A 56,833-nucleotide genomic window follows, 5' to 3' on the forward strand; every position below is an offset into this window, starting at 1 on the left:
CTCCGGTGGCGGGGCGCCGTCGTGCCGCGGGGCCCGCGGTCCGGGCCGTCAGCCGTCCTTCCGGGCGACGACGAAGATCCGGCGGAACGGGAAGACGGTGCCGCGCGGGCCGGTCGGGTACGCCTCGCGCAGCAGGTCGCGGTATTCGGTCAGCAGCGCGTCCGCCGCCTCCCGGTCGTCCCCGAGCGCGGTCAGCACGGGCCGCAGGGCGGTGCCCTTGACCCAGTCCAGCACCGGGTCGGGGCCCTGAAGCAGCTGGTGGTAGGTGGTCTCCCAGACGTCGACGGCGCAGCCGAGCTCGGTGAAACGGGCCAGGTATTCGGCGGGCTCGCACAGGTGGACGTAATGGGCGCCGAGGCCGGCGAGGCGGGCGCTCCAGCGCGGGGAGTCGCAGAGCCGGGCGAGCAGCGCGTGGCTGGGGGCGGAAGAGTTGCCCGGGACCTGGAAGGCCAGGGTGCCGCCGGGGCGCAGGCCGTTCGTCCAGGCGGCGAAGGAAGCGGGGTGGTTGGGCACCCACTGCAGGGCGGCGTTGGAGACGATCAGGTCGTACGGCTCCTCGGGGAGCCAGTCGGCGAGGTCGGCGCGACGGAACTCCAGGGCGCCGCCGCCGGCGGTGGGGCCGGAGTACTCGTCGGTGGCGCGCCGGAGCATCTCCGGGGAGAGGTCGAAGCCCGTGATGCGGGCCTCGGGCCAGCGGTCGGCGAGCAGGGCGGTGACGTTGCCGGGGCCGCAGCCGAGGTCGGCGATGCGTGCGCGGGCGGCCTCCCCGGAGGGGGTCCGGGGGAGGGGCGGCAGCTCGGGTATGCGGGTCAGGAGGTCCGCGAAGGGGCGGGCGCGGTGTCCGGCGTGCCGGAGGTACTGCCGGGGGTCCCACGTGGGCGCGGCGGGCCCGGTGGTAGCGGTGGCGGTGCCGGCGATCGGGTCCGGCGCAGTATCGGAATACACGTTCGATGCTCCTTGCTGGCGGGGCGGTCGGAAGCGGAATCCGTTCCGGTCCGGTCCCTGCCCCATGCTCCGCCGCTTTATATCTCGGTGTCAAGATACTTGATGTCGAGATACATGACGTGAAGAGACTTCACATCGACAGACCCCTTACACTGATCGGCATGGAGGACGAGGTCGACCGATTGGTCGCGGCATGGCGGCGGGAGCGCCCTGACCTCGACGTGGAACCGCTCGAGGTACTGAGCCGCGTCAGCAGGCTCGCGCGCCACCTCGACCGCGCCCGTCGACTGGCCTTCGCCGAGCACGGGCTGGAGCCCTGGGAGTTCGACGTCCTGACCTCGCTGCGGCGCGCGGGCGCGCCCTACCAGCTCTCCCCCGGCCAGCTGCTGACGCAGACCCTGGTCACCTCCGGCACCATGACCAACCGCATCGACCGGCTCGCCAAGAAGGGCCTCGTCGAGCGGCTCCCGGACCCCAGCGACCGCCGCGGCGTCCTGGTACGGCTCACCCCCGAGGGCCGGGACCGCGCCGACCAGGCCCTCGCCGGGCTGCTGGCCCAGGAGCGGGCGATCCTGGCCCAGCTCTCGCAGCACCAGCGCGGCGACCTCGCCGGGCTGCTACGCCAGTTGACCGCTCCGTTCGACAACATCCCCGGCTAGCTCCGCCGGCCGTACGCCCGCCCGCCGGGCCAGTGCCACGGCGGCGAGGGTGGAGTGCACGCCGAGCTTGCCCAGCACGTTCTGCATGTGGGTGCGGACGGTGTGCGGGGACAGGAACAACCGGGCCGCCACGTCCTTGCGCCCCAGGCCCGCCACCATGCAGCGCAGCACCTCGTGTTCGCGCGGGGTGAGCGACTCGACGAGCCGTTCGCTGTCCGTACGGTGCTTGCGCGCCGCGGTCAGTTCCCGCAGGACTCCGGTCAACAGGGCGGGCGGGAGGTGGGTCTCCTCGCGCAGCACCCCGCGGATGACGGCCAGCAGCCGCGAGAGCGAGCAGTCCTTCGCCACCCAGCCCGAGGCCCCCGCCTGGAGTGCGAGGGCCGCCCGACGGGGCTCGTCGCGCTCGGCGAGGACGACGGTGCGGACCCCGGGGTGGGTCACCCGCACCCCGGCGACCAGCGCGATGCCGTCCGCGGCGCCGGGCGGCGGGCCGGAGCCCGAATCACGCTGGGCGGGCACGGCCCCGGCGACGGCGGCGAGGTCGGCGTCGACCAGCAGGACGTCGAAGCGGCGGCCCTCGGCCACCGCGCGTTCGAGGCAGCGCAGGGCGGCGGGACCGCTGCCGGCAGCGGACACGTCCACGTCCGGCTCGGCCGCGAGCGCGGCCGCCAGCGATTCGGCGAAGATGCGGTGGTCGTCGACCACGAGAACCCGGATACGAACCACAAAACCCCCAAGGGTCGGGGAACGGACGGCGGCGGGTACGGCGCCCGGACCGGGTGATCCGCAGCTGCCGCGGCCGCCGCCGAGACATCTCTGCACTACCCCGGACCGGACCCCGTACCCGACGTGTCTCGACCCCTGAATCAACACCGGCCCCCACCGGTGTCACGCATCAGCGTAGGCCCGGGTGCGGCTCGCGGTTGGCCGAATAGCAGAAGTTTTTCCAGGGATTTTCCCGCGCAGGCGTTCCGAACGGGCTGCGCGATGGCTTGTTTTAGACCGCCCTGACGGTCCGGGCGGCCGGTTCCGGGCCGGGGTGTGCCGCGGGCAGTTGCACGGGGGGCATGTCATCCGGTGTGTGCGCGCCGGGCGCCCGCGCACCGCTCCCCCGCACGGCGCACGGCACACGCACGCACGCCCTCCGCACCTGGCGGTGCGGAGGGCGTGCGGGAGGGCGCCGGCCGGGCCGGCGCCGGCGGCGCCGTACGGCCCAGAAGGGCCGGGAGGGTCAGGAGGCGTGCGTCCGGGCGAAGTTCCACGCGTCCGTGATGATGCCGGTGAGGTCCGAGCGGTTCGGGGTCCAGCCCAGGCGCTCGTGGGCCGTGCGGGCGGAGGCGACCAGGACCGCCGGGTCCCCCGCCCTGCGCGCCGCCACGACCTCGGGGATCTCGTGGCCGGTGACCTTGCGGACCGTCTCGACGACCTCGCGCACCGAGAAGCCGCTGCCGTTGCCGAGGTTGCAGATCAGGTGCTCGCCGGCGGTGGCGTTCTCCAGCGCGGCCAGGTGGGCCTCCGCCAGGTCGGCGACGTGGATGTAGTCGCGCACGCAGGTGCCGTCCGGGGTCGGGTAGTCCTCCCCGTACACCGAGATCGACTCCCGCTCGCCGAGGGCGACCTGGAGGACCAGCGGGATCAGGTGGGTCTCGGGAGAGTGCCGCTCGCCGAACGCCCCGTAGGCGCCGGCGACGTTGAAGTAGCGCAGGGACACGGCGGCCAGGCCGTGCGCGGCGCACTCCCCCGCGATCATGTGGTCCACGGCCAGCTTCGTGGCCCCGTACGGGTTGGTCGGCGCGGTGACGGACGCTTCGGTCAGCAGGCCCTCCGTCGGCTCCCCGTAGGTGGCGGCGGTGGAGGAGAACACCAGCTTGCGCAGGCCCACCGCGCGCATGGCGTTCAGCAGCGCGAGGGTGCCGCCGACGTTGTTCTCCCAGTACTTGGCCGGGTTCGCCACGGACTCGCCGACCTGCGAGGAGGCCGCGAAGTGCAGCACCGCCTCGTAGGAGTCGTCGAGGTGCTCGGCGGCGTCCTGGATGCGGCCCTCGATGAAGGAGGCGCCCTCCGGGACTCCCGCGCGGAAGCCGGTGCTGAGGTCGTCGAGGACGGTGACCTCGTGGCCGGCCTCCAGGAGGTGGGCGGCGACCACGCTGCCGACGTATCCGGCGCCACCGGTTACCAGGTACTTACTCACTCGCCTACTGCCTCTCGCGGGGGAACGCACACCGGGTGCACAAGCGTGCTGATGACTGGCTTACCCGATCCGGCGCCCGCAGGGAAATCGGCGGGGCGATCCGCGGTGATCCGCAGTGATCCGCGTGATCCGCAGTGATCCGCTCAGTCGTTGGCCGCGGCCGCCGCGCGCGCCGGCGCCGCCCGGTCCAGCAGCCCGGTGCGGGCGGCCAGTGCCGCCGCCTCCAGCCGGGAGCCCACACCCAGCTTCATCAGGACCCGCTGCACGTGCGTACGGGCGGTGCTCGGGGCGATCGCCATGCCGGCGGCGATGAGCCGGGTGTCCTCCCCCTCGGCGACCCGGACCAGCACCTCCACCTCGCGCGGGGTCAGCAGCCGCAGTAGCCGGCTGCCCTCGTCGTCGGGCTGGGCGGCCGGGTTGAGGAGTTCGGCGAAGGCGCCCTGCAACAGCTGCGGGGAGATCGCCACCTCCCCGGCCCGCGCCTTGGCCAGGGCCCGCTCCACTCCCTCGATCCGCTCGTCGTGGCGTACGTACCCGCAGGCGCCGGCGGCGAAGGCGGCCGCGATCCCGCGCGGGCTGGGCACCGGGCCGAGGACGACCACGGCGATCTGCGGGCGCTCCCGCCTGATGCGGACCACGGGTTCGAAGACGCCCGGCTCGGCCGGGGCGGCGGTGCCGAGGAGGCAGACCTCCGGGGCCCTGCTGATGACGAGCTCGGCGGCGCCCGCGGCCGGCGCGGCCGCGGCGAGCACCCGGTGCCCGCGCAGTTTCAGGGCCGAGGCGAGCGCCTCGGCCAGCAGCCGGTGCTCGTCGACCACCACGACCCGTACGCCCATGCAGGCACCCACCCCCGACCCTTCTGACCCGGCAAGCTACACGCTTGTTCGACCGTGCGCCGGGGTTACCGCGCGAAAGCCCCCGGAAGGCGGACCTTCCGGGGGCTCCGGGCTGAAGCGGCGCGACGCCGTGCGGTGCGGGCCGGCTCAGCTCGCGGCGAAGGAGACGAACAGGTACTCCGGGTCGCTCTTGTCGGAGTAGGGCTTGCGGGCCGTGGTGCGCGAGATGAACAGCTTGCCCTTGCCGTAGCGGTACTCGGAGTAGTCCGGCGAGAAGGCGGTCTCGATGCGCTGGCTCGACTTGTCCGACGGGTTCTCCATGAGGAGGGTCTCCTTCATGGTCGTCCCGTCGATGCTGACGATCTGGCCGCCCATGTCGTAGGGCGGGGACTTGTAGGCGATGATGTTCGGCCCGTCCATGCGCAGCGGGAAGATCTCGTACCGCTCGCCCGCGTCGGCGCGGTCAGTGGTCTGCTTGCCCGTCTCCAGGTCGAAGGAGAGCAGCTCGTTGGTGCGTCCGCTGGAGGACTGCCCCTGGTGCTCGTAGGACGGCAGGTAGAGCTTGCCGTTGCCGACCACCATGTTGGAGCACTTCTCGACCTCGATGCCCGAGCACTTGCCGGCGAAGGCGCCGGAGGCGAGCGAGATGCGCGCCTTCAGCTCGCCCGAGGGGGCGATGACGAAGAGGTCGCTGACGCCGGTGGCGTTCTTGGCGGTCTTGCCGACGTCGGCGCCGACGATGAGGGGCTTCGTCGAGACGATGCCGGCGTACTCGATGCCCGGTGCGAGCTTGTACGAGGACGTGGGCGCGCCGGTCGCCGGGTCCAGGGTCTGGGCGTACAGGGTCTGGCTGGACATCTGGCCGCACTTGCGGATGACGGCGAGGGCCTCGCCGCCCGCGTAGCCGGTGTCGCGGCAGCCTTCGCCGTCGACCTTGGGCAGCCACAGGGACTTGCCGTCGGCGAGGTTCCAGGCGGCGCCGCCGGCGATGCCGGCCGCGGCGACGGTCTGGCCGCTGAGGGTCACCTCGTAGTACGAGACGGGCTTGTCGCCGCTGGTGGCGCCCTTGGCGTTGCCGGACCACAGGAGCTTGCCCGCGGCCAGGTCGATGACGCCGACCTCGGTGCACTGCGGGTACTTGTTGTCGGGCGTGGCCTGGGAGGCCCTGAAGAGGACGGCCGTCTTGTTGTCGCTCACGTGCCTGGTCGCGCCGCAGAGCTCGCCGGGGAAGGGCACTTCCCACTTCTTGCCGCCGTCGACGAGGTTGTAGCCGACCACCTTGCCCACGTCGGACTTGACGTACGCGGAGTCGGTGAGCCAGGAGCCGGCGACGCTGGCGACCTCGGCCGGCTGCGGGTTCGGCTGGTTGAACAGCGGCTTCGACTTGGTGTTGGCCGGCACCTTCTCGGAACCGCCGGTGCCGGCCTGGGGCTTGTCGCCGCCGGAGCCGGTGCCCCCGCTGCCGCCCGCGGTGGTCTGGCCGCCGGGCGCGGCGCCCCCGTCCCCGGAGACGTACCAGAGGCCGCCGCCGACGATCATGACGATGGCCAGGAGGGCGGCGCCGACGATCATCAGCTGGGTGCGCTTGTCGTTGCCGCCGGCCCGGGGCGCGGCGGCCCGCGCCGGGGCGCCGGGCGGCGGGCCGAAGGGCGGCGGGGTGCCGGGGGCGGGCTGCTGCGGGTAGCCGTAACCGGCCGGGGGCTGCTGCGGGTAGCCGTACGAGGGCTGCCCGGCCGGGGCGCCGTACGCGGGCTGCGCGGCCGGGGGCTGCTGCGGGGGCGCCGGCGGCGCGGGGGGCGCGGGGGGCGCGGACGGCGGCACGGGCGCGCCGAAGCCGCCCGGCGGGGGGTCCTGCGGCGCTCCGAAGCCGCCGGAGGGCGGCTGGCTGGGGGGCGGCGGGGTGCTCATCGGTGTTACTGCCTCTCGGTGGGCGGCTCGTTGGACGCGTTCACTTGCCGAAGACCATCAGGAGCTTCTCGTCCGTTCCCTTGGCCTGGAGGCGCGAGACGGAGAGGAACAGCCGCCCGTCGACGTAGTCGACCTTCGGGGTGTGGAAGGAGCTCTCGATCGGAGCGGCCGGGCCCGACGGGTTGCGCAGGAGCGCGGTGGGGGCGCCGCCACCGGCCGGGACGGAGAGGACCTCGCCCCCGTTGCCGGAGTCGGCCCTGCGGTAGGCGACGAGCTGGCCGCCGGCCGCCGTGAGCGGGGTGAGGGTGCGCTTGGCCCCGGCCGGGGTGCGCCACTTCTCCTTGCCGGTGGCGAGGTCGAAGGCCACGACGTGGTTGCCCGCCGTGAGGTCCGGGGCGGTGGCGAGGTAGAGGGTGCCCGCGTCGACGACGGCCGAGGAGCAGACCGACAGGGACCGGAAGATGCCGGTGTCGCCGCAGCCGAGGGGGAACTTGCCCTCGGCGGACAGGTTGGGGCCCTGTCGGCCGTCGGGGCCGATGACCGTGATGACGCGCTGCTTGGTCGTCTCGTTGCCGAGGTCGAGGACGAGGGGGTCCACCGAGTAGACGCTGGTGACCTTGAAGCCCTGGGGGACCCGGTAGGTCCAGCCGCGCTTGCCGGTGACCGGGTCGGTGGCCTGGACCTCGGCGGTCTTGTCCTCGTCGAGGCAGGTGGCGAGGCCGATCATCTTGCCGTTGCCGGTGGTGTAGGAGTCGGGCCTGCACCCCTCGGCCTGCGGGCTGGCGAAGAGCTTGTCGCCGTTGCTGATCCTGAACGCGCTGGCGGTGCCGGAGCGGCTGACGGCCACGGTGTCACCGGTGAGGGAGAGCGTGGGGCGGGTGAAGATGTCGAAGAGCTGCTCCTTGGGCACCTCCTTCGACCAGACCTCCTTGCCCGTGGTGAGGTCCACCACCCGCATCTGGGTGCAGGAGGCGCTCTCCCCCTCGCCGTCGCGGTACATGACGACCGTCTTGCCGTCGGCGGTGGTCTGCGGGGTGACGGAGCAGATGACGGCGGGGAAGGGGAGCGTCCACTTCTCCTTGCCGTCGGTGACGGCGTAGCCGGTGAGGGACTTCCAGACGCTCTTGACGACGGTGTCGCCGACGACCCACTGGCCCTCGGTGTCCACGCCCATCCCGGGACCGTCGATCTTGGCCGTCTTGAGCCAGAGGACCTTGTCCTCGCCCTGCCGGCGGCCGGAGTTGAGGTCGGTCTGCTCGGCGCCGCCGGCGCCGCTGCCGTCGCCCTTGTCGACCGTGGCGGAGGGCGAGGGCTTGTCGTCCGCGGGCGTGGAGCCCTGCGCGACGGGCTGCTTGGGGTCCTTGTCGCCGTCGTGGAGGAAGGCGAAGTACCCGCCGGTGCCCAGGACCAGGAGCGCCCCGGCGACGGCGGCGGCCAGCAGGGCCGTCCGCTTCCTCGGCGGGGTGCCGGGAGCGCCCGGGGACTGGCCGAAGGGGACGGTCGGCGGCTGGGGCGGGTATCCGTAGCCGGGGTGCGGCGGTTGCGGCGGCTGGCCGTACGGCGGCTGCGCCGGCGGGCCGTACGGCGGCTGCGGCTGCGGCTGCGGCTGCGGCTGCTGCGCGTACGGGTTGGCGCCCTGCGGCGGCTGGCCGTAGCCAGGCTGCGGCGGGCCGGGCAGGTGTCCGTAACCGGAAGGCGGCGGCGGCTGGTTCGGCGGCTGGGGCGGCTCGGTCATCAGCGCACGCTTTCGGCTTCGGGGCGGTGGGGAGGATGACCTTTCTATCACTCACACCATCCTTACGCCGGACCGGTCCGCCCCCTGTTCCCAAGGGAGGACCGGCCCGTGACGCCGCCGTTATCCGGCCGGCCGGCCGCGCGGGGCCGGCCGGGGGCTACGCCTCCTCGGCCAGTTCCAGCCAGCGCATCTCCAAGTCGTCGCGGTCGGAGAGCAGTTCCCTCAGCTCCGCGTCGAGCTTGGCCACCTTGTCGTAGTCGGTGGAGTTCTCGGCGATCTGCGCGTGCAGGCTGCTCTCGCGGTCGGAGAGCTTGTTGAGCTGCCGCTCGATCTTCTGGAGCTCCTTCTTCGCGGCGCGCGCGTCACCGGAGGCGGAGGTCTTGGGGCCGGCGGAGGCCGGGGAGGGCGCCGGGACGTCCGCCTCGATCATCTTCCGGCGGCGCTCCAGGTACTCGTCGAGGCCGCGCGGCAGCATCCGCAGGCTGGCGTCGCCGAGCAGGGCCATCACCGTGTCGGTGGTGCGCTCGATGAAGAAGCGGTCGTGGGAGATCACGATCATCGAACCGGGCCAGCCGTCGAGGAGGTCCTCCAGCTGCGTCAGGGTCTCGATGTCGAGGTCGTTGGTGGGCTCGTCGAGGAAGAGGACATTGGGCTCGTCCATCAGCAGGCGCAGGATCTGCAGCCGGCGGCGCTCGCCGCCGGAGAGGTCGCCGACCGGCGTCCACTGCTTCTCCTTGGTGAAGCCGAACTGCTCGCAGAGCTGGCCCGCCGTCATCTCACGGCCCTTGCCGAGGTCGACGCGGTCGCGCACCCGCTGGACGGCCTCCAGCACCCGCAGGGACGGGTCGAGTTCGCCGACCTCCTGGGAGAGGTAGGCGAGTCTGACGGTCTTGCCCACGATGACCTTGCCCTTGGCGGGCTGGACCTCCCCCTGGGTACGGGCGGCCTCGGCGAGGGCGCGCAGCAGGGAGGTCTTGCCGGCGCCGTTGACCCCGACCAGGCCGACGCGGTCGCCGGGGCCGAGGTGCCAGGTCAGGTGCTCCAGCAGGGTCTTGGGGCCGGCCTGGACGGTGACGTCCTCCAGGTCGAAGACGGTCTTGCCCAGACGGGCGTTGGCGAACTTCATCAGCTCGGAGGTGTCGCGCGGCGGCGGCACGTCGGCGATGAGCTCGTTGGCGGCCTCGATGCGGTAGCGGGGCTTGGAGGTCCGGGCGGGGGCGCCGCGGCGCAGCCAGGCCAGCTCCTTGCGCATCAGGTTCTGCCGCTTGGACTCCTCGGTGGCGGCGATGCGGTCGCGCTCGGCGCGGGCGAAGACGTAGTCGCTGTAGCCGCCCTCGTACTCGTGGACGTCACCGCGCTGCACGTCCCACATGCGGGTGCAGACCTGGTCGAGGAACCAGCGGTCGTGGGTGACGCAGACGAGCGCCGAGCGGCGCTCCTGGAGGTGCTTGGCGAGCCAGGAGATGCCCTCGACGTCGAGGTGGTTGGTGGGCTCGTCGAGGATCAGCAGGTCCTGGTCGGCGATGAGCAGCTTGGCCAGCGCGATGCGGCGGCGCTCGCCGCCGGAGAGCGGGCCGATGACGGTGTCCAGGCCCTGGCCGAAGCCGGGGAGGTCCAGGCCGCCGAAGAGGCCGGTGAGCACGTCGCGGATCTTGGCGTTGCCCGCCCACTCGTGGTCGGCCATGTCCCCGATGATCTCGTGGCGGACGGTGGCCGCGGGGTCGAGGGAGTCGTGCTGGGTGAGCACCCCCATCTGGAGGCCGCTGTTCTGGGTGACCCGGCCCGCGTCGGGCTCCTCCAGCTTGGCGATCATGCGGATGAGGGTGGTCTTGCCGTCGCCGTTGCGGCCGACGACCCCGATCCGGTCCCCCTCGGACACGCCGAGGGAGATGCCGTCGAGCAGGGTACGTGTGCCGTACACCTTGCTGACTGCCTCGACATTGACCAGATTGACGGCCATCAGACGCGCTCCAGGGAAGGGGTGGGATCAGCCCCTCAGCCTAACCCTCCGGGCGGGGGCGGACCGTTACGCCGGTGGCCGTCCGCCGGGCACGGCGGTGCGGTGCCGCAGGCCGGGCGGCCTTCCCGCCGGGCCGGGGCCGCAGGCCTCCGCCCGGCGGCCCCGGGCGGGCGGCGGCGGTCAGGCCGACAGGACCGTGGCGCCGGGGGCCGGGCCGGACGCCGTGCGGGTGGTCCGGCAGGTGCCGGATGCCTCCAGCCCGGCGGCGACCTTGTCGGCGGCCTCCGCGTCCCGGACCAGGAAGGCGGTCGTGGGGCCCGACCCGGAGACCAGCGCGGCCAGCGCTCCCGCGCCGGTGCCCGCGGCCAGGGTGGCGGCGAGCTGCGGCCGCAGCGACAGGGCGGCCGGCTGGAGGTCGTTGGCCAGGGTGGCGGCCAGCGCGTCGGGGTCGCCCGAGGCCAGGGCCGCGAGCAGCGCCGGGGCGGCGACCGGCTCGGGGACCGCCGTACCGGCGGCCGCGGCGAGGCGGTCGAACTCGCGGAAGACCGCGGGGGTCGACAGTCCGCCGTCGGCGACCGCGAACACCCAGTGGAAGGTGCCCGCGTCCAGCGGGGTCAGCTGTTCGCCGCGGCCGGTCCCGAGCGCGGCGCCGCCCACCAGGCTGAACGGGACGTCGCTGCCCAGCGCCGCGCAGATGTCGAGCAGTTCGGCGCGCGGGGTGTCCAGGCCCCACAGGGCGTCGCAGGCCAGCAGGGCCGCCGCGCCGTCCGCGCTGCCGCCCGCCATGCCGCCCGCCACCGGGATGCGCTTGGCGATGTGGAGGTGGACCGCGGGGGCGAGCCCGGCCCGTTCCGCGAGGAGCTCGGCGGCGCGCGCCGCGAGGTTGCCGCGGTCCAAGGGCACCTTGTGCGCGTCGGGGCCCTCGCAGGTGACCGTGAGCCGGTCTGCCGCGCTCGCCGTCACCTCGTCGAAGAGGGAGACCGCCAGGAAGACGTTGGCCAGGTCGTGGAAGCCGTCGGGCCGGGCGGCGCCCACCGCGAGGCCGACGTTGACCTTGGCGGGGACCCGCACGGTCACGGCGCCGCTCACGACGCGCCCCGCTCCGCGGCGGGCGCCTGCCCGGCGGGCTTGTGCTCGGCGATCGCCGCGAACTCCTCCACCGTCAGCGACTCCCCGCGCGCCTGCGGCGAGACGCCGGCGGCGACCAGGGCCTCTTCGGCGCCCGCCGCCGAGCCGGCCCAGCCGGCCAGGGCGGCGCGCAGCGTCTTGCGCCGCTGGGCGAAGGCCGCGTCCACGACCGCGAAGACCTCGGTCTTGGACGCGGTGGTCTTGACGGGCTCGGTCCGCCGGACCAGCGAGACGAGGCCGGAGTCGACGTTCGGCGCGGGCCAGAACACCTTGCGGCCGATGGAGCCGGCCCGCTTGACGTGCGCGTACCAGTTGGCCTTGACGGAGGGGACGCCGTAGACCTTGCTGCCGGGCTCGGCGGCGAGCCGGTCGGCGACCTCGGCCTGCACCATGACCAGGGTCCGCTCGATGGTCGGGAAGCGGTCGAGCATGGTGAGCAGCACGGGCACGGCCACGTTGTACGGCAGGTTCGCGACGAGCGCGGTGGGCGCCGGGCCGGGCAGCTCCCTGACGAGCATCGCGTCGGAGTGGACCAGCGCGAAGCGGTCCTTGCGGGCGGGCATGCGGGCCTCGATGGTGGCGGGCAGCGCCGCCGCGAGGATGTCGTCGATCTCCACCGCGACGACCCGGTCCGCGGACTCCAGCAGCGCGAGCGTCAGCGAGCCCAGCCCCGGTCCGACCTCGACGACCACGTCGTCGGGGCGTACCCCGGCGGTGCGTACGATCCGGCGGACCGTGTTGGCGTCGATGACGAAGTTCTGGCCCTTCTGCTTCGTCGGGCGTACGCCGAGGGCCGCGGCCAGCTCCCGGATGTCGGCGGGGCCGAGGAGGGAGTCGGACGCGGGGTTCTCGGGGTTTTCGGGGTTCTCGGGCTGCTGCTCTGCGGTGCTCACCGGTAAAGCCTACGGCCGCAGTGGGGCCAGGGACTCGCCCCCCGCTGCACGTAGAGCTTCTTCGCCCGGTACGTCTGCTCCGCGCCCGGGGCGTCCTGCGGGCGGCCGCTCCCGCCGAGGCCCTGCCAGGTGCGCACGTCGAACTGGTACAGCCCGCCGTAGGTGCCCGAGGCGTCGGTGGCGTCGGGCCGCCCGCCCGACTCGCACTGGGCGAGGGCGACCCAGTCGAGGCCGTCCGCGCCGGCGACGGAGCTCGGCAGCGGCTTCGTGCCCACCTTGACGATCTGGGTGACGGGCTCGCGCACGGTCTCCGCGGTGATCCGCCGGGGCTTCTGGCGGACCCCGTTGACGGTGCGCAGGCCGTACGTGACCCTGCGCACCCCGGGCCGCCCGGCCCGTTCGACGACCTCCGTGCCGGTGAACAGGGCGGCGTCCCTGACCCGCTCGACCGCGTAGGGGATGCGCTCCTCGCGGACCTCGCGGGTGCCGGTGATCCGGAGCACCGTGACGGTCTGGCCGTCGCGCGGGAAGTCCGCGGCGGGCACGGAGGTGGTGTCCTGGCCGCGCAGGGTGATGCCGGCCTGGTCCAGGGCGTCCCGGACGGTGGCCGCGTTGGTGCGGATGGTGCGCTCGCGGCCGTCCGCCATGAAGGTGACGCTGCGTTCGGTCCGGACGCTGAGGGCCATGCCGGCGCGGGGGACGGGGGCGCTGAGGGGGGCGGAGAGGTAGGCGCCCTCGCCGCGAATGCCGAACTGCCGCAGGGCGCCCTCGACGGTGCGGGCGGTGGTCCACACCCGGCGCGGGCTGCCGTCGAGGGTGAGGGCCAGGGGGCGGCCGTAGCGGACCACGACCTCCTCGCCGTCGTCGAGGCGGTCCCCGGGTGCGGGGGCGACGAGGTCGTGGGGGCCGATGCCGAGGCCTTCGGAGGCGAGCAGTTCCCCGACGTCGTCGGAGAAGGTGTGGAGGCTGCGGGGGACGCCGTCGACGGTGAGGCGGACGGCCTTGTCGGCGGCGACGAAGGCGGTGGTGCCGCCGGCGAGGAAGGCGACGACCAGCGCCTGCGGGACGATCCGGCGCCAGGTGCGGCCGAAGCCGGTGCCGGAGCGTGCGGGCGCGGGTGCGGGCGCTGCGGCGGACCCGCCGCGGCGGCGCCGGGCGCCGGGCACGTCCGCGGGTGCGGGTGCGGGTGCGGCTGCCGCTGCGGCCGGCGGTTCGGACGCTCCCCTGCGCCTGCCGGAGCCGGAGCCCGGAAGGGGGGCGTCGGGCCGGCCGGCCCGGCGGCGGCCCGGTCCCGCGGGGGCGGGCAGGGCGCCCGGCGCGGCGGCCTCGGCGGGGGCTCCGCGGCGGCGGCCGGTGCCGGTCGCCGCGTGCGCGACATCCGCTTGGGGGGTGTCACGGCCGGTCCGGCCGCGGGCGCGGCGTCCGGTGCGGGGGGCGGGGACCGCGGGGTCGGCGGGGACCGCGGGGTCCGGTTCGCCGGGTCCGCCCGCCCCGGTCGGCCGGGCGGGGGCCTCGTCCTCGTACGCCTCCGGGACGGAGCCGCCACGGCGGTGACTGCCCTGCGTATCGCTCACGACGCTTGCTCCACTGGTCCGGCCCCGGCTGGTTCGGGCACGGCACCTTAGCGGAGGAGTCGTCACGCACCAAAGCCGGCCGACTACGCAGCGTGTCGCCCGAACGGCTGCCCGACGCACCGGCTCCGGGGCCGTTCCGGGGGAGGCCGCGGCCCACCGAAGTCCGCGCACGGCGGCGCCTCCCGCACGCCCCGGCGCGGCGCGTCCCGACGGCTGCCGGCGCACCGGCGCCGGGCGGGCTCCCGGGGCGGACGGCGGACGGCGTACGTCGGCCCCCGCCGCGCGTCCCTCCCGCGGCGGGGGCCGAACGGCGCCCGACCCGCCGGCCGGGCGGGGGGACGGCGTACGTCGGCCCCCGCCGCGCGTCCCTCCCGCGGCGGGGGCCGAACGGCGCCCGACCCGCCGGCCGGGCGGGCTCCGGGGACGGAGCGGACGGCGGACGGCGGACGGCGGACGGCGGCGGGTGCTCCGTGGCTGCCGCCGCGGCGTCAGTAGTCGAAGGCCCGTGCCGTGTTGGCGGCCAGGGCGGTGGCCATGGCGTCCTCGTCGAGGCCTCGGACGGCGGCCATCGCCCGTACGGTCAGCGGGATCAGGTACGGGGCGTTGGGCCGCCCCCGGTACGGCGCCGGGGTCAGGTAGGGCGCGTCCGTCTCGACGAGCACCAGCTCCAGCGGGGCCACGGCCAGCGCCTCGCGCAGCGGGGCCGCGTTCTTGAAGGTGACGGTCCCGGCGAAGGACATGTAGTACCCGGCGGCCGCGCACGCGCGGGCCATCTCAGCGTCCCCGGAGTAGCAGTGGAAGACGGTCCGCTCCGGCGCCCCCTCCTCGCGCAGCACGCGCAGCACGTCGGCGTGGGCCTCGCGGTCGTGGATGACCAGCGCCTTGCCCTGCCGCTTGGCGATCTCGATGTGGGCGCGGAAGGAGCGCTCCTGCGCGGCCATGCCCTCCGGGCCGGTGCGGAAGTAGTCCAGCCCGGTCTCGCCCACCGCCTTGACGTGGTCCAGGGCGGCGAGCGCCTCGATCTCGGCGAGCGCGTCGTCGAGCGCGGACTCGCCGCCGCCGCTCCGCGCGCCCTGGCGGGACCAGCCGTCGGGGTCGCCGTGGACGATCCGCGGGGCTTCGTTCGGGTGCAGGGCCACCGCGGCGTGGACGTTCGCGTACTCCGCGGCGGTCTCGGCGGCCCAGCGGGAGCCCTTCACGTCGCAGCCCACCTGGACGACCGTGGTCACGCCCACCGAGGCGGCCTTGGCGAGCCCCTCCTCGACCGTGCCGGACTGCATGTCGAGGTGGGTGTGCGAGTCGGCGACCGCCACGCGCAGCGGTTCGGGCAGCGGCGGCGGGGCGTCCTTCGAAGCGGTACTCATACGGCCGATCCTATGACCGGCGCAGGCGTCCCAGGAGGCGGGCGAGCGGGCCCCGGCGCTGCTCGGCGGCGTCGACGAAGACGGGCCCGGGGGCGTCGTGGAGCCGGGACGCCCCGCGCCGCTCCGGGGCGCGGGGGGCGCTGTGGCCCGCGGGGACCGGTCCGGCGATGCCGGGGGCGACGCGGTGGTGGTAGAGCTGGTCGAGCATTCCGAGGACGGAGGAGACCTGGCCCGCCCGCATGATCCGCACGACGTGCCCGCCGCAGTTCATGCAGGTCGGGTTCGACAGCGGGGAGGGCACCCGCTCCCCGTCGGCCTTGTACAGGATGAACGGCTGCCCCGTGCCGTCGACGTGGTGCTCTATCGCGTAGGCCTGCTCCCAGCCGTAGCCGCACCTCATGCAGGCGAAGGAGTACGCCTCGTGCACGGTCTGCGCGGCGGCGGCGGGGGCGGGAAGGGCGCCGGGTCCGGCGGCGGTGACGGGGACCGGGGTGTCTGCGATCTCACTCATGCCAGCTCCTCTTGTTCCACTGGTGCCACGGCCAGTGGACGCCTCTTCGGGCGGGAGCGCATCAGGCCCTGTCGACTGTTGGACGGCCCTTGGGCGACTCATGCCCAAAACGCCCGGTGCGCGGTCCGGGCTTTGCCTTTCAGGCTAGTCCTTTACCGACCTGCGGCACCTTTTGTGCCGCGTTCTTTGCCGCGACGACGGCATCGAAGACCTCGCGCTTGGGTAGCCCGGCCTCCGCCGCGACCGCCGCGATGGCCTCCTTCCGGCGCTCGCCCGCCTCCTCGCGGACCCGCACCCTGCGCACCAGCTCCTCGGCGTCCACGTCGCCGGGGACGGCGGCCGGGGCGCCCTCGACCACGACGGTGATCTCCCCGCGCACGCCCTCGGCGGCCCAGGCGGCGAGCTCGCCGAGCCCGCCGCGCCTGACCTCCTCGTACGTCTTGGTCAGCTCGCGGCAGACGGCCGCCCGCCGGTCGGCGCCGAAGACCTCGGCCATCGCGGCCAGGGTGTCGTCGAGCCGGTGCGGGGCCTCGAAGTAGACGAGCGTGCGCCGCTCGCCCTCGACCTCGCGCAGCCGGCCGAGGCGCTCGCCCGCCTTGCGCGGCAGGAAGCCCTCGAAGCAGAAGCGGTCCACGGGCAGCCCGGACAGGGCGAGCGCGGTGAGCACCGCGGACGGGCCGGGCACGGCGGTGACCTTGAGGTCCTTGTCCACCGCGGCGGCGACGAGCCGGTAGCCGGGGTCCGAGACGGACGGCATGCCCGCGTCGGTCACCAGCAGCACCCGCTTGCCCGCCTCCAGCGCCTCGACCAGCTCCGGCGTGCGGGCCGATTCGTTGCCCTCGAAGTACGAGAGGACGCGCCCGGTGGTGTGCACCCCGAGCCCCTGGGTCAGCCGGCGCAGCCGCCGGGTGTCCTCGGCGGCGATCACGTCGGCGCGCTCCAGCTCGGCGGCGAGCCGCGGCGGGGCGTCCGAGAGGTCGCCGATCGGGGTCCCCGCGAGGACGAGGACACCCGCCCGGTCGGCGGGCGCGTGGACTGGTTCGGTACCGCGGGGCTGGTCAGCTGTCACCGGCCCATCTTCTCAGCCCTTTCGCGGGCCCGGCTCGCCCGTGTGCGCACGCGGCGACTGGGGCTCCACAGATCGGTTCCCTACCATGACCCGGTGACCAGTACCGCGACGCCGCCGCCCAGCCCCGCGGGGGCCCCGCCCGCCCCGCCCGCGGGACGGGCCGAAGAGCCCCCCACGTGGCTGCGCCGCCTGCGCGGCTTCGGCTACGCGCCGCCCGCGGGGGCGTCGCCGCGGCCGGACGTCCGCACCCGCCTGGTGCCCCCGTACGCCCGGCCCTCGGCGCAGCTGTGGGCGGTCTTCGGGCTGCCGCCGGCCGTGTGGGGCGGCTGGCAGCGCGTCTTCGCGTGGGCCGGTCCGCTGCTGGTGGCGCTGGTCGCCGGGGTGCTGCGGTTCGTGCACCTGGGCAGCCCGAAGGCGGTGATATTCGACGAGACGTACTACGCCAAGGACGCCTGGGCCACGATCAGGCAGGGTTACGAGGCGAGCTGGCCCAAGGACATCGACAAGTCGATCCTCGCCAACCCGGACGGGGTGCCGCTCCCCGCCGACCCGGGCTACGTCGTCCATCCGCCGGTCGGCAAGTGGGTCATCGGCCTCGGCGAGTGGATGTTCGGCCTCACCCCCTTCGGGTGGCGGTTCATGACCGCCGTGCTCGGCACCCTCTCGGTGCTGATGCTGTGCCGGATCGGCCGCCGCCTCCTGCGCTCAACCTTCCTCGGCTGCCTGGCGGGCACGCTGCTCGCGGTGGACGGGCTGCACCTGGTGATGAGCCGCACCGCGCTGCTCGACCTGGTGCTGATGTTCTTCGTGCTGGCCGCCTTCGGGGCGCTGCTCATCGACCGGGACAGGTCCCGGGCCCGGCTCGCCGACGCGCTCCCGGTGGACGCGCAGGGCCGGACCCGGCCCGACGCTGGGATCGCCGAGACGCTGCGGCTGGGCTGGCGCCCGTACCGGATTCTGGCGGGGGTCTGCCTGGGGCTGGCCGCGGGCACGAAGTGGAACGGCTTCATCGCGCTGGCGTTCTTCGGCGTGCTGACGGTGCTGTGGGATGCGGCCGCGCGGCGCACCGCGGGCGCGGGCTCGCCGTACGCGGCGATGCTGCGCCGGGACGCGCTGCCGGCCTTCGTCTCGACGGTGCCGGTGGCGTTGGCGACGTACGTGGCCTCCTGGTCGGGCTGGATCTTCAGCCCGGACGACGGCAGGGGCGGCTACCTGCGCGACTGGGCCGCCCGGTACGACCGGGGCAGTTCGCTCTCCTTCCTGCCGGAGTGGCTGCGCAGCCTGTGGCACTACGAGACCGAGGTGTACAAGTTCCACGTCGGCCTGACCTCGGGGCACACCTACGAGTCCAACCCGTGGAGCTGGCTGGTGCTGGGCCGGCCGGTCTCGTACTTCTACGAGTCCCCCGAGCCCGGCGCCGACGGCTGTCCGGCGACGGCGGCGGGCAAGTGCGCCCGCGAGGTGCTGGCGCTGGGCACCCCGCTGCTGTGGTGGGCGGGCTGCTTCGCGCTGCTGTACGTGCTGTGGCGCTGGTTCTTCCGCCGCGACTGGCGGGCGGGCGCCATCGCCTGCGCGCTGGGCGCGGGGCTGCTGCCCTGGTTCCACTACCAGGAGCGGACGATCTTCTTCTTCTACGCGGTGGTCTTCGTCCCCTACCTCTGCCTGGCGGTGGCGATGATGCTCGGCGCCCTGCTGGGACCGGCGGGCTCCTCGGAGCGCCGGCGGGCGCTGGGGGCGATCGGGGCGGGCGTGCTGGTCCTGCTGATCGTGTGGAACTTCATCTACTTCTGGCCCATCTACACCGGCCAGACCCTCCCGATGGACTCCTGGCGGGGCCGGATGTGGCTGGACACCTGGGTCTGACGATGTTCCGGTCCGGTAACAAGAACGTATGAACACATGAACAACGCGTAAGGTCTGCACCTGGAGTTCTTTGAACATGTTCAGAGAACTGTGTTTCCTGGGGAGGGACCAGCAGTGAACGGGGCAGCGAAGGGCGCGATCGTCGGCGGGGTGTTCCTGGCGATGGCGGGCGGGACCGCGTACGGGGTGTACGCGCTCGTGGGGGACGCGGGCGACAGCGGGGGGACGGCGGGCGGGACCTCCGTCCAGGCGGCGAAGGGCAGCGGCCCCGTCGGCGAGAAGGACGCGGCCGCGACCGCCAAGGCGTTCCTGGCCGCCTGGGCGGCCGGGGACGGACGGGCGGCCGCGGAGCTGACGAACAACGTGGCGGCCGCGGAGAGCGCGGTGGGGGGCTTCCGGAACACGGCGTACGTGTCGAAGGCCGTGATCACCCCCGGCACTCCGGCCGGCACCACCATGCCCTTCAAGGTCGCCGCGGAGGTCACCTACGAGGGCGTCACCAAGCCCCTGGTGTACGACTCCAAGCTGACCGTGGTGCGCGGGCTGACCAGCGGCAGGCCGCTGGTCGACTGGCAGCCCTCGATCATCCACCCCCAGCTGGGGCAGAACGAGACCCTGCGCGCCGGCGAGCCCGCGAACCCGCCGGTCAAGGCCGTGGACCGCAACGGCGAGGAGCTGACCGCGGAGAAGTACCCCTCGCTGCGGCCGGTCCTGGACCAGTTGCGCGCGACGTACGGGAGCAAGACGGGCGGCGCGCCCGGCGCGGAGCTGTGGATCGAGCCGGCGGCCGGCGGGAGCTCCGCCAGGCGGACGCTGCTGACCCTGGTGGAGGGACGGCCGAGCACCCTCAAGACGTACCTGGACGCGACGGTGCAGGCGGCGGCGGAACAGGCGGTCGCACGGTACCCGCAGGCGTCGGTGGTGGCGGTCAAGCCGAGCAACGGGCACATCCTGGCCATCGCCAACCACCGCGCGGACGGCTACGACGCGGCGATGACGGGCAACCGGGCGCCGGGCTCGACGATGAAGATCGTGACGGCGGCGATGCTGCTGAACCGCGGCCTGGTCGCGGCGGACAAGCCGGCGGAGTGCACGAAGGAAGCGGTCTGGGGCGGCCGCACCTTCCACAACCTGAAGAACTTCGAGCTGCCGGGCGCGACCTTCGCGACGAGCTTCGCCAAGTCCTGCAACACCGCCTTCATCAAGCCGATCGACGGCGTGCGCGACGACGCGGCGCTCTCGAAGGAGGCGAAGGAGGTCTTCGGCATCGGGCTGGACTGGAAGACGGGCATCAAGTCCACCGACGGCAGGGTCCCGACGGCGACGGGCGCGGAGGAGGCCGCCGCGTACATCGGGCAGGGCCAGATCACGATGAACCCGCTCAACGTCGCGTCCATCACCGCCACCGCGCGCACCGGGGTCTTCCGCCAGCCCCTGCTCGTCTCCCCGGACCTCGACGGCCGGACGATCGCGACGGCGGAGCGCCGGATGAAGCCGGGGGTGCAGCAGCAGCTGGTGTCGATGATGCGGCTGACGGCGGCCGGCGGTACGGCCGCCGAGGCGATGGCGTCGGTCGGCGGCGACAAGGGCGGGAAGACCGGCTCCGCGGAGGTCGACGGCGCGGGCAGCCCGGACAGCTGGTTCACCGGCTTCGGCGGCGACGTGGCCGCGGCGGCGATGGTGGAGGGCGGCGGCCACGGCGGCGACGCGGCGGGCCCGATCGTGGCCGCGGTCCTCTCGGCACGCTGACCCCGGGCCTGGCGGCCGGCCCCCAGGCCTAGCCGGAGGCTGACCCCCGGGCCTGGAGGCTGGCCCCGAGCGCCCGGACCAGGGCCTGCGCCCTCGGGTCGGCGGTGACCGACGGGGCCAGGGCGTTGGTGACGTAGCCGAAGCCGATGCCGGCCTCCGGGTCGGCGAAGGCCAGCGAGCCGCCGCGCCCGGGATGCCCGAAGGAGGCCGGGGAGAGCAGCGGCGAGGCCGGGCCGTGGAGCATGTACCCGGGACCGAAGCGGGTGTTGACCACCAGCACCCGGTCCGGGCCCGCGGAGAGCTCCGTGCCGGCGAGGGCGGTGGTCTGCGGGGTGAACAGCCGGCCGCCGTCCTCGGTGTCGTCGAGCAGCGCGGCGTAGAGGCCTGCCAGGGCCCGCGCCGTGCCGATCCCCGCCGAGGCGGGGAGTTGCGCGGCCCGGTAACCGGGGGCGTTCTCGTCCGGCAGCGGGTCGATGGCGGCGAAGGCCCGGCGGGTGAGGGAGGCCGGGTCCGCGTAGGCCTCGGAGACGTTCCTGCGCGGCCGGGTGCGCAGCGTGCCCGCCCGCTGCGGCGGGGCCACCGCGGCGACCCGGCCGACCCGCCCGGCCGCCGCCTCCGCTTCCGGCAGGCCTATCCAGAAGTCCAGCCCCAGCGGGCCCGTGACCTCCGCCGCCAGCCACTGCCCGATCGGGGTCCCGGTCACCCGCAGCACCAGCTCCGACAGCAGCCAGCTGTACGTCTGCGCGTGGTAGCCGTGGTCCGTGCCGGGCTCCCAGAAGGGCCGCTGGGCGGCGACCGCGCGCGGCCCCGAGGTCCCGTCGACGGCCTCGGCGGGGGTCAGGCCGCGGTCGAGGGCGGGTACGGCGGCCCGGTGCGCGAGCAGGTCCCGTACGAGGACCCGCTCCTTGCCGGCCGCCTTGAACTCGGGCCAGTAGGAGCCCACCGGCGCGCCCAGGTCCAACAGCCCGCGCTGGTGCAGCAGCAGCGGCACGACGGCGGCGACGCCCTTGGTCGCCGACCGGACCACCTGCGCGGTGCCGGCGCTCCACGGTTCGGCGGGGCCCTGGGCGTCCGCGTCCCTCGGGCCGGCCCACAGGTCCACGACCCGGCGCCCGTCCCGGTACACGGCGACGGCCGCGCCCCGGTCCCCGAGCACCTCGAAGTTGCGTACGAATGCCTCTCGGACGGCCTCGAAGCCCTCCGCCACGTCGCCCCGGACGTCCACCAGCCGATTGTTCACGAGCGGTCCAACACCCGGCGCCGTCGCCTTATGCCGCTCGGGCCCCGGTCGTACCGCCCGGGCCGCGGTCCTCCCGCTCAGGCCACGGTCACGGAGCGCGGGTCGAAGCCGAAGGGCAGCTCCAGGCGGTGCGCCCGCATCAGCTCCTCGTCGCACAGGAGGTCCTGGGTGCGTCCGTCCGCCGCGATGACGCCGTCGCTGAGGATCACGGCCCGCGCGCACAGTTCCAGCGCGTACGGGAGGTCGTGGGTCACCATCAGCACGGTCACGTCCAGCGACCGCAGGATGTCCGCGAGCTCCCGCCGCGAGGCCGGGTCGAGGTTGGAGGAGGGCTCGTCCAGGACCAGGATCTCGGGCCGCATGGCCAGTACGGTCGCGACCGCGACCCGGCGGCGCTGTCCGAAGGAGAGGTGGTGCGGCGGGCGGTCCGCGAAGCCGGCCATGCCGACCTGCTCCAGGGCGTGCGCCACCCGCTCCTCCAGCTCCGGGCCCCGCAGGCCGGCGGCGGCCGGGCCGAAGGCCACGTCCTCGCGCACGGTGGGCATGAAGAGCTGGTCGTCGGGGTCCTGGAAGACGATCCCGACCCGGCGCCGGACCTCGGCGAGGTTCCGCTTCTCCACGGGCAGCCCGGCCACGGTCACGGAGCCGACGCCGCCGGCCAGGATGCCGTTGAGGTGCAGGACGAGGGTGGTCTTGCCGGCGCCGTTGGGCCCGAGCAGGGCGACGCGCTCGCCGCGCCCGACGGTGAGGTCCACGCCGAAGAGGGCCTGGTGGCCGTCGGGGTAGGCGTAGGCGAGGCCGGAGACTTCGAGAGAGGGTGCGGTCACAGCGTCCATCCCATCAGACAGACGGCGAGCGCCGTCACCGGGAGCACGGCCGCGTACGCCCACTGGGCACGGGTGGCCGTGACGTCGTCGATCACCGGCATCGAACCGGCGTAGCCGCGGCTGACCATGGCGAGGTAGACCCGTTCGCCGCGCTCGTAGGAGCGGATGAACAGCGCCCCGGCGGTCTTGGCGAGCACCCCCCAGTGGCGGACGCCGCGGGCCTCGAACCCCCGGGAGCGACGGGCGATGGACATCCGGCGCAGCTCGTCGGTGACCACGTCGCCGTAGCGGATCATGAAGGAGGCGATCTGGACGAGCAGCGGGGGCAGCCTCAGCCGCTGGAGGCCGAGCAGCAGCGCCCGCAGTTCGGTGGTGGAGGCGAGCAGGACGGAGGCGGCGACCCCGAGGGTGCCCTTGGCCAGGACGTTCCAGGCGCCCCAGAGCCCGGAGACGCTGAGCGACGTGCCGAGGACGTCCACCCGCTCGCCCTCGGCCACGAAGGGCATGAGGACGGCGAAGGCGACGAACGGCACCTCGATCACCAGCCGGCGCAGCAGGAAGCCGGCCGGGATGCGGGCCGCGGCCGCGGCCCCCGCGATGAGGACGGCGTACAGGCCGAAGGCCCACACCGCCTCGCGCGGTGTGGACACGACCACGAGTACGAAGGCGAAGGTCGCGGCGAGCTTGCAGTGCGGCGGCAGGTCGTGGACCGGCGAGTGCCCGTGCCGGTAGAGCGTGTGGGCGTGGCCGGCTCCCACGTCAGCCCGCCGCGGGGGAGGCCGTGGAGGTGGCGGTGAGCTCGCCGGCGCGGCGGCGGCGCACGGTCCAGAAGATCCCGGTGCCCACGGCGACGGTCGCCCCGACGCCGATGACCCCGGCGAGGCCGCCGGACAGGCGCGGGTCGTCGACGTCCTTGACGCCGTAGTCGGCGAGCGGGGAGCCGGCGGCCGCGTGGTCCTCGACCTTGGTGTCGATGCCCTTGTCGGCGGCGACCTTCTCCAGGCCGTCGGGGTCGGCGGAGGCGTAGTACGAGACGAACCCGGCGAGGACCAGGGCGGTGACCAGGCCGGCGGCCCAGAACTTCTTGGTGGAGCGGGCCGCGGCCGGCGCCGGGGCGGCGGCGGCCGGGGCGTCGACGAGCTGCCCGTCGACCCGCAGCTTCAGCGGCGCGGCCAGGCCGCGGACCCCGTGCACCAGGTCGGGCCGCACGGCGATCACGGCGCCCACGGTGGCGGCGGTGATGAGGCCCTCGCCGATGCCGATGAGGACGTGGACGCCCACCATCGCGGTGAGCACCTTGGCGAGGGGGACGTCGGTGGTGCCGCCGACGGCGTAGAGGACGGTGAAGGCCGCGGCGGCGGCGGGCACCGAGACCAGGGCGCCGACGAAGGCGGCCGCGGTCGCCGGCCGGCGGCCGGCCGGCAGCACCTTGAGCAGCCCGCGGAAGATCGCGTACGCGACGACCACGGTGACGACGCCCATGACGGTGATGTTCACGCCCAGCGCGGTCAGCCCGCCGTCGGCGAAGAGGATGCCCTGCATGAGCAGCACCACGGAGATGCACAGCACGCCGGTGTAGGGGCCGACGAGTATCGCGGCGAGGGCTCCTCCGAGGAGGTGGCCGCTGGTGCCGGCGGCCACCGGGAAGTTGAGCATCTGGACGGCGAAGACGAAGGCGGCGACGAGGCCGGCGAGCGGTGCGGTGCGCTCTCCCCCGGAGCCTTCGGCCTGGGAGGGGCCCGCCAGCTCGCGGCGGGCGCCGCGGAGGCTGACGCCCACCGCGGCGACGGCCACCACTCCGGCGGCCACCGAGACGGGTGCGTTGATGAATCCGTCGGGCACGTGCATGGAGTGGCTCCGATTCTCACAAAGTCTTTAGCCGTTCAAGAATAGTGCCCACTTGCAAATGGTTGGCAAGAGCGCAGCGGTCACAAATAGAGCCGCGCGGTTTCGTGGGAATGTGCGAGGCTGGGGGGACAAACGGACTCATATGTTCCGATTTCGAGGAGTCTTGTCGATGTCTGCCACCGCCGAGAATCCGCCCGCCGCCGGAGCGGCCACCGCCACCGTGGCCCCCGCGGCCCCCGTGGAGCTGCGCGCCAGGGCCCGCGTGATCACCGACGACCCGCTCTACCGGACCGTCCCCGCCCTGCTGCGCTTCAGTCCGGACGAGCCGCTGGCCGTGCGCGTCGTCTTCCCCGCGGACCTCTCCCCCGAGGGCACCGACAACGAGTGGGTCTTCCCCCGCGCCCTGCTGGAGGCGGGCCTGCTGACGCCGACGGGGACCGGGGACGTACGCGTCTGGCCCTGCGGCCGCGTCCAGGCGATCGTCGAGTTCCACTCCCCCGAGGGCGTCGCCGTGGTGCAGTTCGACATCGCCGTGCTGCGCCGCTTCCTGCGCCGCACGTACGCCTGCGCCACCCGGTAGGCGCAACCGGCCCGGCCCCGTACCACCTGGTGATCAGGCGGTACGGGGCCGGGCCGTCGTGCGGGACCGCTCGGTCAGACCTCGACCAGGCGGCGGTCCTTGTCCGGGCCCTCCGGGGAGGCCGCTCCGTCGAGGTGGCGGCGCAGGCTCTCGCCCTCGACGTCCACGTCGGGCAGCAGCCGGTCCAGCCACGCGGGCAGCCACCAGGCCTTGTGCCCGAGCAGGGCGAGCACCGCCGGGACGATGGCCATGCGGACCACGAACGCGTCGAAGAGGACGGCGACGGCGAGACCGAAGCCGATCATCTTGACCATCTGGTCGCTGGCCCCCAGGAAGCCGGAGAACACGGCGATCATGATGACCGCGGCGGCCACGACCACCCTGGCGCTGTACTGGAATCCGGTCACCACGGCCTGGCCCGGGCGCTCGCCGTGGACGTACGCCTCCCGCATGCGGGTGACCAGGAAGACCTCGTAGTCCATGGCCAGGCCGAAGACCACGCCCACCATGAAGATCGGCATCATCGACATGATCGGACCGGTCTGCTCGACGCCGAAGAGCGAGCCCAGCCAGCCCCACTGGAAGACGGCGACGACCGCGCCGAGGGCCGCGACCACCGACAGCAGGAAGCCGAGGGCCGCCTTGAGCGGGACCAGGATCGAGCGGAACACCAGCATCAGGAGCAGGAAGGCGAGGCCGACCACGAGCGCCAGGTAGGGCAGCAGCGCGTCGTTCATCTTCTGCGAGAAGTCGATGTTCATCGCGGTCTGGCCGGTGACGAGGACCTCGTCCCCGCTGACCGCGCGGATCTCGTGGACCAGGTCCTCGGTCTGCGTGGAGGAGGGCCGGTCCTTCGGGACGACGGTGATGACGCCCGCGTCGCCGCCCTCGTTGAGGGCCGGCGGGGTGACCGCGGCCACGCCCTCCAGCCCCTTGATCCGGTCGGCGGTCTTGTCGGCGAGCGCCTTGTCGCCGTCGACGACCACCATCAGCGGGCCGTTGAAGCCGGGGCCGAAGCCGTCGGACAGCATGTCGTACGCCTGGCGCTGCGAGGTGGAGACCGGCTGGGCGCCGTCGTCCGGCAGGCCCATCTCCAGCTTGCTCGCCGGGATCGCGATGATCCCGAGGCCGATCACGCCCGCCAGCAGCACCATGACCGGGCGGCGCAGGACGAAGCGGGCCCAGCGGGTGCCGCCGTTGGGCTTGGGGTCGGCGTCCGGGCCGCCCTTGGCCTGTCCCTTGCCGAAGAGCCGGCTCTTCCTGCCCGCCGGGAGGACCTTCGCGCCGGCGAAGCCGAGGATCGCGGGGACCAGGGTGAGGGCGACGAGGACCGCGATGACCACCGTTCCGGCGGCGGCGACGCCCATCTTGGTGAGCATCGGGATGTTGACGACGGCCAGGCCCACCAGGGCGATGACCACGGTCAGTCCGGCGAAGACGACGGCGGAGCCGGCGGTTCCGGTGGCCCGGCCCGCGGCCTCCTCGCGGGAGCGTCCCTCGGCGAGCTCCGCGCGGTAGCGCGAGACGATGAAGAGCGCGTAGTCGATGCCGACCGCGAGGCCGATCATCATCGCGAGGATCGAGGTGGTCGAGCCGAGGTCCAGCACGCCCGCGAGCGCGGTGATGGAGGAGACGCCGATGCCCACGCCGATCAGCGCGGTCAGCAGCGGCAGCCCGGCCGCGATCAGCGAGCCGAAGGTGATGACGAGGACGATCGCGGCGACCACGATGCCGATGACCTCGCCGGAGCCGGTCTCGGGTGCGGCGACCAGGGCGTCGCCGCCGATCTGCACGTTCAGCCCCGCGTCCGTGGCCTCCTTGCCGGAGTCCTTGAGCGCGTCGCGGGTCTCGTCCTTCAGCTCCATGCCGCTGACGTCGTACTTGACGCTGACGTAGGCGGTGGAGCCGTCCTGGCTGACGGCCTGGGACTGGTACGGGTCGGCGACCGAGGAGATCTGGTGCGCGCCGGGCCCGGACTTCAGGTCGGAGACGATCTTCTCGACCTCGGCCTTGGGGCCGGGGTCGGTGACCTTGGCGCCCTCGGGCGCCTCGATCACGATGCGGGCGGTGGCGCCGTCGGCGGCCATGCCCGGGAAGCGCTCGTCCAGCAGGTCGAAGGCCTTCTGGGCCTCCGTGCCGGGTATGGAGAAGGAGCCGGAGGTGGGTGCGGGGGCGGTCGCGGCGCCGAAGCCGGCGACGCACAGCAGCGCCACCCAGACGAGGGCGACGAGACCGCGGCGCCGGAAGGCGCCCCGGCCGAGCCGGTAGAGGAAGGTGGCCACGTCGGTGGTTCTCCCGTTCAGGTCGTGGGATGGATCCGGAGCGGATCAGGGCGTGGTGAGCCGGCCCGACGACGAGAGCGGCGTGTCAGGAGCAGCGGAATGCGGTACGGGGGACGGGGAAGGATCAGACGCCGAGGGCGGGGAAGACCACGGCGTCGATGAAGTCACCGAGGAAGGCCCGGTCCACCGGGCGGTCCTCGATCAGCGGGAGCGCGATGAACGCCCCGATGAGCATGTGCGGTACGAAATCCAGTGCGGGACAGTCCGGGCGGATCTCGCCCCGGTCCACCGCGCGCTGGAGCATTGCCTGGAGGCCGTTGATCTCCGGGTCGACCAGCAGGTCCCGCAGCGCCTTGTGGAGCTCCGGGCTCTCGTGGACCGCGTGGGCCAGACCCCGCATCAGGGCGGTGTCCTTGGCCATCTGCGCGTCGTCCGAGTGCTCCACCATGCGCGCGAAGTCCCCGCGCAGGGTGCCCGTGTCGATCTCCCGCAGCGAGACGGGCTGCGTGCATCGCAGGGCTCTGGCGACCAGCTCGGGCTTGCTCCCCCACTGGCGGTAGAGGGTGGCCTTGCTGGACTTGGTGCGGGCGGCGACCGCGTCCATGGTCAGCGCCTCGTAGCCGACGTCACGCAGGAGGTCGAGGACCGCCTCGTGGAGTTCGGCCTCCCGTTCGGGGGTGATCCGGCTGCGCCGAGCCGTCATCGTCTCGGTCATCTCCACACCCTCCGTCCGAACGAAACCGTTCCGTACGCTTACGACCATACCCCCGCCCCTAGCGAAACGAAACCGTACCGTTTCGCTTCGGGGTGTGGCGTGGATCACCTGTACGAGTTGCCGGGCCCCCCTGCCGCGGAAAGCATTGGGGGGTGAGTCACGACGTCGCGTACCTCCGCTTCCCGCACCTGCACGAAGACCTGCTGTGCTTCGCCACCGAGGACGACCTCTGGGTCGCCCCCCTCGTACCCGGCGGACAGGTGCCCGGACGGGCCTGGCGGGTGACGGTCGACCGGACCCGGGTCAGCCACCCCCGCTTCTCCCCCGACGGCAGCCAGATCGCCTTCACCACCTGGCGCAGCCTCGACCCCGAGATCCACGTCGCCCCCGTGGACGGCGGCCCGGCCCGCCGCCTCAGCCACTGGGGCGCCACCGACACCCGCGTGTGCGGCTGGACCCCGCCCGACGAGGACGGCCGCAGCGACATCCTGGCCGTGTCCTCGCACGGCCAGCCCTTCTCCTACTTCGCCTGGGCCTACAGCGTCCCCACCGACGGCAGCCCCGGCGGCCGGCTGCCCTGGGGGCCGGTCTCCGACCTCCAGATGCACGAGGGCCCGGAGGGCGAGCGGCGCACCCTGCTGCTCACCGGCAAGCCCCCGCACGAGCCGGCCGCCTGGAAGCGCTACCGCGGCGGCGCCACCGGCCGGCTCTGGCTGCACGGCGAACGGCTGCTGGAGGGCATCGAGGGCCACCTCGACTCCCCGATGTTCGTGGACGGCCGGATCGCCTTCCTCTCCGACCACGAGGGCGTCGGCAACCTCTACTCCTGCCTGCCCGACGGCACCGGTCTGCGCCGCCACACCGACCACGACGCGTTCTACGCCCGGCACGCCTCCAGCGACGGCTCCCGGGTCGTCTACCAGTGCGCCGGGGACATCTGGCTGGTGGACTCGCTGGCCGAGGACGCCGTCCCCCGCCGGCTGGAGGTCCGGCTGGGGGGACCCCGCGCGGGGCGGCGGAGCTACCAGGTGCCGGCCGCCAGCCACGTCGACTCGCTCTCCGTGGACACCACCGGACGGGCCAGCGCGGTCGTGGTGCGCGGCAGCCTGTACTGGCTGACCCACCGCGACGGGCCGGCCCGGACCATCGCCGACACCCCGGGCGTGCGGGTGCGGCTGCCGGAGATGCTCGGCGGCGGCGGGCAGGTCGCGTACGTCACCGACGCCGAGGGCGAGGACGCGGTCGAGATCGCCTACCTGCCCCGCGCCTCCGGTGAGCGGGAGCCGCGCCGGCTGGCCTCGGGCCGGCTGGGACGCGTACTGGAGCTGCTGTCCGATCCGGACGGGGAGCGCCTCGCGATCGCCTCCAACGACGGGCGCCTGCTCCTGATCGACGCGGCGGAGGAGTCGGACGGCGAGGTCACCGAACTCATCCGGTCCGTCAACGGGCCCGTGACCGACCTGTCCTTCTCCCCCGACGGCTGCTGGCTGACCTGGTCGCACCCGGGCATCGGCCGTTCGCTGCGGCAGATCAAGATGGCCCGGATCGCCGGCCCCGGCGCCCACACGGTCATCGACGTCACCAACGGCCGCTTCGAGGACGAGAGCCCGGTCTTCACCCGGGACGGCCGCTACCTCGCCTTCCTGTCGTGGCGCGGCTTCGACCCGGTCTACGACGTGCACACCGGGGACCTGTCCTTCCCGCTGGGCTGCCGCCCCTACCTGGTGCCGCTGTCCTCCGCGACGCCCTCGCCGTTCGCCTTCTCGCCCGACGGCCGGCCGGCGGCCGGCGGCCTCGACCCGGTCGAGGGGGACTCCGAGGCGGGCGACGGTGCGGTGACCGTCGAGGTGGAGGGGCTGGAGAGCCGGGTGACCCCCTTCCCGGTGTCGGCGTCCAAGTACTCGGCCCTCCACCCGGTGAGCGGCGGCGGGCTGGTCTGGCTGCGCTGGCCCATCTCCGGCGCGCTCGGCGAGACCTTCGCCAATCCGGCGGACACCAGCGGCAAGCCGACGCTGGAGCACTTCGACATGACCAAGGCCCGCAAGACCGAACTGGCCTCCGGACTGGACTGGTTCGCGGTCAGCGGGGACGGCACGCGGCTGGTGGTCAACGACGACGGCGACCTGCGGGCGGTTCCGTCGACCGAGTCGGGCGACAGCGACTCGACCGTCTACCTGGACCTGCGGCGCATCCTGCACGAGGTCGACCCGGCGGCGGAGTGGCGCCAGGCCTTCGAGGAGGCCGGGCGGATCATCCGCGCCTACTTCTGGGAGCCGGACATGTGCGGCATCGACTGGGACGGGGTGCTGCGCCAGTACCGCTCCCTGGTCGAACGCGTCGCCTCCCCCGACGAGTTCGCCGACCTGTTGCGCGAGGTCCTCGGCGAGCTGGGCACCTCGCACGCCTACGTCTCCCCCGCACGCCGCAACGAGGGCCCCCCGCACTACCAGCGGGCGATCGGGCTGCTCGGCGCCAACCTGGTCTGCCGGGACGGCGCCTGGGTGGTCGCCCGCATCCTGCCCGGCGAGTCCTCCGACTCCAAGGCCCGCTCCCCGCTGGCGGGCACCGGCATCCGGGAGGGCGCGGTCCTCACCCATGTGGACGGCCGCCCCGTGGACCCGGTGACCGGCCCGTACCCGCTGCTCAGCGCGGCCGGGGGCACCACCGTGGAGCTGACCTTCCGACCCGCGGAGGGCGGGGGCCGGGCCCGCCGGGTCGCGATCGTCCCCCTCGTCGACGAGCGGCCGCTGCGCTACCAGGACTGGGTGTCCAAACGGCGCGCAGTGGTCCGGGAGATCAGCGGCGGCCGGTGCGGCTACCTCCACATCCCGGACATGGGCGGCTCGGGTTGGGCGCAGTTCAACCGCGACCTGCGGGTGGAGGTGTCCCGTCCGGCGCTGATCGTGGACGTGCGCGGCAACGCCGGCGGCCACATCAGCGAGCTGGTGGTGGAGAAGCTGACCCGCTCGATCCTCGGCTGGGACCTGACGCGCAACGCCCAGCCGGTCAGCTACGCCTCCAACGCCCCCCGCGGCCCGATCGTGGCCCTGGCCGACGAGGCGACCGCCTCCGACGGGGACATGATCACCGCGGCCATCAAGCTGCTGGGGCTGGGCCCCGTGGTCGGGCAGCGCACCTGGGGCGGGGTCGTCGGGATGACCGGCCGGCACACCCTCGGCGACGGCACGGTCATCACGGTGCCGATGAACGCGGCGTGGTTCCCGGAGTACGGGTGGTCGGTCGAGAACCACGGCGTGGAGCCGGACCTGGCGATCCTGCGGACCCCGCTCGACTGGGCGGAGGGGCGGCACGCCCAGCTCGACGACGCCGTGCACCTGGCGCTGGAGCTGCTGGAACAGGACCCGGCGGCGGTGCCGCCCGGCTACACCGGCGTACCGGACCTGCGGCGGCCGAAGCTGCCGCCGAGGCCGTAGCGGACCGCTCCGCCGGGCGCGGGGGCAGGGGCGCGCCCCGCCCGGCGGAAGGGGCGCGGCCCGCCGGCCGCGCCCCTTCCGCTCCTGGTGCGTGCCCCTACGCGTCGATCGGGTCGTCGAAGACCTGGGCGGGCCGCCGCCGCGCGGCGCGCTCCGGCCTGCCGGGCGTGGCCCGGGCGTTCGGGGCGTCCGGCGTGCCCGGGGCGTCCGGCGCACGGCGCGCGGAACCCTCCGGGGAGTCGTCGCGCGCCTCGCGGGCTTCGGCTCCGGCCCGCTCGGCCAGCTGCCTCGCCTTCTCGTGGAACTGGTCTCTCAGGCCCATGGTGTGCCTCCTGGAGGGTGTCGGGTGGCTCGGGTGCGACCAGCCTGGCACGACCGGGCGAACCTCGCATATCCGACAGTTGACCCTCAGGAGCGCGCGGCCCGTTCCTGCTCGTCCGCGGCCCCGCCCGCGCCCACGAGCCCCTTGGACACGGAGGCCAGACGGGGCTCGAAGCGCTTCATCTCCCGCTGCCCGACGGCGCCGATGATCCCTGGCAGGTACCCGCGAATCCCCTGCATCCCGCGCAGCCACCACTGGGCGTACACGTGCGCCGAGCGGCGCTCGATGCCCGCCACGATCCGGTCGACGGCCGGACCCAGCGGGTACGTGCGGTTCGAGGGCCACGGCAGCCGCTGGCGCAGCTCCCGCATCACGTCGTCCCGGTCGGCGCCGCGCACCATGTCGGTGTCGGTCCAGGACAGGTAGCCGACGCCCACCCTGACGCCCTTGTAGCCGACCTCGGCGCGCAGGCAGTGGGCGAAGGCCTCGACGCCCGACTTGGAGGCGCAGTAGGCCGTCATCATCGGCGCCGGGGTGATCGCGGCGAGCGAGGCGATCTGCAGGAAGTAGCCCCGGCTCTCCATCAGGACGGGGAGGAAGGCCCGGCCGGTGACGGCCCCGCCGATGAGGTTGACCTCGATCACCCGGCGCCAGGCGTCGGGGTCGGAGTCGACGAACGGGCCGCCGGAGGCCACGCCGGCGTTGGCGACGACGATGTCGACCTTGCCGAAGCGCTCCTTCACCTCCTGCGCGACCCGGGCCATCGCCTCGTGGTCGGTGACGTCCGCGTACCAGTGGGCGCTCTCGGTGTGCAGCCGCTCGGAGACCTCCTTGAGGGCCTCCGGCTCCAGGCCGACGAGCGCGACCTTCGCGCCGCGCGCCGAGAGCTTGCGGGCGAGCAGCTCGCCCACTCCGCGGGCGGCGCCGGTGACGACGGCGACCTGGCCTTCCAGACTCCTGCGGCTCACGGGGTCTTCTCCTTCTGCGGGGCGGGGAGGTGGCGGGCCGCCAGTTCGCGCAGCGCGCCGGTGACGGCCTCGGGGGCCTCGATCGGGGTCATGTGCCCCATGCCGGTGAGCTCGGTGAGCCCGACGCAGTTCGGCAGGGCGGCGGCGAGCCGGCGGGCGTGCTCCACCGGGGTGAGCCGGTCGGCCGTGCCGCCGATGACCGCGGTCGGCACGGTCAGGCGGGCCACGTCGGCGTCGAGGTCGAGCCCGGCCAGCACCTGGGACCAGGCGTGACGCGCCCCGGTGGGACAGGCGTGCACGATGCGGGCGCACGCCTCGACCCTGTCGGGCGCGGAACCGGGGCCCATGGTGGCGTACTTGAGGATCGCGCGGGCGACGGGCGTGACCGGCCCGAGGGGAGCGCGGGAGCCGAGCACCGCGCCGGTGATACGGGTCCGCGCGCGCCCGGCGCCGAACGGCAGCACCCGCGCCTCCTCGACGAGCCGCCCGCTGCCGGTGCTGCACAGCAGGACGGCCGCTGCGTGCCCGGCGAACTCCGGCCGGGCGGCGGCCGCCATGATGGTCATCCCGCCCATGGAGTGCCCGGCGACGACCGCCCGCTCGCCGGGGGCCAGCGCCGCCTCCAGCACGGCCACCAGGTCGTCGGCGAGGGCGGTGGTGCTGCAGGCGCGGGAGGCGGGGCTGCGCCCGTGCCCCCGCTGGTCGTAGGCGATGACCCGGTGGTCCGCCGCCAGCTCGCGTATCTGCGCGGCCCAGAAGGCGGTGGAGCAGGTCCAGCCGTGCGCCAGCACCACGGCCGGCGCTCCGTCCTCGCCGTGCACCTCGACGTGGAGCCGGGCCCCGTCGGCGGAGGTGGCGGCGAGCTCGCGCCGCGCGACGGGCGGCGCGAAGCGCCCGGTCGTGACGTGCGTCAGGCGGCTCACGCGGCCCCCTCCTCGGCGGAAGCCCGCACCGGGACGCCGACGGCGACGGCCGCCGGCGCCGGCAGCGGCTCCCGCACGCGGATCACCTCGTACTCGGCGAGGTCCACGGTCCGGGTCTCCTTGCGGAACTCCCCGGTCGTGCCGGGCCAGACGGTGGTGTTGCGCCCCTGCGCGTCCAGGTACCAGCTGGTGCAGCCGCCGGTGTTCCACACCGTCCGCTCCATCCGGGCCTGCACGTGCCGGTTCCACCTGTTCACGGCGGAGCGCCGGGCCCCCAGCGCGGCCTTCCCGCCCGGGCCGCTTCCGTCGAGGAGGGCCAGCTGGCGCAGGTAGTCCGCCATGTAGGTCAGCTGCGACTCGATCATCAGGATCATCGAGCTGTTGCCGAGGCCGGTGTTGGGTCCGATGATCGTCATCCAGTTCGGGAAGCCCGCGGCGGTCGCGCCGCGCAGCGACTGCATCCCGTCCTTCCACTCCTCCGCGAGCGTCTTGCCCTCCGCGCCGACCACCCGGTCGGCGATCGGCATGTCCGTGACGTGGAATCCGGTGCCGAAGACGATCGCGTCGACCTCCGTCTCCGTGCCGTCGGCGGCGACGAGGACCGAGCCCCGGACCTCCTTGAGCCCGGAGGCGACCAGGTCGACATTGGGCCGTGCCAGCGCCGGGTAGTACGCGCTGGAGAGCAGGATGCGCTTGCAGCCGATCCGGTACGAGGGCGTCAGCTTGGCCCGCAGCCCCGGGTCCTTGATCGAGCGCGCCATGTTGGCCTTGGCCAGTGCCTCGACGAGTCCGAGCTGGTGGGGCCGCTTGGTGAAGGCGCCGACCTGGAGCTCCCGGATTCCCCACAGCAGTCCGCGCCGCGCCGCCCGGGTGAAGGGCAGCTGCCGGTGGAGCCAGCGCTCCACGGCGGAGATCGCCCGGTCGGTACGGGGCATGACCCAGGGCGGGGTCCGCTGGAAGAGGGTCAGCCGCTGCACGTCGGGGGCGATGGCCGGCACGATCTGGATCGCGGAGGCGCCGGTGCCGATCATGGCGACGCGCTTGCCGGAGAGGTCGTAGTCGTGGTCCCAGCGCGCGGAGTGGAAGACCTTGCCGGGGAAATCCGCGAGCCCCGGCACCTGCGGCATCTTCGGGTCGGACAGCGGCCCGGTCGCCGAGACCACCACGTCGGCGGTCAGCTCTCCGGCGGCGGTCTCGATCTCCCAGTGCAGCGCGTCGGCGTCCCAGCGCATCATCCGCACCTCGGAGTCGAGCCGGATGTGCCCGCGCAGTCCGAAGGTGTCGGCGACGTGCTCCAGGTACTCCCTGATCGCGGGCTGCCCGGAGAAGGTGCGGGGCCAGTCCGGGTTGGGCGCGAAGGAGAAGGAGTACAGGTGCGAGGGGACGTCGCACGCGCATCCCGGATAGCTGTTGTCCCGCCAGGTCCCGCCGACCGAGGCGGCCCGCTCCAGGACGACGAAGTCGGTGATCCCCTCGCGCCGCAGCCGGACGGCGGCGCCGAGGCCGCCGAATCCGGAACCGATCACCGCCACCCGTACGTGTTCGCGCCGCCCGTGCTCGCGCTCGCCCATGCCCGCTGCCTCCGCTTCATCCGCAGTGCCTTGCCCGACCATCGCAACACTGCCAGCAATCACTGGCACAATCGGGAGAGTAGAGCAGGGCCGTACTCATGGGTAGGGGTCGCGCCCGGAAAGTTACCGCGGGTACGCCATAGGCTGCGCCCGTGGCGAAGGACGAGACGGACGAGACGGAAGCGAAGACTGTGCGCGAGTACCGGACGGAGGAGCTGGCCGACGCGGCCGGGATACCGGTCCGCACCCTGCGCTTCTACCGTGAGCGCAGACTGCTTCCGCCCCCGCGCCGCGTGGGCCGCATCGCCTGGTACGACGAGGACCACCTGGCCCGGCTGCGCACCATCGCCGCCCTGCTGGAGCGCGGCCACACCCTCGGCGGCATCGCCGAGCTGACGGCCGCCTTCGAGAGCGGCCGCGACGTCGGCCAGCTCGGCGAACTGCTCGGGATCGGCTGGTCCGAGGAGACCCCCGTGCGCCTGACACCCGAGGCCCTCGCCGACTACTTCGAGGGCGAGGTCACCCCCGAGAACCTGGCGGCCTCGCTCGACCTCGGCTACCTCGCCACCGACGGCGAGGAGATCGTGCACGTCAGCCGCCGGCTCCTCGACGTCTCCTCGGCACTGGTCCGCGAGGGCGTCCCGCTCTCGGCCGTCCTGGAGACGGGCCGCCGCGTCCGCGAGCACGCGGACGCGCTGGCCGCGCTGTTCACCGAGCTGATCTCGGCCCACGTCGCACAGGACGCCCTGCCGCGGCTGCGCCCGCTGGCCAAGAGCGTCGTGGAGGCGGAGCTGACGATGGCCATGGACCGCCTCCTGGCGTCGACGACGGCGCCGGCGCCCCATCCGGACCGGACCCCCGACCCCGATCCCGATCAGACCCCGAGCTCGTAGACCACGGTCACGGGAGCGTGGTCGGACCACCGCTGGGGATGCGTCTCGGCGCGCTCGACGAAGGCCTTCACGGCCCTCGCGGCCAGCCCCGCCGTCGCCACCTGGAGGTCGATGCGCCAGCCGGCGTCGTTGTCGAAGGCCCGGCCGCGGTAGGACCACCAGGAGTACGGCCCCTCGGTGTCCGGATGCAGCTCCCGGACGACGTCCACGTAGCCGGCGTCCGCGTAGACCTTCCCGAGCCACTCCCGCTCCTCGGGCAGGAAGCCCGCGTTCCTGCGGTTGGTCTTCCAGTTCTTGAGGTCGGCCTCGCGGTGGCAGATGTTCCAGTCCCCGCAGACCACGACCTCGCGCCCGTCGGCGGCGGCCCGCACCCGCAGTTCCCGGAGATAGGTGAGGAACTCGTCCATGAAGCGGTACTTCTCGTCCTGCTTCCCCGTCCCGGCCTCGCCGGAGGGCAGGTAGAGGCTGGCGACGGTCACGCCCGGGAAGTCCGCCTCGACGTACCGCCCGGCGGTGTCGAACTCCGCGCTGCCGAATCCGACCCGGACCCGCTCCGGCTCGCGGCGGCTGTATATCGCGACCCCGGCACGCCCCTTGGCCGCGGCGGGGGCCAGGACGGTGTGCCAGCCCTCGGGCCTCCCGGCCTCGACCGGGATCTGCCCCTCCTCGGCCCGCACCTCCTGGAGGCACACGACGTCGGCGTCGGAACCGGCGAGCCACTCCACGAAGCCCTTCTTCGCGGCGGCGCGGATCCCATTCACATTCACGGAGGTCACAGTGAGCATCCCTGCACCCTAGCGAAAGGGTTCCGTACGATATTCGAATGTCTCACGGGATGATCCAGCTCCGCGCCGTGCCCTACGACCACCCTGACGCGGTCGAACTCAACGACCGCGTCCAGCTCGAATACCAGGAGCGGTACGAGGGTGAGGGCGACGTCACGTACCTCGATCCGGCGATGTTCGCCCCGCCCCGGGGCCTCTACCTCATCGCCTACGACGCCTCGGGCACCCCGGTGGCGAGCGGCGGCTGGCGCAGCCAGGACAAGAACGAGGACGGCTACGAGGACGGCGACGCCGAGCTCAAGCGCATGTACGTCGTCCCCGCCTCCCGCGGCCTGGGCCTGGCCCGCCGCATCCTGGCGGCCCTGGAGGCCGACGCCCGCGCGGCGGGCCGCGTCCGGATGGCCCTGGAGACGGGCGACCAGCAGCCGGAGGCGATAGCCCTCTACCTCTCGGAGGGCTACACCCCGTCGGCCAAGTTCGGCCACTACCGCTTCCACGACTCCAGCCGCTGCATGACCAAGCCCCTGACCCCCTGACCCCCCACCCCGGGCGCCCGGCGAGACCGGCGCACGCCGCCGGCGCCCGATGATCCCATTCTCGCGCATCCGATTGGGCGCGCGGGATCACCAAGGCCCCGGTGCACAGTTACCGTGATCCGCTGGCGCCGATTCCGCCGGCTCGCAAAACCGCTCAAGATGGAGCCGACGGTCCTCAACAAGGCTGCGGGCGAGGCGGCGCACAAGCAAGGGGAGGAGCAAGTCGGTACCGTCGCGGGCTGACTGGCCCCCATCCGCCGAGAGCCTGCGTGTCGGCGCCCGGGACTACCACAAGACCAACGCCGAGGGCGCTGGGCGCCCGACGGCTGCTGTGCGGACACCCTTGACCGTACCTCTGACTGCGGGGCTGGGGCCTCCTATGATCCAAACGCGGGGAACAGGGGAGGATGGGCATGCCAGGAGACGCGAACAGCACGGGAGCCAGGCTGAACGGCGTGGATGGTGTACAGGTTGGTCCCTTGGCTCCGGGAGGCGGGAGCGTGTTCGGCTCGACGCCGGCGGAGAAAAAGGCGGCGGCGAACGCCATCGAGTCCGAGCTGGAGCCCAACACCAAGAAGGCCGCGGACCGCGCGAAGGAGAACACGAGCGCGGCGGCAAGGACCCTTGATGGCTGGGAGACGGCCTCCGGCCTGAAGAAGGTGACGGAGACCTGGGACCAGCAGGTGAACTTGCTCATGGGGCGCCTGAGCACCGAAAAAACGTCCCTGCGCGGAGCCTCGGGCCTGTTCGTGCAGAACGATGTGCACACCGGTGACCAACTCCGCGCACTGGGCCCGAAATCCAAGCTCGACGGACTGTAGGGGGATCGGACGCGTGCTGACATACCAGGAAGTCATGACGACCGATCTCGGCGTCCTGACGACGGCTGCCGAGAAGTGGCAATCCATGGCCGCTGATCTGTCGAAGGTAGAAGAGCGTTACGGGGAGACGGTCCAGAAGATCACCCTGGGCCAGAACTGGCTCGGGTTCAGCGTGGAAGCGGCGCACACGAAGTTCGCGACGACCCGGCGCGAGTACAAGTCCGCGCAGACCGAGGCGAAGGCGGTTGCCAAGCTTCTGACGGACGCGCACACCGGTTTCACAGACCTGAAAAAGAAGGTCGAATCGGCGCGGGACGACGCGGTGGCCGCGGGCATGGCGGTCTCGGCAGCGGGACGTGCGACCTTCGACTTCACGCGGGTCCAGGACCCGGCGCAGGCGCGGACTCTGCGGCGCGACCCGGACCTGAAGAGCGTGGAGGAGTCCTGGACCGCTCACATCGCCGCGGCAGTGCGGGCCGTGGACGAGTTCGACAAGGCTGTCAAGCAGGCGCTCGAAGCCGTGGTCGTGGACGGGAGCGTCCTCGACGGCACCATCGGGGGGTTCAACGCCTCGGCCGACCCCGTCATCCCGCCGACGGGGTCGGCGCGGAGCGAGCAGAAGTTCACCGACGCCGAGAAGTGGATCTTCGAGGAGATGAAGCGGAACGCGAAGTCGGACACGGTCGGGCAGATACGGTCCCTGCTGGACGAACCCGAGTGGTACGAATCCGGGCGCAACTACGGTTCCGACGTCAGCGCGGCGCTGGCGATGTGGGGCGTGAAGGTGGCCCCGGGCCAGGACTGGGACCACAAGCCGCAGCTCCAGGAGCGGTACGACCTCCAAACTCGTGACGACTACTACTTCAAGCAGCCCGGAACGAACCGCGAAGTCTTCTACGACCTCTATTCCAACGTCCACTACGGATATGTCGGCCGGGCAGCCGGCTTCGACGCGGACACCTTGATCAAGGGCGCCTCCCTTGGAGAAACGCTGCTCACCGGGGACGACGACCAAGGCGATCAGATCACGATGCGCATCGGGATCGACCTCTACGACAAGTACGGCGACAACCTGGCCGAGGAACAGCTCCGGCAAGGAATCAACGAGGCGATGGACCAGATGGAGCAAGCACAGCGCAATGGCCAGAACGTCCCGCAGGTCAGGAGCCGGAAGTGACGCGGGGGCAGTGGGGCTGTGCGGTCGCCCCCGTGGCCGGTCTGGCCACCGGTGTGCTCGGGTCGGTACTGCTGGCAGCCGCCTGGCGGGCGTGCGACGTTGGGGTGAACGGCGCGGCCAACGGGCTCGCGTTGATCTTCTACGGAGCCCTGCTCGCGATCATGGCGACGGCGTGGTGGGGGGTGCTCATCGGGTACGTAGGACGGTGGAACCTGACGGTGGCCCTCCTAGGCGGCATGGCCGGCGCCGCGGTCATGGTATGGATCTTCGTTGCTCTCCTCCAGGTCCCCAACGGCTACCGATGCTGACAAGACCGCCCGGACGCAGTGATGTACCGAGCGCGGCCGCAGCTAAGGAGCTTCGGGGCCGTCGGCGGCCGTCTCGCTGGCCGACCGAGCAGCCGCCCTCAGCGATGTGTGTCAGGAGTCTGCTGCCGAGTACCTCACCCAGCGGACCATCGGCAGGGAGCTCCCCCGGCTGCTGCCGCGCTGGCTCTTGTAGCGGCCCTCAGTAGAGGGCGAGAGCGTCTGGAGCAGACTCTGGACCGGCCGGGCTCCAGGGTGCCGTGCATCACGAAACGCCGAGATCCCGCCCGGTCTTTCGACCGGACGGGATCTCATGACGTTCCCGAGAGCTACTCGCGAACTGTCGGTTGTGGACCTGTGGGGATTTGAACCCCAGACCCCCTCGATGCGAACGAGGTGCGCTACCAGACTGCGCCACAGGCCCTTGCGACGTGTGAAACATTAGCATCCCCGCGCGGGTGCTCCAAAACCGGTTTTCGGGAGCGTCCGCGCAGGTCACCGATCACTCGTTCGCGGCCCGCGGGCGCTCGTCGCTCTCGTACTGGTCGAAGAGCGGCGTACGGCCGCGGTCCCGGCCGCGGGGGCGCGGGGGCGACGGGGGGGCCGCCTCCGCGGCGGGGGCCGCGGGCTGGGCGCGCAGGCGCGGCTCCGTCGGTTCGGCGGTGCTGGAGCGGGTCGAGCTCCACGCGTCCGGGGCCGCGGGGCCGGTGGCCCGGGGGGCGACCGGGGCCGTCACGTACGTCGGCAGCGGGACCGGGACCGGCTCCCAGCTGTCACCGCGGGCGGGGCCGCGCTCGCGCTCGCGCTGCTGGTCCACCCACTCCGCGTGGTCGGTCTGCTCGACGAGCGCCCTGCGGCCGGCCTCCTGCGGGGAGACGGGTGGAGCGGGGTCCGGTTCGCCGCCCGCGGCCGCCTCCGGCTCGCGGCGGCGGGGGCGGTTCTCGCGCAGGTGCCGCGCGGCCGCCTCGGCGCGCCGCCGGTCCATGGTGAACTCGTAGCGCCGTCGCTCCTGGACCCGCAGGTGCACGATGTACGCGCTCAGCAGGAGGGCCGGCACCGCCGGGGCCCACAGCAGCCGCAGGCCCCCGACGGCCGCGACGATCGCGCCGACGGTGAAGACCAGGAAGAGGAGCGCGGTGGTGCGCCGGCGCCGGGCGAGGACCTGGAGCCGCTGCTCGCGCCGGGCGCGCTCCGCGCGCTGCTCGCGCTGGGCCGCTGCCGGTCTCGGCTCCGACCTGGTCGGGGGCACGGTGAAGGCCCGGGCGTCGGCGTCCACGGAGTCAACCGTTTCCGTCGCGGCGTCCGGGTCCGCGTGGGGCTGGGGGCCCGCCTCCTCGTCACCTCGCTCACGCAGCCCCTTGGCGTAACGGCGCTCCATTCCCGCCCGGCCGGAAAGCAGCCGAATGGCAGTGGAGAAGCGTTCCGTCGGACGGGCTTCGTTCAGCTCGTCCTGCCTCCGGAGCCACATGGGCACCAAGTAGGCGGCCCAGGCCCCGACAATGACTGCGTAGATGAGGCCGCTGCTGCTCACACCTCACACCGTAGAGGGGTGCGGCCGACGGGATCGGCCAATTGGGCCGGTGTGTCGCACGATCTCGCTGATATCACGGACTTTTTTTGTGATTCTTCGGATCAGGTTATGGGCGAATCGGTTCCACGGGCCTTTAATTCGAACGGATATTCGGTTAGCTATTTCGGCGGACCCGGCGGACTCCACGGGCTGTGCGGGCTCGACGGGCTCTGCGAGTGCCGGGCCCGGTGCCAGCGGCGCAGCAGGCCGTCCGGGACCTCCTCCACCGTGACCGCGTAGACGAGGTGGTCGCGCCAGGCCCCGTCGATGTGCAGGTAGCGCGGGCGCAGCCCCTCCTCGCGCAGCCCGAGCTTCTCCACGACCCTGCGGCTCGGCAGGTTCTCCGGGCGGATGCACACCTCGATCCGGTGCAGCCCGACCCGGCCGAAGCAGTGGTCCACGGCGAGCGCGACGGCCGTGGGCATCACCCCGCGGCCCGCCACCTCGCGGTCCACCCAGTAGCCGACGTGGCCCGCGCACATCGATCCCCAGGTGATCCCGGCGACGGTCAGCTGGCCGACCAGCCGGCCCTGGTACTCGATGACGAAGGGCAGCATCCGGCCGGCGTTCGCCTCCGCGCGCAGGTGGCGCACCATCTGGCGGTACGTCGGACGCTGGACCACCGGCCCCCACGGCGCGGGCGGCGGGATCGTCGCCTCCCACGGGCGGAGCCAGTCCCGGTTGCGGCGGTTGACCTCGCGCCAGGCCTTCTGGTCGCGCAGCCGTATCGGCCGGAGCGTGACGTCGCCGTCCGCGAGGACCACCGGCCAGGTGGCGCCGTTCAGCTCGTGCTCCCGGAGGGTCCCGCCGGTCCGGGGTGGTCGCCGCCGCGGATCTGGTCCACGGCGTGCAGCAGCAGGCGGGAGAGGACCGCGAGACCGTCCTTCACCCCGCCCGTGGAGCCCGGGAGGTTGACGATCAGGGTGTGTCCGGCCACGCCCGCGATGCCCCGGGACAGGGCCGCGGTGGGCACCTTCGCCAGGCCTTCGGCGCGGATGGCCTGCGGGATGCCCGGGATCTCGTAGTCCAGTACGCGCGCGGTGGCGTCCGGGGTGCGGTCGGTCGGCGAGATGCCGGTGCCGCCGGTGGTGAGGATGACGTCGTACCCGGCGGCCACGCCCTCGCGCAGCGCCTGGCCGACGGGGTCGCCGTCCGGGACGACCCGGGGGCCGTCGACCGCGAAGCCGAGCTCCCCGAGCGCCTCGGCCAACAGGGGTCCGCCCCGGTCGGCGTAGACGCCCTGCGAGGCCCGGTTGGAGGCGGTGACCACCAGGGCGCGCAGTGGCGCCGGGAGCGCCCCGGGCTCGGCCGAGGGTTCCGGCGCGGGCACCGCGTGCAGGTGGCTGTGGCTGTGGACCTCGCCGCCGCGCGGGGCGTTCACGAGCGTGTCCAGTCGCCGGACTTGCCGCCCGTCTTCTCCTCCACCCGGACGTCCGTGATGACGGCGCCCTTGTCGACGGCCTTGACCATGTCGATGACGGTCAGCCCGGCGACCGCCACGGCGGTCAGCGCCTCCATCTCGACGCCCGTGCGGTCGGTTGTCCTCACGGTTGCCAGGATCTCGACGGCGTCGTCCCGGACCGAGAGCTCGACCTTCACCCCGGAGACCGCCAGCGGGTGGCAGAGCGGGATCAGGTCGGGGGTCTTCTTCGCGCCCATGATCCCGGCGATCCGCGCGGTGGCGAGGGCGTCGCCCTTGGGGACGCCCTCGCCGCGCAGCAGCTCGACCACCCGGGGCGAGACGAGCACCCGCCCGCTCGCCCGGGCCGTCCGGGTGGTGACGTCCTTCTCCGAGACGTCGACCATCCGGGCCGCGCCGGCCTCGTCGATGTGGGTCAGCCTGCTCTGCGTACTCATAGCTCTGCGCGCCGCTTCCGTCCGGGCCCCCGGGAGGCCTGTGTGATGCAACACGCTACCCGCACCGGGCGGACTTCAGCCGAGCAGGACCACTTCCAGCTCTGCCCCGGGCTCCACCGAGGTGACGTCCTCCGGTACGACGATCAGCGAGTCGGCGTGGGCCAGTGCGGCGATCAGGTGGGAGCCCGATCCGCCGACCGGGCTGACCGTCCCGCTCTCGGCGTCGTACGTGCCGCGCAGGAACTGGCGGCGCCCGGCCGGGGAGCCGAGCGCCTTGTCGCACCGGAGCTCGGCCCGCACGCTCGGCCGGCTGGTCTCGGACTCGGGCAGGCCCATGAGGGCCCGGATCGCGGGGCGCACGAACAGCTCGAAGGAGACGTAGGAGGAGACCGGGTTGCCGGGCAGTGCCAGCAGCGGGGTGTGGTCCGGGCCGACGGTGCCGAAGCCCTGCGGCTTGCCGGGCTGCATGGCGAGCCTGCGGAAGTCGATGCCGCCGCCGTCGACGCCGTCCTCGCCGGCGGCCACGGCGGTCAGCGCCTCCTTGACCACGTCGTAGGCGCCGACGCTGACCCCGCCGGTGGTGACCAGCAGGTCGGCGCGGATCAGCTGGTCCTCGATGGCGGAGCGCAGCGTGTCGGCGTCGTCCGCCACGGCGCCCACCCGGTAGGCGATGGCTCCGGCGTCCCGCGCGGCCGCGGCCAGCGCGAAGCTGTTGGAGTCGTAGATCGTGCCGGCGGTGAGGGCCTCGCCGGGCTGGACCAGCTCGCTGCCGGTGGACAGCACGACCACGCGCGGGCGCGGCCGGACCCGGACGGTGCCCCGTCCGATGGCGGCCAGCAGCGCGATCTGCGGCGGTCCCAGGACGGTGCCGGCCGCCAGGGCCAGGTCGCCGGCCTGTACGTCGCTGCCGCGGGCGCGGACGTGCGCCCGCGCCTGCGCGGCACGGTGCACCCGCACCTCGCCAGCCGCGCCCTCGGGGTCGGAGCTGGCCGGGGTCATGGCGGAGGCGGCGCCGCCGCCGGTTCCGCCGTCGGTCCACTCGACCGGTACGACGGCCTCCGCGCCGGGCGGCAGCGGGGCGCCGGTCATGATGCGCGCGGCCTGGCCGGGGCCCACGGTGGGCAGCTCGCCGCTGCCCGCCGCGACGTCCCCGATGACCGTCAGCACCGCGGGGAACTCCTCGCTCGCACCCTGGACGTCGGCCGTGCGGACGGCGTAGCCGTCCATGGAGCTGTTGTCGAAGGGCGGGAGGGCGACGGGCACGGTGACGTCCTCGACCAGGACACAGCCCTGGGCGTCGAGCAGCTGGAGCTCGATGGGCTCCAGCGGCCGGACGGTGGCGAGGACGTCCGCGAGGTGCTCGTCCACCGACCACAGACGGGGGTGGCCGGCGTCGTGCGGTGCGGAACTGCTCAAGGTGCTACATCTCCTCCGTGACGTAACGGTGAAGCCAGGTGCGGAACTCCGGGCCCAGGTCCTCGCGCTCGCACGCGAGGCGGACGATGGCCCGCAGGTAGTCGCCGCGGTCCCCGGTGTCGTAGCGGCGGCCCCGGAAGACCACGCCGTGCACCGGACCGCCGATGGACTCGTCGGCGGCCAGCTTCTGCAGGGCGTCGGTGAGCTGGATCTCCCCACCGCGGCCCGGCTCGGTCTCCCGCAGTATGTCGAAGATCGCGGGGTTGAGGACATAGCGTCCGATGACGGCGTAGTTGCTGGGCGCGTCCGCGGCGTCGGGCTTCTCGACGAGGCCGGTGATGCGGACCACGTCCTGCTCGTCCGTGGCCTCGACGGCGGCGCAGCCGTAGAGGTGGACGCTGGCCGGGTCGACCTCCATGAGCGCGATGACGGTGCCGCCGGTGCGGGCGTAGATGTCGGCCATCTGGCGCAGCAGCGGGTCGCGGGGGTCGATGAGGTCGTCGCCGAGCAGGACGGCGAAGGGCTCGCGGCCGACGTGCGGCTCGGCGCAGAGCACGGCGTGGCCCAGGCCCCGCGGGTCTCCCTGGCGGACGTAGTGCATGGTCGCCAGGTCGCTGGACTCCTGGACCTTCTTCAGGCGGTCGTCGTCGCCCTTGGCGATGAGGGCCGACTCCAGCTCGTAGTTGCGGTCGAAGTGGTCTTCCAGCGGGCGCTTGTTACGCCCAGTGATCATGAGTACGTCGTCCAGCCCGGCCGAGACGGCCTCCTCGACCACGTACTGGATGGCCGGCTTGTCCACGACCGGGAGCATTTCCTTCGGGGTCGCCTTGGTCGCCGGGAGGAACCGAGTGCCGAGGCCCGCAGCCGGGATGACGGCCTTTTTGATCACGGGGTGCAACATAGTCATGCGCCAAACGATAGTGGGTCCAGCCGAACGCCAGGCCGACCCTGTTCGACATCGTCGCTTATGTCCGTCTTCGCAGGGATATTTGAGTCAGCCGTGGCAGAGACCCGCCCCGAACCGTCCGCAAAGGCCGCACTGCGCCGCGAACTCCTCGCCGCCCGCCGGGCCTTGTCCCCCGCCGCGCGCCGCGCGGCGGCCCGCGCACTCGGCCGCTCCGCGCTCGCCCTGCCCGAACTGGCCGGTGCCCGCACGGTGGCGGCGTACGTCTCCGTCGGCACGGAACCCGGCACCCGCGACCTGCTCGACGCCCTGCGCGCGGCCGGGAAGCGGGTGCTGCTGCCGGTGCTGCTGCCCGACAACGACCTCGACTGGGCCGCGTACGAGGGCCCGGCCTCCCTCGCCGAGGCCGTGCACCCCGGCACGATGCGGCTGCTGGAGCCCTCCGGACCGCGGCTCGGCCGGGGGGCCGTCGCCGGTGCGGACGCCGTGCTCCTGCCCGGACTGGCGGTCGACCGGCGCGGCATGCGGCTCGGCCGCGGCGGGGGCTCGTACGACCGGGTGCTGGAGCGGCTGGAGCGGGCCGGGGCCCATCCCGCGCTGGTCGTGCTGCTCTACGACGACGAGGTGGTCGCGCGGGTCCCGGAGGAACCGCACGACCACCCCGTACAGGCCGTCGCCACCCCGTCCGGGGTGCGCCGTTTCGGCTCGTGACCGCCGGGCCGGCTAGGACCCCGCGGGCTTGAGGATCAGAGTGTCCGCCGTCGCCCTGTCCACGGCGTCCTTGCCGAAGGGCCACTCCAGCAGCTCGCCCTTGGCCCACATCGTCGTCTGGTCGGTGTAGTTGCCGTGGTACGCGTGTCCCGAGGCGCCGGTCAGGTTGATCCAGCGGGACTTGTCGAGGTCGTTGAGGTTGACGACCATGCGCATCGACGGCACCCAGGTGACCCCGTACCCGCTGGAGGCGTTCCAGCCGGTCGCGTTGACGGTGGCCTCGCCGCCGCCCAGGTCCCACGGGCCGCGGTTGAGGAGCCACTGCATGAAGCCCGGGCCCTCGGTGCCGATCGTCTGGTTCTTCAGCGTCAGCTGGTGCAGCCGGCCCCAGCTCCAGGTGGACTGGTCCTTGCCGAGCTTGGCGGTCAGCTCCCAGCGGGCGTCCCGCATGGCCCGCGCGAAGACCTCGTCGCGGCTGGCGGCCGCGGGCTCGGCGCGGGTCGCGGGCGCCGTCCACCACTGCGACTTCTCGTCCTTGACCAGGCGGCGGACCACCTCGAACCAGCGGTCGCCGCCGTCGGGCTGCGCGGAGTCGGCGCCGCGGGTGCCGCACTCGCGGACCATCTCGGCGAGGTCGTCGGCCGGACCGGTGCCGTCGCCCCGCACGCTCATGCAGCTGCCCTCGATCCGCAGCTCCTTCGGCATCTTGTCGCCGAAGGACAGCTTGAGGATGTTGCGCCACACCGCGTTGAAGTACGCGGCGGCCGCCGAGTCGGGCTCCTGGGTGTAGTTCCAGCCCTCCAGGAGCTTCTGCGCGGAGCGGACGTCCGGGTCCGACACCTCGATCTTGGCGAGCATCGGGGTCAGCAGCGTGGCGATCTCGCTGCTGTTGTCCATCTGCATGGTGCGCATGTCGTCGGTGGAGATCTTGCCGCTGTCCTTGATCTTCGCCTCGATGAGGTCGTTGATCCGCTGGCTGCGGGCGCCGTAGCCCCAGTCGGTGGTCAGCATGTTCGGGTACTTGCCCGCGCCGGTCCCGGACTCCACGACCGCCTGGTTGGCGGTGACGATGTAGCCGCGGGAGGGGTTGAGGTCCCAGGGCATCTCGTTCTGCGGGATGTAGCCGGCGTTGCCGTCCTTGGCGCCCTTCCAGGCGTACTTGGAGTCCCAGCCGGGGGCGGGCATGCGGCCGTCGCCCTGGCCGCGGACCGGGATGCGGCCCGGGGCCTGGTAGCCGATGTTGCCGGTGGCGCCCTTGGCGTCGGCGTAGATCAGGTTCTGCGAGGGGACCTCGAAGTCGGCGGCCGCCTGGCGGAAGCCCGCGAAGTCCTTGGCCTTGTCCAGCTTGAAGACCGCGTCCATCGACCGGCCCGGGTCCAGCGCGGTCCAGCGCAGGGCGACGGCGTAGCCGTTGCCGCGGTCCGGGGCGGAGCTGGCGACGGGGGCGCGGGCGCCGACGGTGCCGAGCTCGTCGCTGCGGTCGGAGATCAGCGGACCGTTGTTCGTGGTCCGGACGGTGATCTTCTTGCTCGCGCCGCCCGCGACCTTGATGACTTCTTCGCGGGTGGTGAAGGGGAGCACCTTGTTGTCGTAGACGTAGCCCTCGGGCTTGACCTGCTCCAGGTAGAGGTCGGTCACGTCGGCGCCGAGGTTGGTCATGCCCCAGGCGATGTCGGCGTTGTGGCCGATGACCACGCCGGGCATGCCGGAGAAGGTGTAGCCGGCCACGTCGTACTGGCACTGGGCCGAGACGGTGCGGCAGTGCAGGCCCATCTGGTACCAGACCGAGGGCAGCTGCGGGGAGAGGTGCGGGTCGTTCGCGAGCAGCGGCTTGCCGGTGGTCGTGTACTTGCCGGCGACGACCCAGGAGTTCGATCCGATGCCGCTGCCGTTGGGGCCGAGGATCGCGGGGATCTCGTCCAGGGTCTTGGCGAGGGAAGTCAGCTGGGTGCGCAGGCCGACGGTCGCGCCCTGGGCGGTCGCGTTGTCGGCGAGGCCGGTGACGGTCGCCGTGCCCGCGCCCGTGGCCGCACTCGTACCCGCGGACGCCGAGGCCTGCGAGCCGGCGGCGGCGGAGCCCGATCCGCTGCCCGAGGTGCCGGAGCCGCTGCCGGCGGCGCCCTGGGGGGTGTACTTGCCGTTGTCGGTCTTGCCGCCCTCGACGATCGGCTTGTTCCGGTCGAAGGGGTAGGGCGGGTAGAGCTCGTCGATCTGGGCCTGCGTGAGCTTGTTCGACATCAGGGCGCGGTCGATCTCGTCCTGCATGTTGCCGCGCAGGTCCCAGGCCATCGCCTTGAGCCAGGCCACCGAGTCGACGGGCGTCCACTGCTCGGGGGCGTAGTCGCCGCTGAGCCGGAGGGCGGCGTGCTCGACCGAGAGGTCCTTGCCGGACTTCCCCTTCAGGTACGCGTTGACCCCGTCGGCGTAGGCCTGCAGGTTCTTCTTCGTCTCGTCCGAGAGCTTGGTGTCGTACTCGGCCTGCGCGACCTGGCGCCAGCCGAGGGTGCGCAGGAAGGCGTCGGTCTCGACCTGCCCGGAGCCGAACATCTCGGAGAGCCGGCCGGAGGTCATGTGACGGCGTACGTCCATCTCCCAGAACCGGTCCTGGGCGTGCACGAAGCCCTGTGCGCGGAAGAGGTCGGCGTCGCTGTCCGCGTAGAGCTGGGGGATGCCGTGGGCATCGCGCTTGACGTCGACGGCCCCGGTCAGGCCGGGCACCTCGAGGGAGCCGGTCGTCTGGGGGAAGGAGGCGCGCACGCTGTCCACGCTCCAGTACGCCCCGTAGCCGAGGCCCGCGATGAGAGCCAGGACCAGAACGAGCACGATCAGACGGGCGCGTCGCCCCTTCTTCTTGGCGGGAGGAGCGGATTCGTTGGCGGGCATCGCTGTCCTTAGAGGGGCAGGGTGGTCCTGGGAGTGCTGGGAGCAACCATAGGCGCAGGACCCAAGTCGGTGATCCGCCAGGGGTCGGGCTGCCCATGACAGGGGCGAACAGGCGTTTCACAATGTGGTTGTCGCGTCAAGAAAGCGTCAAAGATTAGGTAAGGTAACGAAGTACTTGCCGAACGCGTCCGGGAGCGGTGATCCGCCGGGCGCTTCCAGGAAAGGGCCGCCCGCTGACTGTCCACACGCTCAATGAGCTCCTGCTGGTCTGCTCGCTCGTGCTGCTCGTCGCCGTGGCGGCGGTGCGCGTCTCCTCACGCAGCGGCCTTCCCAGCCTGCTCATCTACCTCGGCATCGGCATCGCGATAGGCCAGGACGGCATCGGCAACGTCGTCTTCGACAACGCCGAGCTGACCCAGGTCATCGGCTATGCCGCGCTCGTCGTGATCCTCGCCGAGGGCGGTCTGGGCACCAAGTGGAAAGAGATCAGGCCGGCCCTGCCGGCCGCGATCGTGCTGTCGCTGGTGGGCGTCGCGGTGAGCGTGGGCGTGACCGCCGCGGGGGCGCACTACCTCGTCGGCCTCGAATGGCGCCAGGCCCTGCTGATCGGCGCGGTCGTCTCCTCGACCGACGCGGCGGCCGTCTTCTCGGTCCTGCGCAGGGTCCCGCTGCCGTCCCGCATCACCGGCGTCCTGGAAGCCGAGTCCGGCTTCAACGACGCACCCGTGGTCATCCTGGTCGTGTCCTTCGCCACCGTCGGCCCCGTGGACGACTGGTACGTCCTCCTCGGCAAGATCGCGCTGGAGCTGGCGATCGGCGTCGCCATCGGCCTGACGGTCGGCTTCCTCGGCGCCTACGCCCTGCGGCACGTGGCCCTGCCCGCCTCCGGCCTCTACCCGATCGCCGTGATGGCGATAGCGGTCGCGGCGTACGCGGCCGGGGCGATGGCGCACGGCTCCGGCTTCCTCGCCGTCTACCTGGCGGCCATGGTCCTCGGGAACGCGAAGCTCCCGCACTGGCCGGCCACCCGCGGCTTCGCCGACGGGCTCGGCTGGATCGCCCAGATCGGCATGTTCGTGCTGCTGGGCCTGTTGGTCACCCCGCACGAGCTGGTGCACGACTTCTGGCCCGCCGTGATCATCGGCCTGGTGCTCACGATGGTGGCGCGGCCCCTGGAGGTCTTCGTCAGCCTCCTGCCCTTCCGGATTCCCTGGCAGGAGCAGGCCCTGATGTCCTGGGCCGGCCTGCGCGGCGCCGTTCCCATCATCCTGGCGACCATCCCCATGGTGACCGGGATCCAGGGCAGCGAGCGCGTCTTCAACATCGTCTTCGTGCTGGTCGTCGTCTACACCCTGGTCCAGGGGCCGACCCTGCCCTGGCTGGCGCGCAAGCTGCGGCTCCGCGACAACGACGAGGCCGCCTCCGACCTCGGCATCGAGTCGGCGCCGCTGGAGAAGCTGCGCGGGCACCTGCTCTCCTTCGCCATCCCGGCCGCCTCGCGGATGCACGGCGTCGAGGTGAGCGAGCTGAGGCTGCCGCCCGGGGCGTCGGTGACGCTGGTGGTGCGGGACGCCAAGAGCTTCGTACCGGCGCCGACGACGGTGCTGCGGCGCGGAGACGAGCTGCTGGTGGTGGCCACCGATCCGGTGCGGGACGCGGCCGAGGCGCGACTGCGGGCGGTGGCCCGGGGAGGCAAGCTGGCGGGCTGGCTGGGGACGGGCGACGGCCACCCCGGACGGCCCTGAGCACGGGCTCCGCACAGCGGGTCCACGCGTCCGAAAAACGGTGCTCGGAGTCTCGAAACCCATGGCTCCCGCGGGCGAGATTCCAGTTAGAGCAACGTTCTAAATCAGCACCTTCGGTGGCGTGCGCACTCTTTTGCCCCTGTTTCACGGGCCCTATCGCGTGAACCGTCCGTTAATCACAGGTGGGGGCATGCGCTGTCGCCGTAATCACAGGGCGTGGTAGCGAATGTCCCTGTACGATGAAGGCACACCACATCGAACCAACTCTGCCTGACGCAGAGCTGGCGCGACCGCAAAGCGGCCGTGGCACCCTCCCGCAGTGGGCGCCCAGGTATCACTCGGTTCTGCGCAAGAGGACAGCTCTCGGGGCTCCCACATGTACGGGTGCGACCGCTCACGAGGCGGTGCATCGTCCGCAGACGGGGAGTTCTACCAGGCAGCGGAAAGGCCAGGCCGTGACATCCGCGGTCACGACCGACAACTCCGCCCGCCCCGGCTACGGCCGGCTCCTGCGCACTCCCGGCGCCCTGGGCTTCCTGCTCCCCGGCTTCGCCGCCCGGCTCCCCTTCGGCATGCTGACCATCAGCATCCTGCTCCTGGTCCAGCACACCACCGGCTCCTACGCCGACGCGGGCATCGTCGCAGCCGTCACCGGCATCTCGATGGCCCTGTTCGCCCCCGTGACGGGCAACCTGACCGACCGCTTCGGCCAGCGCGCCGTCCTGCTGCCGGGCGTCCTCGTCCACGCCGCCGGTGTGAGCGCGCTCGCCGCCCTCGCCCTGATGGGCGCCCCGCTGATCGTCCTCGCGCTCGCCGCCGTCCCCGCCGGTGCCTCGGTACCGCAGGTGGGGCCGATGGTCCGGGCCCGCTGGGCCGTCAAGCTGGAGGGTTCGCCGCTGCTGCCGACGGCCGCCGCGTTCGAATCCGTCACCGACGAGTTCACCTTCGTCGTCGGCCCGGTCCTCGCGACCGCGCTGTGCGCCGGCGTCCACCCGTCGGCCGGCCTGATCACCGAGGCCGCGCTGACGCTGCTCGGCGGCCTCTTCTTCGCCGCCCAGCGCTCCAGCCAGCCCAAGCCGCACGCCAAGAGCGCCGCCGGCACCCGGCGCGCCGCGGCGCTGTCCTACCCCGGTCTGCGCGTCCTGATCGTCGCGTTCCTCGGGATCGGCGCCGTCTTCGGCGGCATGCAGGTCTCGCTGGCCGCCTTCTCCAACGAGATCGGCAACCCCGGCGCCAACGGCCTGCTCTACGGCATCTTCGCCGCCGGCAACATGATCGCCGGCATCGCCTGCGGCGCCGTCGCGTGGAAGATCGGCCCGCGCCGCCGCCTGCTGCTCGGCTACATCGGCCTGACGGCCACCGCCTCGCTGCTGTGGACCGCCGACTCGGTGATCCTGCTGGCCGTCCTCGGCCTGCTCGTCGGCCTGTGCATCGCCCCCGCGCTGATCACCGGCTACACGATGATCGAGGCGCTGATCCCGGCGAACGCCCGCACCGAGGCCTTCACCTGGCTGACCGGGGCCGTCGCCTTCGGGCAGGCCGTCGCGGTCATCGCCGCCGGCAACCTGACGGACGCCCACGGGTCCTCGTACGGCTTCCTCGTCCCGCTCGCGGCCACCGCGCTGGCGCTGGTCACCCTGCTGGCCCTGCGCGCGAAGCTGGCGCCGAAGGCCCCCAGCCGGATCGTGAACGCCTCCGCGCAGAGCGACAACGACCGGGTGAACGAGCGTGGGATCGGTCACCGCGTGCCGGTGACGGTGGACTGATCCGCCGGAATGCGTCACCATGGAGCGTCGTTAGCACTCATTGAGTGAGAGTGCCAGGAGGAAATTCGTGCCGACCTACCAGTACCAGTGCACCGAGTGCGGTGAGGGCCTTGAGGCCGTGCAGAAGTTCACCGATGACGCGCTGACCGTGTGCCCGAGCTGTGACGGACGCCTGAAGAAGGTGTTCTCCGCGGTCGGCATCGTCTTCAAGGGCTCCGGTTTCTACCGGAACGACAGCCGCGGTGCGTCGTCGAGCAGCACCCCTGCCTCGAAGCCCGCCCCGGGCGGGTCGTCGTCCACGACGTCGACCGCAGCGCCCGCGCCCGCCGCCTCGTCCTCCACGGCGTCGTCGTCGAGTGCGAGCAGCAGCTCCACCTCGGCCGCCTGACCGTCTGACGTGTGGCCCCGCCGCCTCCTGGCAGCGGGGCCTTCGGCATGCCCGGCTAGGCTGGCGCCATGGCGAACGCAGAGATCGGTGTCATCGGCGGCTCGGGCTTCTACTCCTTCCTGGAGGACGTCTCCGAGATCCGGGTGGAGACTCCGTACGGGCCCCCCAGCGACTCCCTGTACCTCGGTGAGCTGGCCGGCCGCCAGGTCGCCTTCCTCCCCCGGCACGGCAGCGGCCACACCGTCCCGCCGCACCGGATCAACTACCGGGCCAACCTGTGGGCGCTGCGCTCGGTCGGCGTGCGCCAGGTGCTCGGCCCGTGCGCCGTCGGCGGGCTGCGGGCGGAGTACGGCCCCGGCACGCTGCTCGTTCCCGACCAGCTGGTCGACCGTACGAAGTCCCGGGCGCAGACCTTCTTCGACGGGGAGCCGCTGCCCGACGGCAGCGTGCCGAACGTCGTGCACACCACCTTCGCCGACCCGTACTGCCCGGTGGGTCGCTCCGTGGCGCTGGCGGCGGCCCGGGGCCGGGACTGGGAGCCGGTGGACGGCGGCACCATGGTCGTCGTCGAGGGGCCGCGCTTCTCGACGCGCGCCGAGTCCCGGTGGCACGCGGCGGCCGGCTGGTCGGTGGTGGGCATGACCGGTCACCCGGAGGCCGTCCTCGCCCGTGAGCTGGGGCTCTGCTACACGTCGATGGCACTGGTGACGGACCTGGACGCGGGCGCCGAGACGGGTGAGGGCGTGTCGCACACGGAGGTGCTGCGGGTGTTCGGCGAGAACGTCGGGCGGCTGCGCGAGGTCCTCTTCGACGCCGTGGCGGCCCTGCCGGCGACGCGGTCGCGCTCCTGCCTGTGCACGCACGCGCACGACGGCTGGGACCTGGGCATCGAGCTGCCGTAGCGGGCGGTCTCACGGGGTGCGGCGCCGCGGGCTCCACGGACGGGTGACGGGATCGTCCACAGGCCGGGGGTTGTCCACAGGCCGGAGCGGGACCCGGCGCCAGGCCGGATCGTGAGGGGGGTCCGGACGCCTGGTCCGGACGGTCCGATCGACTCAGCTTGGCGGTGGTCGTCATGTCCCCTGACCCTTCCCCGTACGCGACCCTCCCGGTCTGCCCCTCCACGTGCCCGCCCGCGCGCCCGGTCCCGGCCTTCCCGCCGCTGCGGGTGGGGCGGGGCGGGTACCGGCTGCGCAGGGCGGTGCGGCGCCGGCGGCGGGCCGCGGCGGCCGGGCTGGCCGTCGTGGCCGCCGCCCTGGTGGTGGGCGGGACGGAGGCGCGGGCCTCGCGCGGGGCCGCGCCGCCCGAAGTGAAACCGCCGCCCGCCGCGGTGCGCCTGGTGTCGGCGCCGGTGCGCATCGCGGACGCGGCGACCGTCCGGCTGCTGCGCGCCGGGGACCGGGTCGACGTGGTCGCGGCGGAGCGGGCCGGGCCGCCCCGGGTGGTGGCCGCGGGGGCCCGGGTCGCCGAAGTACCGCGTCCGGACGCGGAGGGCGGGGACGCGGGGGCGCTGGTGGTGCTATCCGTGCCCCGGGAGACCGCGCGCGCCCTGGTGGGGGCGGGAGCCGTGTCCCGACTGGCGGTGACGTTGTGCTGAATCGCACACGCGGGCGTTCAAGTCGCCTGACGGTGAGAGCTGATTGGACACGCCGGGCCCGGACTGCCGTAGCTTTCGGAACCGTTGGCTCCGTGTTCGGTACATGTGAAGAAGGGCTCAGTGGTGAGCGAGAAGAAGGACAGCGTCCTGGCGGGCTTCAAGGCCTTCCTGATGCGCGGCAACGTGGTGGACCTCGCGGTCGCCGTGGTCATCGGCGCGGCGTTCACGAACATCGTGAACTCCATCGTCAAGGGGATCATCAGCCCGCTGGTGGGGGCCATCGGGACGAAGAACCTCGACGTCTACAAGTCCTGCCTCAAGGCTCCCTGCGGCCTGGACGGGAGCGGTCAGCCCACGGGGGTGGAGATCCTCTGGGGATCGGTGCTCAATGCCGCGCTCACCTTCCTGATCACGGCGGCCGTCGTCTACTTCCTGATGGTGCTGCCGATGGCGAAGTACCTCGCCAAGGTGGAGGCGCGCCGCAAGGCCAAGGAAGGCGTCAAGGAGACGATGGAGATCACCGAGCTGGAGGTGCTCAAGGAGATCAGGGACACCCTGGTTTCCCAGCGCAACGGCAGCGGCAGCGGCAACGGCGTCCCCACGGGGACACGCGACGCGTTCTAGCCGTGCGGGCCGCTCCGGCGGCTCAGATGTGGTGCGGGGGCTTCTCGTCGAGGAAGCGGGCCAGGTCGGCCGCGCTCCCGCCGGCGGGCGGCCGCTCGCCCCAGCCCCGGTCGGTGTCGTCCGGGGACTGCTGGTCCAGGGGGTCGTCGAAGACGAGCCGGGGCCTCGGCCGGGGCTGCTCCTCGGGCCGGGACGGCTGCGGGGACTGCGGGTCGGGGGCGGGGACGCTGCTCATGGCTCCAGGGTACGGCCGCCCCCGCCACCGGCCCCGGTCAGCTCGGAGCCTCGGCGCCCTTGCGGGCGTAGAACCACCAGCACACCGCCAGGCACGTGGCATAGAAGACGATGAAGAGATCCTCCGGTGTCCACTGCGTGATGGTGCCGCCCGGGCGGTACTGCGCCGGATCGACCTGCGGCCTCTGTGCTTCCTTCGTGGCGGTACTCATTGCACTTCCTGGAGTCGAAGGGGTCTGAACTGCGAGAAGGACCCTGCTGTCCAGACTCCGCTGCCCGCCCGCCCCGCGGCACAGGAGAACGCACCGGGGGGAGGGGACCTTGTCCCGTCCCCCCGGTGCGTCGGTCCCCCTCCGTCGGGTACGGGGCCTCCGCGCGGGGCACCGCAGCGGTCCGGGCCGCGCGTCCGGCCCGCCGGGGGACGCGTCCTCTGGTCTGCTGGCCGGTATGGCCTACACACCCATGACCGCCCGCGGCCGCGACGAGGACCATCGCGCGGCGACCCCGCTGGAGCTGTTCTTCGACCTCTGCTTCGTCGTAGCTATCGCCCAGTGCGGGGCCCGGCTGGTGCACGCGCTGGCCGAAGGCCATCCCGGCACCGGGGTGATCGGCTACTTCTTCGTCTTCTTCGGCGTGTGGTGGGCGTGGATGAACTTCACGTGGTTCGCCTCCGCCTACGACTGCGACGACGTGCCGTACCGCATCGCGACCCTGGTCCAGATCGCCGGTGTGCTCGTCTACGCGGCCGGCGTGAGCCGCGCCTTCGACGAGAACGACTGGACGGTCGCCGTCGTCGGCTACCTCATCATGCGCGTGGCGCTCACCGCCCAGTGGCTGCGGGCCGCGGCCGGGGAGAGCGGGCCGGCCCGCACCGCGGCGCTCCGGTACGCGGCCGGGCTGGTGGTCTGCCAGGCCGGCTGGGTGGCGCTGCTGTTCGCCCCCGACGACCTCAAGCGCTGGCTGTTCCTGGTCTTGGCCGCGGCCGAGCTGCTCGTCCCGGTGGTGGCCGAGCGCGGGCACCAGACCCCCTGGCACGCCCACCACATCGTGGAGCGGTACGGCCTGTTCACCATCATCGTGCTCGGCGAGACCATCTCCGCGAGCACCGTGGCGGTGAAGTCGGCGCTCGACGAGCACGAGGCGCTGGGCGAGCTGCTGCCGATCGCCGCCGGCGGGCTGTTGATCGTCTTCGCCGCGTGGTGGATCTACTTCGCGGTGCCGATGCACGAGCGGCTGACCTCGAACCGCGAGGCCATCCCGTGGGGCTACGGCCACCTGCTGGTCTTCGCCTCCGGTGCGGCGATCGGGGCCGGCATCGAGGTCGCGGTCGAGCACGCGGTCGGCAAGGCCCACATCTCGCAGGCCGCCGCCAACGCCGCCGTCACCGTCCCGAGCGCGCTCTTCCTGCTGATGGTGTGGTTCCTGCACTCCCGGCACTTCAAGCGCGGCCCCGCCCAGCAGCTGGCCCTGCCGCTCTCCGCCCTCGCCGTCCTGGCCTGCACGTGGGCGGGCCCGTACGCCGTCCT

At 73.1% G+C, this 56,833-nt stretch carries 51 protein-coding genes and 1 tRNA gene (1 of these 52 cut by a window edge); 18 read left to right on the forward strand and 34 right to left on the reverse strand.

Annotation, left to right across the window (positions count from 1 at the left end):
• Positions 1-48 precede the first annotated feature (48 nt).
• Positions 49-945, reverse strand: a complete 897-nt coding sequence (locus ACFWU6_RS18855) for a trans-aconitate 2-methyltransferase (RefSeq protein ID WP_383812221.1) — start codon at positions 943-945, stop codon at positions 49-51.
• Between the two features lie 161 nt (positions 946-1,106).
• Between ACFWU6_RS18855 and ACFWU6_RS18860 the strand changes: the two genes are divergently transcribed.
• Complete coding sequence (locus ACFWU6_RS18860) at positions 1,107-1,604, forward strand: MarR family winged helix-turn-helix transcriptional regulator (RefSeq protein ID WP_383812223.1); 498 nt, start codon at positions 1,107-1,109, stop codon at positions 1,602-1,604.
• Here ACFWU6_RS18860 and ACFWU6_RS18865 read toward each other — a convergent pair.
• The 12 genes from ACFWU6_RS18865 to rsmI all read right to left on the reverse strand — a co-directional run bounded on the left by ACFWU6_RS18865 (position 1,563) and on the right by rsmI (position 16,773).
• Positions 1,563-2,330 (reverse strand): LuxR C-terminal-related transcriptional regulator, encoded by a 768-nt coding sequence (locus ACFWU6_RS18865; protein ID WP_383982014.1) that lies wholly within the window; start codon positions 2,328-2,330, stop codon positions 1,563-1,565. The two genes, ACFWU6_RS18860 and ACFWU6_RS18865, sit on opposite strands and share 42 nt — an antisense overlap.
• A gap of 505 nt (positions 2,331-2,835) precedes the next feature.
• On the reverse strand, positions 2,836-3,795 hold the full coding sequence (galE, locus tag ACFWU6_RS18870) for a UDP-glucose 4-epimerase GalE (RefSeq protein WP_383812227.1): 960 nt from the start codon (positions 3,793-3,795) through the stop codon (positions 2,836-2,838).
• Between the two features lie 143 nt (positions 3,796-3,938).
• A complete protein-coding gene (locus ACFWU6_RS18875) occupies positions 3,939-4,631 on the reverse strand; it encodes a response regulator transcription factor (protein ID WP_383812239.1) in 693 nt (230 codons plus the stop codon).
• A gap of 147 nt (positions 4,632-4,778) precedes the next feature.
• Positions 4,779-6,539: a PQQ-binding-like beta-propeller repeat protein gene (locus ACFWU6_RS18880; protein ID WP_383982016.1), complete on the reverse strand. Its 1,761-nt coding sequence runs from the start codon at positions 6,537-6,539 to the stop codon at positions 4,779-4,781.
• A 40-nt stretch (positions 6,540-6,579) separates the two neighbouring features.
• On the reverse strand, positions 6,580-8,274 hold the full coding sequence (locus ACFWU6_RS18885) for a PQQ-binding-like beta-propeller repeat protein (RefSeq protein WP_383982018.1): 1,695 nt from the start codon (positions 8,272-8,274) through the stop codon (positions 6,580-6,582).
• A 157-nt stretch (positions 8,275-8,431) separates the two neighbouring features.
• Positions 8,432-10,234: an ABC-F family ATP-binding cassette domain-containing protein gene (locus tag ACFWU6_RS18890; RefSeq protein WP_383812233.1), complete on the reverse strand. Its 1,803-nt coding sequence runs from the start codon at positions 10,232-10,234 to the stop codon at positions 8,432-8,434.
• Positions 10,235-10,414: 180 nt separating this feature from the next.
• Positions 10,415-11,323, reverse strand: a complete 909-nt coding sequence (locus tag ACFWU6_RS18895) for a 4-(cytidine 5'-diphospho)-2-C-methyl-D-erythritol kinase (protein ID WP_383812235.1) — start codon at positions 11,321-11,323, stop codon at positions 10,415-10,417.
• On the reverse strand, positions 11,320-12,255 hold the full coding sequence (rsmA, locus tag ACFWU6_RS18900; protein WP_383982020.1) for a 16S rRNA (adenine(1518)-N(6)/adenine(1519)-N(6))-dimethyltransferase RsmA: 936 nt from the start codon (positions 12,253-12,255) through the stop codon (positions 11,320-11,322). The genes ACFWU6_RS18895 and rsmA overlap by 4 nt, the downstream gene beginning before the upstream one ends.
• Entirely contained in the window at positions 12,252-13,829 is a 1,578-nt protein-coding gene (locus ACFWU6_RS18905) for a ubiquitin-like domain-containing protein (RefSeq protein WP_383982021.1), read from the reverse strand. The genes rsmA and ACFWU6_RS18905 overlap by 4 nt, the downstream gene beginning before the upstream one ends.
• A 488-nt stretch (positions 13,830-14,317) precedes the next feature.
• Complete coding sequence (locus tag ACFWU6_RS18910) at positions 14,318-15,193, reverse strand: TatD family hydrolase (protein ID WP_383801209.1); 876 nt, start codon at positions 15,191-15,193, stop codon at positions 14,318-14,320.
• A gap of 10 nt (positions 15,194-15,203) precedes the next feature.
• The gene (locus ACFWU6_RS18915; protein WP_383801212.1) at positions 15,204-15,704 is read right to left on the reverse strand and encodes a hypothetical protein; all 501 of its coding nucleotides are present in this window, start codon (positions 15,702-15,704) and stop codon (positions 15,204-15,206) included.
• Between the two features lie 139 nt (positions 15,705-15,843).
• Positions 15,844-16,773 carry a 16S rRNA (cytidine(1402)-2'-O)-methyltransferase gene (gene rsmI, locus ACFWU6_RS18920; protein ID WP_383801215.1) on the reverse strand — a complete coding sequence of 310 codons (930 nt, stop codon included), beginning with the start codon at positions 16,771-16,773 and terminating at the stop codon, positions 15,844-15,846.
• Between the two features lie 93 nt (positions 16,774-16,866).
• Between rsmI and ACFWU6_RS18925 the strand changes: the two genes are divergently transcribed.
• Positions 16,867-18,636: a dolichyl-phosphate-mannose--protein mannosyltransferase gene (locus ACFWU6_RS18925; RefSeq protein ID WP_383982023.1), complete on the forward strand. Its 1,770-nt coding sequence runs from the start codon at positions 16,867-16,869 to the stop codon at positions 18,634-18,636.
• A 114-nt stretch (positions 18,637-18,750) separates the two neighbouring features.
• Entirely contained in the window at positions 18,751-20,385 is a 1,635-nt protein-coding gene (locus ACFWU6_RS18930; RefSeq protein ID WP_383982025.1) for a penicillin-binding transpeptidase domain-containing protein, read from the forward strand.
• 28 nt (positions 20,386-20,413) lie between these two features.
• Here the strand turns inward: ACFWU6_RS18930 and ACFWU6_RS18935 are convergent, their stop codons facing one another.
• From ACFWU6_RS18935 to ACFWU6_RS18950, 4 genes are all read right to left on the reverse strand, one after another.
• The gene (locus ACFWU6_RS18935) at positions 20,414-21,610 is read right to left on the reverse strand and encodes a serine hydrolase domain-containing protein (protein ID WP_383982069.1); all 1,197 of its coding nucleotides are present in this window, start codon (positions 21,608-21,610) and stop codon (positions 20,414-20,416) included.
• Between the two features lie 92 nt (positions 21,611-21,702).
• Positions 21,703-22,461, reverse strand: a complete 759-nt coding sequence (locus tag ACFWU6_RS18940) for an energy-coupling factor ABC transporter ATP-binding protein (RefSeq protein ID WP_383801223.1) — start codon at positions 22,459-22,461, stop codon at positions 21,703-21,705.
• Positions 22,449-23,210, reverse strand: a complete 762-nt coding sequence (gene cbiQ, locus ACFWU6_RS18945; RefSeq protein ID WP_383982027.1) for a cobalt ECF transporter T component CbiQ — start codon at positions 23,208-23,210, stop codon at positions 22,449-22,451. Before cbiQ ends, ACFWU6_RS18940 begins: the two co-directional genes overlap by 13 nt.
• A gap of 1 nt (position 23,211) precedes the next feature.
• Positions 23,212-24,300: an energy-coupling factor ABC transporter permease gene (locus ACFWU6_RS18950; protein WP_383982029.1), complete on the reverse strand. Its 1,089-nt coding sequence runs from the start codon at positions 24,298-24,300 to the stop codon at positions 23,212-23,214.
• A 169-nt stretch (positions 24,301-24,469) separates the two neighbouring features.
• Between ACFWU6_RS18950 and ACFWU6_RS18955 the strand changes: the two genes are divergently transcribed.
• Positions 24,470-24,880: an SsgA family sporulation/cell division regulator gene (locus ACFWU6_RS18955; RefSeq protein ID WP_383982031.1), complete on the forward strand. Its 411-nt coding sequence runs from the start codon at positions 24,470-24,472 to the stop codon at positions 24,878-24,880.
• A gap of 74 nt (positions 24,881-24,954) precedes the next feature.
• Here the strand turns inward: ACFWU6_RS18955 and ACFWU6_RS18960 are convergent, their stop codons facing one another.
• Positions 24,955-27,162, reverse strand: coding sequence for an MMPL family transporter (locus ACFWU6_RS18960; RefSeq protein ID WP_383982033.1), 2,208 nt, complete (start codon positions 27,160-27,162; stop codon positions 24,955-24,957).
• A 124-nt stretch (positions 27,163-27,286) separates the two neighbouring features.
• Positions 27,287-27,877, reverse strand: a complete 591-nt coding sequence (locus tag ACFWU6_RS18965; RefSeq protein ID WP_383801237.1) for a TetR/AcrR family transcriptional regulator — start codon at positions 27,875-27,877, stop codon at positions 27,287-27,289.
• A 152-nt stretch (positions 27,878-28,029) separates the two neighbouring features.
• Between ACFWU6_RS18965 and ACFWU6_RS18970 the strand changes: the two genes are divergently transcribed.
• On the forward strand, positions 28,030-31,311 hold the full coding sequence (locus tag ACFWU6_RS18970; RefSeq protein WP_383982035.1) for a S41 family peptidase: 3,282 nt from the start codon (positions 28,030-28,032) through the stop codon (positions 31,309-31,311).
• A 97-nt stretch (positions 31,312-31,408) separates the two neighbouring features.
• On the opposite strand, the gene ACFWU6_RS18975 is transcribed toward ACFWU6_RS18970, so the two are convergent.
• The 4 genes from ACFWU6_RS18975 to ACFWU6_RS18990 all read right to left on the reverse strand — a co-directional run bounded on the left by ACFWU6_RS18975 (position 31,409) and on the right by ACFWU6_RS18990 (position 35,095).
• Positions 31,409-31,633: a hypothetical protein gene (locus ACFWU6_RS18975; protein ID WP_383982036.1), complete on the reverse strand. Its 225-nt coding sequence runs from the start codon at positions 31,631-31,633 to the stop codon at positions 31,409-31,411.
• A gap of 86 nt (positions 31,634-31,719) precedes the next feature.
• A complete protein-coding gene (locus ACFWU6_RS18980; protein ID WP_383982038.1) occupies positions 31,720-32,601 on the reverse strand; it encodes an SDR family oxidoreductase in 882 nt (293 codons plus the stop codon).
• Positions 32,598-33,524: an alpha/beta fold hydrolase gene (locus tag ACFWU6_RS18985; protein WP_383801247.1), complete on the reverse strand. Its 927-nt coding sequence runs from the start codon at positions 33,522-33,524 to the stop codon at positions 32,598-32,600. The genes ACFWU6_RS18980 and ACFWU6_RS18985 overlap by 4 nt, the downstream gene beginning before the upstream one ends.
• Positions 33,521-35,095, reverse strand: a complete 1,575-nt coding sequence (locus ACFWU6_RS18990; RefSeq protein ID WP_383982040.1) for a flavin-containing monooxygenase — start codon at positions 35,093-35,095, stop codon at positions 33,521-33,523. The genes ACFWU6_RS18985 and ACFWU6_RS18990 overlap by 4 nt, the downstream gene beginning before the upstream one ends.
• A 152-nt stretch (positions 35,096-35,247) precedes the next feature.
• On the opposite strand from ACFWU6_RS18990, the gene ACFWU6_RS18995 reads away from it, so the two are divergent.
• A complete protein-coding gene (locus ACFWU6_RS18995; protein WP_383982042.1) occupies positions 35,248-35,988 on the forward strand; it encodes a MerR family transcriptional regulator in 741 nt (246 codons plus the stop codon).
• Here the strand turns inward: ACFWU6_RS18995 and ACFWU6_RS19000 are convergent.
• Positions 35,970-36,773, reverse strand: coding sequence for an exodeoxyribonuclease III (locus tag ACFWU6_RS19000; protein ID WP_383801256.1), 804 nt, complete (start codon positions 36,771-36,773; stop codon positions 35,970-35,972). The genes ACFWU6_RS18995 and ACFWU6_RS19000 overlap by 19 nt on opposite strands.
• Positions 36,774-36,811: 38 nt before the next feature.
• On the opposite strand from ACFWU6_RS19000, the gene ACFWU6_RS19005 reads away from it, so the two are divergent.
• The 4 genes from ACFWU6_RS19005 to ACFWU6_RS19020 all read left to right on the forward strand — a co-directional run bounded on the left by ACFWU6_RS19005 (position 36,812) and on the right by ACFWU6_RS19020 (position 39,615).
• Entirely contained in the window at positions 36,812-37,309 is a 498-nt protein-coding gene (locus ACFWU6_RS19005) for a GNAT family N-acetyltransferase (protein ID WP_383801259.1), read from the forward strand.
• Between the two features lie 500 nt (positions 37,310-37,809).
• Positions 37,810-38,130 carry a hypothetical protein gene (locus ACFWU6_RS19010; RefSeq protein ID WP_383982043.1) on the forward strand — a complete coding sequence of 107 codons (321 nt, stop codon included), beginning with the start codon at positions 37,810-37,812 and terminating at the stop codon, positions 38,128-38,130.
• Between the two features lie 34 nt (positions 38,131-38,164).
• Positions 38,165-39,307 carry a polymorphic toxin type 44 domain-containing protein gene (locus tag ACFWU6_RS19015; RefSeq protein WP_383982045.1) on the forward strand — a complete coding sequence of 381 codons (1,143 nt, stop codon included), beginning with the start codon at positions 38,165-38,167 and terminating at the stop codon, positions 39,305-39,307.
• Positions 39,304-39,615 (forward strand): hypothetical protein, encoded by a 312-nt coding sequence (locus ACFWU6_RS19020; protein ID WP_383982047.1) that lies wholly within the window; start codon positions 39,304-39,306, stop codon positions 39,613-39,615. Before ACFWU6_RS19015 ends, ACFWU6_RS19020 begins: the two co-directional genes overlap by 4 nt.
• A 347-nt stretch (positions 39,616-39,962) precedes the next feature.
• Here the strand turns inward: ACFWU6_RS19020 and ACFWU6_RS19025 are convergent.
• The 7 genes from ACFWU6_RS19025 to galU all read right to left on the reverse strand — a co-directional run bounded on the left by ACFWU6_RS19025 (position 39,963) and on the right by galU (position 45,362).
• A tRNA-Ala gene (locus ACFWU6_RS19025) sits at positions 39,963-40,036 on the reverse strand.
• 78 nt (positions 40,037-40,114) lie between these two features.
• A complete protein-coding gene (locus ACFWU6_RS19030; RefSeq protein ID WP_383801313.1) occupies positions 40,115-41,143 on the reverse strand; it encodes a hypothetical protein in 1,029 nt (342 codons plus the stop codon).
• A gap of 158 nt (positions 41,144-41,301) precedes the next feature.
• The gene (locus tag ACFWU6_RS19035; protein ID WP_383982049.1) at positions 41,302-41,946 is read right to left on the reverse strand and encodes a GNAT family N-acetyltransferase; all 645 of its coding nucleotides are present in this window, start codon (positions 41,944-41,946) and stop codon (positions 41,302-41,304) included.
• Positions 41,947-41,963: 17 nt separating this feature from the next.
• Positions 41,964-42,512, reverse strand: coding sequence for a molybdenum cofactor biosynthesis protein B (locus ACFWU6_RS19040; RefSeq protein WP_383801417.1), 549 nt, complete (start codon positions 42,510-42,512; stop codon positions 41,964-41,966).
• A 47-nt stretch (positions 42,513-42,559) separates the two neighbouring features.
• Complete coding sequence (gene moaC / locus ACFWU6_RS19045) at positions 42,560-43,039, reverse strand: cyclic pyranopterin monophosphate synthase MoaC (RefSeq protein WP_383801319.1); 480 nt, start codon at positions 43,037-43,039, stop codon at positions 42,560-42,562.
• Between the two features lie 75 nt (positions 43,040-43,114).
• Positions 43,115-44,455: a gephyrin-like molybdotransferase Glp gene (gene glp / locus ACFWU6_RS19050; RefSeq protein ID WP_383801322.1), complete on the reverse strand. Its 1,341-nt coding sequence runs from the start codon at positions 44,453-44,455 to the stop codon at positions 43,115-43,117.
• Positions 44,456-44,459: 4 nt separating this feature from the next.
• Positions 44,460-45,362 carry a UTP--glucose-1-phosphate uridylyltransferase GalU gene (gene galU, locus ACFWU6_RS19055; protein WP_383801325.1) on the reverse strand — a complete coding sequence of 301 codons (903 nt, stop codon included), beginning with the start codon at positions 45,360-45,362 and terminating at the stop codon, positions 44,460-44,462.
• Positions 45,363-45,455: 93 nt separating this feature from the next.
• Here galU and ACFWU6_RS19060 point away from each other — a divergent pair, with 93 nt between their 5' ends.
• The gene (locus tag ACFWU6_RS19060; RefSeq protein ID WP_383982051.1) at positions 45,456-46,070 is read left to right on the forward strand and encodes a 5-formyltetrahydrofolate cyclo-ligase; all 615 of its coding nucleotides are present in this window, start codon (positions 45,456-45,458) and stop codon (positions 46,068-46,070) included.
• 12 nt (positions 46,071-46,082) lie between these two features.
• Here the strand turns inward: ACFWU6_RS19060 and ACFWU6_RS19065 are convergent, their stop codons facing one another.
• Entirely contained in the window at positions 46,083-48,953 is a 2,871-nt protein-coding gene (locus ACFWU6_RS19065; protein ID WP_383982053.1) for a penicillin acylase family protein, read from the reverse strand.
• A 197-nt stretch (positions 48,954-49,150) separates the two neighbouring features.
• Here ACFWU6_RS19065 and ACFWU6_RS19070 point away from each other — a divergent pair, with 197 nt between their 5' ends.
• The 6 genes from ACFWU6_RS19070 (at position 49,151) to mscL (ending at position 55,073) form a co-directional block, all read left to right on the forward strand.
• The gene (locus ACFWU6_RS19070) at positions 49,151-50,698 is read left to right on the forward strand and encodes a potassium/proton antiporter (RefSeq protein WP_383801333.1); all 1,548 of its coding nucleotides are present in this window, start codon (positions 49,151-49,153) and stop codon (positions 50,696-50,698) included.
• A gap of 455 nt (positions 50,699-51,153) precedes the next feature.
• The gene (locus ACFWU6_RS19075) at positions 51,154-52,464 is read left to right on the forward strand and encodes an MFS transporter (protein WP_383801336.1); all 1,311 of its coding nucleotides are present in this window, start codon (positions 51,154-51,156) and stop codon (positions 52,462-52,464) included.
• Between the two features lie 67 nt (positions 52,465-52,531).
• Positions 52,532-52,852, forward strand: coding sequence for an FmdB family zinc ribbon protein (locus tag ACFWU6_RS19080; RefSeq protein WP_383982055.1), 321 nt, complete (start codon positions 52,532-52,534; stop codon positions 52,850-52,852).
• Positions 52,853-52,920: 68 nt separating this feature from the next.
• Positions 52,921-53,754: an S-methyl-5'-thioadenosine phosphorylase gene (locus tag ACFWU6_RS19085; protein ID WP_383801341.1), complete on the forward strand. Its 834-nt coding sequence runs from the start codon at positions 52,921-52,923 to the stop codon at positions 53,752-53,754.
• A gap of 173 nt (positions 53,755-53,927) precedes the next feature.
• The gene (locus ACFWU6_RS19090) at positions 53,928-54,449 is read left to right on the forward strand and encodes a hypothetical protein (protein WP_383801344.1); all 522 of its coding nucleotides are present in this window, start codon (positions 53,928-53,930) and stop codon (positions 54,447-54,449) included.
• 123 nt (positions 54,450-54,572) lie between these two features.
• Positions 54,573-55,073 carry a large conductance mechanosensitive channel protein MscL gene (gene mscL, locus ACFWU6_RS19095; RefSeq protein ID WP_383801347.1) on the forward strand — a complete coding sequence of 167 codons (501 nt, stop codon included), beginning with the start codon at positions 54,573-54,575 and terminating at the stop codon, positions 55,071-55,073.
• Positions 55,074-55,095: 22 nt separating this feature from the next.
• On the opposite strand, the gene ACFWU6_RS19100 is transcribed toward mscL, so the two are convergent.
• Together ACFWU6_RS19100 and ACFWU6_RS19105 are read right to left on the reverse strand one after the other, a co-directional pair.
• Complete coding sequence (locus tag ACFWU6_RS19100; protein ID WP_383801349.1) at positions 55,096-55,308, reverse strand: hypothetical protein; 213 nt, start codon at positions 55,306-55,308, stop codon at positions 55,096-55,098.
• Between the two features lie 37 nt (positions 55,309-55,345).
• Positions 55,346-55,519 (reverse strand): hypothetical protein, encoded by a 174-nt coding sequence (locus tag ACFWU6_RS19105; RefSeq protein ID WP_383801350.1) that lies wholly within the window; start codon positions 55,517-55,519, stop codon positions 55,346-55,348.
• Positions 55,520-55,754: 235 nt separating this feature from the next.
• Between ACFWU6_RS19105 and ACFWU6_RS19110 the strand changes: the two genes are divergently transcribed.
• Positions 55,755-56,833, forward strand: the 5' portion of a protein-coding gene (locus ACFWU6_RS19110) for a low temperature requirement protein A (protein ID WP_383982057.1). The gene runs 88 nt beyond the window's last position; only the first 1,079 of its 1,167 coding nucleotides appear in the window; it begins with the start codon at positions 55,755-55,757; its stop codon lies beyond the right edge, outside the window.

The sequence above is a fragment of the Streptomyces sp. NPDC058674 genome, from assembly GCF_042716505.1.
Classification (GTDB): domain Bacteria; phylum Actinomycetota; class Actinomycetes; order Streptomycetales; family Streptomycetaceae; genus Streptomyces.

Excerpts from the sequence above, each read along its gene's own strand:
- ACFWU6_RS18950 (WP_383982029.1), bottom strand. The coding sequence starts at position 24,300 with ATGCACGTGCCCGACGGATTCATCAACGCACCCGTCTCGGTGGCCGCC.
- ACFWU6_RS18910 (WP_383801209.1), bottom strand. The coding sequence starts at position 15,193 with ATGAGTACCGCTTCGAAGGACGCCCCGCCGCCGCTGCCCGAACCGCTG.
- ACFWU6_RS18990 (WP_383982040.1), bottom strand. The coding sequence starts at position 35,095 with ATGGGCGAGCGCGAGCACGGGCGGCGCGAACACGTACGGGTGGCGGTG.
- ACFWU6_RS19015 (WP_383982045.1), top strand. The coding sequence starts at position 38,165 with ATGACGACCGATCTCGGCGTCCTGACGACGGCTGCCGAGAAGTGGCAA.
- ACFWU6_RS19000 (WP_383801256.1), bottom strand. The coding sequence starts at position 36,773 with ATGCTCACTGTGACCTCCGTGAATGTGAATGGGATCCGCGCCGCCGCG.
- galU (WP_383801325.1), bottom strand. The coding sequence starts at position 45,362 with ATGACTATGTTGCACCCCGTGATCAAAAAGGCCGTCATCCCGGCTGCG.
- ACFWU6_RS18940 (WP_383801223.1), bottom strand. The coding sequence starts at position 22,461 with ATGGACGCTGTGACCGCACCCTCTCTCGAAGTCTCCGGCCTCGCCTAC.
- ACFWU6_RS18880 (WP_383982016.1), bottom strand. The coding sequence starts at position 6,539 with ATGAGCACCCCGCCGCCCCCCAGCCAGCCGCCCTCCGGCGGCTTCGGA.
- ACFWU6_RS18875 (WP_383812239.1), bottom strand. The coding sequence starts at position 4,631 with ATGGGCGTACGGGTCGTGGTGGTCGACGAGCACCGGCTGCTGGCCGAG.
- ACFWU6_RS18965 (WP_383801237.1), bottom strand. The coding sequence starts at position 27,877 with ATGACCGAGACGATGACGGCTCGGCGCAGCCGGATCACCCCCGAACGG.
- ACFWU6_RS18860 (WP_383812223.1), top strand. The coding sequence starts at position 1,107 with ATGGAGGACGAGGTCGACCGATTGGTCGCGGCATGGCGGCGGGAGCGC.
- ACFWU6_RS19105 (WP_383801350.1), bottom strand. The coding sequence starts at position 55,519 with ATGAGTACCGCCACGAAGGAAGCACAGAGGCCGCAGGTCGATCCGGCG.
- ACFWU6_RS18955 (WP_383982031.1), top strand. The coding sequence starts at position 24,470 with ATGTCTGCCACCGCCGAGAATCCGCCCGCCGCCGGAGCGGCCACCGCC.
- ACFWU6_RS18890 (WP_383812233.1), bottom strand. The coding sequence starts at position 10,234 with ATGGCCGTCAATCTGGTCAATGTCGAGGCAGTCAGCAAGGTGTACGGC.
- ACFWU6_RS19085 (WP_383801341.1), top strand. The coding sequence starts at position 52,921 with ATGGCGAACGCAGAGATCGGTGTCATCGGCGGCTCGGGCTTCTACTCC.
- moaC (WP_383801319.1), bottom strand. The coding sequence starts at position 43,039 with ATGAGTACGCAGAGCAGGCTGACCCACATCGACGAGGCCGGCGCGGCC.
- ACFWU6_RS18915 (WP_383801212.1), bottom strand. The coding sequence starts at position 15,704 with ATGAGTGAGATCGCAGACACCCCGGTCCCCGTCACCGCCGCCGGACCC.
- ACFWU6_RS19100 (WP_383801349.1), bottom strand. The coding sequence starts at position 55,308 with ATGAGCAGCGTCCCCGCCCCCGACCCGCAGTCCCCGCAGCCGTCCCGG.
- ACFWU6_RS19065 (WP_383982053.1), bottom strand. The coding sequence starts at position 48,953 with ATGCCCGCCAACGAATCCGCTCCTCCCGCCAAGAAGAAGGGGCGACGC.
- ACFWU6_RS18975 (WP_383982036.1), bottom strand. The coding sequence starts at position 31,633 with ATGGGCCTGAGAGACCAGTTCCACGAGAAGGCGAGGCAGCTGGCCGAG.
- ACFWU6_RS18885 (WP_383982018.1), bottom strand. The coding sequence starts at position 8,274 with ATGACCGAGCCGCCCCAGCCGCCGAACCAGCCGCCGCCGCCTTCCGGT.
- ACFWU6_RS19090 (WP_383801344.1), top strand. The coding sequence starts at position 53,928 with ATGTCCCCTGACCCTTCCCCGTACGCGACCCTCCCGGTCTGCCCCTCC.
- ACFWU6_RS19005 (WP_383801259.1), top strand. The coding sequence starts at position 36,812 with ATGTCTCACGGGATGATCCAGCTCCGCGCCGTGCCCTACGACCACCCT.